60 protein-coding genes (1 of these 60 running past the window's edge) are annotated in these 57,671 nt (G+C 28.3%); 10 read left to right on the forward strand and 50 right to left on the reverse strand.

The annotated features are described in order from the left end of the window. Positions 1–434: 434 nt before the first annotated feature. Both QOZ84_RS14045 and QOZ84_RS14050 read left to right on the forward strand, forming a co-directional pair. Positions 435–1,211 carry a threonine/serine exporter family protein gene (locus QOZ84_RS14045; protein WP_284133575.1) on the forward strand — a complete coding sequence of 259 codons (777 nt, stop codon included), beginning with the start codon at positions 435–437 and terminating at the stop codon, positions 1,209–1,211. Beyond that, on the forward strand, positions 1,211–1,669 hold the full coding sequence (locus QOZ84_RS14050; RefSeq protein ID WP_284133576.1) for a threonine/serine exporter family protein: 459 nt from the start codon (positions 1,211–1,213) through the stop codon (positions 1,667–1,669). Before QOZ84_RS14045 ends, QOZ84_RS14050 begins: the two co-directional genes overlap by 1 nt. Positions 1,670–1,680: 11 nt before the next feature. On the opposite strand, the gene QOZ84_RS14055 is transcribed toward QOZ84_RS14050, so the two are convergent. Beyond that, positions 1,681–2,133: a SoxR reducing system RseC family protein gene (locus QOZ84_RS14055; protein WP_284133577.1), complete on the reverse strand. Its 453-nt coding sequence runs from the start codon at positions 2,131–2,133 to the stop codon at positions 1,681–1,683. 11 nt (positions 2,134–2,144) lie between these two features. Then, positions 2,145–2,438 carry a metal-sensitive transcriptional regulator gene (locus QOZ84_RS14060; protein ID WP_284133578.1) on the reverse strand — a complete coding sequence of 98 codons (294 nt, stop codon included), beginning with the start codon at positions 2,436–2,438 and terminating at the stop codon, positions 2,145–2,147. A gap of 154 nt (positions 2,439–2,592) precedes the next feature. Here QOZ84_RS14060 and QOZ84_RS14065 point away from each other — a divergent pair, with 154 nt between their 5' ends. Then, a complete protein-coding gene (locus QOZ84_RS14065) occupies positions 2,593–2,838 on the forward strand; it encodes a small, acid-soluble spore protein, alpha/beta type (protein WP_284133579.1) in 246 nt (81 codons plus the stop codon). Positions 2,839–2,917: 79 nt separating this feature from the next. Here the strand turns inward: QOZ84_RS14065 and QOZ84_RS14070 are convergent, their stop codons facing one another. The 33 genes from QOZ84_RS14070 to QOZ84_RS14230 form a co-directional block, all read right to left on the reverse strand. Beyond that, positions 2,918–4,036, reverse strand: coding sequence for an ABC transporter permease (locus QOZ84_RS14070; RefSeq protein ID WP_284133580.1), 1,119 nt, complete (start codon positions 4,034–4,036; stop codon positions 2,918–2,920). A 1-nt stretch (position 4,037) separates the two neighbouring features. Continuing rightward, positions 4,038–5,102 (reverse strand): ABC transporter permease, encoded by a 1,065-nt coding sequence (locus tag QOZ84_RS14075; RefSeq protein WP_284133581.1) that lies wholly within the window; start codon positions 5,100–5,102, stop codon positions 4,038–4,040. A gap of 10 nt (positions 5,103–5,112) precedes the next feature. Beyond that, entirely contained in the window at positions 5,113–6,045 is a 933-nt protein-coding gene (locus QOZ84_RS14080; RefSeq protein ID WP_284133582.1) for an ABC transporter ATP-binding protein, read from the reverse strand. Positions 6,046–6,246: 201 nt separating this feature from the next. Next, positions 6,247–6,864 (reverse strand): response regulator, encoded by a 618-nt coding sequence (locus tag QOZ84_RS14085; RefSeq protein ID WP_284133583.1) that lies wholly within the window; start codon positions 6,862–6,864, stop codon positions 6,247–6,249. Between the two features lie 4 nt (positions 6,865–6,868). After that, entirely contained in the window at positions 6,869–7,978 is a 1,110-nt protein-coding gene (locus QOZ84_RS14090) for a sensor histidine kinase (protein WP_284133584.1), read from the reverse strand. 182 nt (positions 7,979–8,160) lie between these two features. Then, entirely contained in the window at positions 8,161–9,951 is a 1,791-nt protein-coding gene (aspS, locus tag QOZ84_RS14095) for an aspartate--tRNA ligase (RefSeq protein ID WP_284133585.1), read from the reverse strand. Positions 9,952–9,971: 20 nt separating this feature from the next. Further along, the gene (gene hisS / locus QOZ84_RS14100; protein WP_284133586.1) at positions 9,972–11,234 is read right to left on the reverse strand and encodes a histidine--tRNA ligase; all 1,263 of its coding nucleotides are present in this window, start codon (positions 11,232–11,234) and stop codon (positions 9,972–9,974) included. Next, on the reverse strand, positions 11,224–12,696 hold the full coding sequence (hemZ, locus tag QOZ84_RS14105) for a coproporphyrinogen dehydrogenase HemZ (protein WP_284133587.1): 1,473 nt from the start codon (positions 12,694–12,696) through the stop codon (positions 11,224–11,226). Before hemZ ends, hisS begins: the two co-directional genes overlap by 11 nt. Before the next feature lie 131 nt (positions 12,697–12,827). After that, positions 12,828–13,448, reverse strand: a complete 621-nt coding sequence (locus QOZ84_RS14110; protein ID WP_284133588.1) for an MBL fold metallo-hydrolase — start codon at positions 13,446–13,448, stop codon at positions 12,828–12,830. 12 nt (positions 13,449–13,460) lie between these two features. Continuing rightward, the gene (gene dtd, locus QOZ84_RS14115) at positions 13,461–13,910 is read right to left on the reverse strand and encodes a D-aminoacyl-tRNA deacylase (protein ID WP_284133589.1); all 450 of its coding nucleotides are present in this window, start codon (positions 13,908–13,910) and stop codon (positions 13,461–13,463) included. Between the two features lie 11 nt (positions 13,911–13,921). Then, positions 13,922–16,126: a RelA/SpoT family protein gene (locus QOZ84_RS14120; protein ID WP_284133590.1), complete on the reverse strand. Its 2,205-nt coding sequence runs from the start codon at positions 16,124–16,126 to the stop codon at positions 13,922–13,924. Positions 16,127–16,266: 140 nt separating this feature from the next. Then, positions 16,267–16,779: an adenine phosphoribosyltransferase gene (locus QOZ84_RS14125; RefSeq protein ID WP_284133591.1), complete on the reverse strand. Its 513-nt coding sequence runs from the start codon at positions 16,777–16,779 to the stop codon at positions 16,267–16,269. Between the two features lie 13 nt (positions 16,780–16,792). Beyond that, positions 16,793–19,270, reverse strand: coding sequence for a single-stranded-DNA-specific exonuclease RecJ (gene recJ / locus QOZ84_RS14130; RefSeq protein WP_284133649.1), 2,478 nt, complete (start codon positions 19,268–19,270; stop codon positions 16,793–16,795). A gap of 45 nt (positions 19,271–19,315) precedes the next feature. Beyond that, positions 19,316–20,980, reverse strand: coding sequence for an ABC1 kinase family protein (locus tag QOZ84_RS14135; RefSeq protein ID WP_284133592.1), 1,665 nt, complete (start codon positions 20,978–20,980; stop codon positions 19,316–19,318). 66 nt (positions 20,981–21,046) lie between these two features. Continuing rightward, a complete protein-coding gene (locus QOZ84_RS14140; RefSeq protein WP_284133593.1) occupies positions 21,047–21,547 on the reverse strand; it encodes a gamma carbonic anhydrase family protein in 501 nt (166 codons plus the stop codon). Between the two features lie 2 nt (positions 21,548–21,549). Further along, positions 21,550–22,923, reverse strand: a complete 1,374-nt coding sequence (gene scfB, locus QOZ84_RS14145; protein ID WP_284133594.1) for a thioether cross-link-forming SCIFF peptide maturase — start codon at positions 22,921–22,923, stop codon at positions 21,550–21,552. Between the two features lie 180 nt (positions 22,924–23,103). Beyond that, a complete protein-coding gene (locus QOZ84_RS14150; RefSeq protein WP_284133595.1) occupies positions 23,104–24,417 on the reverse strand; it encodes a HAMP domain-containing sensor histidine kinase in 1,314 nt (437 codons plus the stop codon). An 85-nt stretch (positions 24,418–24,502) separates the two neighbouring features. Next, positions 24,503–25,177 carry a response regulator transcription factor gene (locus QOZ84_RS14155; RefSeq protein ID WP_284133596.1) on the reverse strand — a complete coding sequence of 225 codons (675 nt, stop codon included), beginning with the start codon at positions 25,175–25,177 and terminating at the stop codon, positions 24,503–24,505. A 16-nt stretch (positions 25,178–25,193) separates the two neighbouring features. Continuing rightward, a complete protein-coding gene (locus QOZ84_RS14160) occupies positions 25,194–26,306 on the reverse strand; it encodes an FtsW/RodA/SpoVE family cell cycle protein (protein ID WP_284133597.1) in 1,113 nt (370 codons plus the stop codon). A 34-nt stretch (positions 26,307–26,340) separates the two neighbouring features. Beyond that, complete coding sequence (mgtE, locus tag QOZ84_RS14165) at positions 26,341–27,066, reverse strand: magnesium transporter (protein ID WP_331496598.1); 726 nt, start codon at positions 27,064–27,066, stop codon at positions 26,341–26,343. 301 nt (positions 27,067–27,367) lie between these two features. Continuing rightward, on the reverse strand, positions 27,368–27,877 hold the full coding sequence (locus tag QOZ84_RS14170) for an HDIG domain-containing metalloprotein (protein ID WP_284133598.1): 510 nt from the start codon (positions 27,875–27,877) through the stop codon (positions 27,368–27,370). 100 nt (positions 27,878–27,977) lie between these two features. Then, a complete protein-coding gene (murJ, locus tag QOZ84_RS14175; protein ID WP_284133599.1) occupies positions 27,978–29,522 on the reverse strand; it encodes a murein biosynthesis integral membrane protein MurJ in 1,545 nt (514 codons plus the stop codon). 374 nt (positions 29,523–29,896) lie between these two features. After that, the gene (gene scfA / locus QOZ84_RS14180) at positions 29,897–30,040 is read right to left on the reverse strand and encodes a six-cysteine ranthipeptide SCIFF (RefSeq protein WP_069203150.1); all 144 of its coding nucleotides are present in this window, start codon (positions 30,038–30,040) and stop codon (positions 29,897–29,899) included. Between the two features lie 66 nt (positions 30,041–30,106). After that, on the reverse strand, positions 30,107–30,469 hold the full coding sequence (locus QOZ84_RS14185) for a TIGR04086 family membrane protein (RefSeq protein WP_284133600.1): 363 nt from the start codon (positions 30,467–30,469) through the stop codon (positions 30,107–30,109). 64 nt (positions 30,470–30,533) lie between these two features. Continuing rightward, positions 30,534–31,460 carry a chemotaxis protein gene (locus QOZ84_RS14190; RefSeq protein WP_284133601.1) on the reverse strand — a complete coding sequence of 309 codons (927 nt, stop codon included), beginning with the start codon at positions 31,458–31,460 and terminating at the stop codon, positions 30,534–30,536. Positions 31,461–31,700: 240 nt separating this feature from the next. Continuing rightward, entirely contained in the window at positions 31,701–31,994 is a 294-nt protein-coding gene (gene yajC, locus QOZ84_RS14195) for a preprotein translocase subunit YajC (RefSeq protein ID WP_284133602.1), read from the reverse strand. A 107-nt stretch (positions 31,995–32,101) separates the two neighbouring features. Next, positions 32,102–33,223 (reverse strand): tRNA guanosine(34) transglycosylase Tgt, encoded by a 1,122-nt coding sequence (gene tgt / locus QOZ84_RS14200; RefSeq protein WP_284133603.1) that lies wholly within the window; start codon positions 33,221–33,223, stop codon positions 32,102–32,104. Positions 33,224–33,241: 18 nt separating this feature from the next. Further along, complete coding sequence (locus QOZ84_RS14205; protein WP_284133604.1) at positions 33,242–33,748, reverse strand: phosphate-starvation-inducible PsiE family protein; 507 nt, start codon at positions 33,746–33,748, stop codon at positions 33,242–33,244. A gap of 9 nt (positions 33,749–33,757) precedes the next feature. Then, positions 33,758–34,783, reverse strand: a complete 1,026-nt coding sequence (gene queA, locus QOZ84_RS14210) for a tRNA preQ1(34) S-adenosylmethionine ribosyltransferase-isomerase QueA (RefSeq protein ID WP_284133605.1) — start codon at positions 34,781–34,783, stop codon at positions 33,758–33,760. Between the two features lie 83 nt (positions 34,784–34,866). Continuing rightward, entirely contained in the window at positions 34,867–35,883 is a 1,017-nt protein-coding gene (gene ruvB, locus QOZ84_RS14215) for a Holliday junction branch migration DNA helicase RuvB (RefSeq protein ID WP_284133606.1), read from the reverse strand. Between the two features lie 81 nt (positions 35,884–35,964). Then, entirely contained in the window at positions 35,965–36,567 is a 603-nt protein-coding gene (gene ruvA, locus QOZ84_RS14220; protein ID WP_284133607.1) for a Holliday junction branch migration protein RuvA, read from the reverse strand. 3 nt (positions 36,568–36,570) lie between these two features. After that, complete coding sequence (gene ruvC / locus QOZ84_RS14225) at positions 36,571–37,071, reverse strand: crossover junction endodeoxyribonuclease RuvC (protein ID WP_284133608.1); 501 nt, start codon at positions 37,069–37,071, stop codon at positions 36,571–36,573. Positions 37,072–37,190: 119 nt separating this feature from the next. Then, positions 37,191–37,802: a hypothetical protein gene (locus QOZ84_RS14230; protein WP_284133609.1), complete on the reverse strand. Its 612-nt coding sequence runs from the start codon at positions 37,800–37,802 to the stop codon at positions 37,191–37,193. A gap of 160 nt (positions 37,803–37,962) precedes the next feature. On the opposite strand from QOZ84_RS14230, the gene QOZ84_RS14235 reads away from it, so the two are divergent. Beyond that, positions 37,963–38,283, forward strand: coding sequence for a hypothetical protein (locus QOZ84_RS14235; protein ID WP_284133610.1), 321 nt, complete (start codon positions 37,963–37,965; stop codon positions 38,281–38,283). 48 nt (positions 38,284–38,331) lie between these two features. On the opposite strand, the gene QOZ84_RS14240 is transcribed toward QOZ84_RS14235, so the two are convergent. The 4 genes from QOZ84_RS14240 to nadE form a co-directional block, all read right to left on the reverse strand. Beyond that, positions 38,332–39,213: a ComEC/Rec2 family competence protein gene (locus QOZ84_RS14240; protein ID WP_284133611.1), complete on the reverse strand. Its 882-nt coding sequence runs from the start codon at positions 39,211–39,213 to the stop codon at positions 38,332–38,334. Between the two features lie 252 nt (positions 39,214–39,465). Next, positions 39,466–39,633 carry a hypothetical protein gene (locus QOZ84_RS14245; RefSeq protein ID WP_284133612.1) on the reverse strand — a complete coding sequence of 56 codons (168 nt, stop codon included), beginning with the start codon at positions 39,631–39,633 and terminating at the stop codon, positions 39,466–39,468. Between the two features lie 111 nt (positions 39,634–39,744). Then, complete coding sequence (locus QOZ84_RS14250; RefSeq protein WP_284133613.1) at positions 39,745–40,467, reverse strand: YebC/PmpR family DNA-binding transcriptional regulator; 723 nt, start codon at positions 40,465–40,467, stop codon at positions 39,745–39,747. Positions 40,468–40,607: 140 nt separating this feature from the next. Next, positions 40,608–41,363: an NAD(+) synthase gene (gene nadE, locus QOZ84_RS14255; RefSeq protein WP_284133614.1), complete on the reverse strand. Its 756-nt coding sequence runs from the start codon at positions 41,361–41,363 to the stop codon at positions 40,608–40,610. A gap of 191 nt (positions 41,364–41,554) precedes the next feature. On the opposite strand from nadE, the gene QOZ84_RS14260 reads away from it, so the two are divergent. Beyond that, a complete protein-coding gene (locus tag QOZ84_RS14260; protein WP_284133615.1) occupies positions 41,555–41,923 on the forward strand; it encodes a sulfite exporter TauE/SafE family protein in 369 nt (122 codons plus the stop codon). Further along, positions 41,923–42,300: a sulfite exporter TauE/SafE family protein gene (locus QOZ84_RS14265; RefSeq protein ID WP_284133616.1), complete on the forward strand. Its 378-nt coding sequence runs from the start codon at positions 41,923–41,925 to the stop codon at positions 42,298–42,300. The genes QOZ84_RS14260 and QOZ84_RS14265 overlap by 1 nt, the downstream gene beginning before the upstream one ends. Positions 42,301–42,432: 132 nt before the next feature. On the opposite strand, the gene QOZ84_RS14270 is transcribed toward QOZ84_RS14265, so the two are convergent. The 5 genes from QOZ84_RS14270 to hflX form a co-directional block, all read right to left on the reverse strand. Next, positions 42,433–42,933, reverse strand: coding sequence for a hypothetical protein (locus tag QOZ84_RS14270; protein WP_284133617.1), 501 nt, complete (start codon positions 42,931–42,933; stop codon positions 42,433–42,435). Between the two features lie 104 nt (positions 42,934–43,037). After that, entirely contained in the window at positions 43,038–43,682 is a 645-nt protein-coding gene (locus QOZ84_RS14275; protein ID WP_284133618.1) for a YigZ family protein, read from the reverse strand. Positions 43,683–43,902: 220 nt separating this feature from the next. Beyond that, positions 43,903–44,340, reverse strand: a complete 438-nt coding sequence (locus tag QOZ84_RS14280; RefSeq protein WP_284133619.1) for an NUDIX domain-containing protein — start codon at positions 44,338–44,340, stop codon at positions 43,903–43,905. A gap of 102 nt (positions 44,341–44,442) precedes the next feature. Continuing rightward, positions 44,443–45,108, reverse strand: coding sequence for a HEAT repeat domain-containing protein (locus QOZ84_RS14285; RefSeq protein ID WP_284133620.1), 666 nt, complete (start codon positions 45,106–45,108; stop codon positions 44,443–44,445). Positions 45,109–45,116: 8 nt separating this feature from the next. Further along, the gene (gene hflX, locus QOZ84_RS14290) at positions 45,117–46,400 is read right to left on the reverse strand and encodes a GTPase HflX (RefSeq protein WP_284133621.1); all 1,284 of its coding nucleotides are present in this window, start codon (positions 46,398–46,400) and stop codon (positions 45,117–45,119) included. Between the two features lie 213 nt (positions 46,401–46,613). On the opposite strand from hflX, the gene QOZ84_RS14295 reads away from it, so the two are divergent. Next, complete coding sequence (locus tag QOZ84_RS14295) at positions 46,614–46,904, forward strand: cysteine-rich small domain-containing protein (RefSeq protein ID WP_284133622.1); 291 nt, start codon at positions 46,614–46,616, stop codon at positions 46,902–46,904. A 107-nt stretch (positions 46,905–47,011) separates the two neighbouring features. On the opposite strand, the gene QOZ84_RS14300 is transcribed toward QOZ84_RS14295, so the two are convergent. Both QOZ84_RS14300 and QOZ84_RS14305 read right to left on the reverse strand, forming a co-directional pair. Continuing rightward, the gene (locus QOZ84_RS14300; RefSeq protein ID WP_284133623.1) at positions 47,012–47,647 is read right to left on the reverse strand and encodes a TIGR01906 family membrane protein; all 636 of its coding nucleotides are present in this window, start codon (positions 47,645–47,647) and stop codon (positions 47,012–47,014) included. A 78-nt stretch (positions 47,648–47,725) separates the two neighbouring features. Next, entirely contained in the window at positions 47,726–49,276 is a 1,551-nt protein-coding gene (locus QOZ84_RS14305; RefSeq protein WP_284133624.1) for an ABC-F family ATP-binding cassette domain-containing protein, read from the reverse strand. A 387-nt stretch (positions 49,277–49,663) separates the two neighbouring features. On the opposite strand from QOZ84_RS14305, the gene QOZ84_RS14315 reads away from it, so the two are divergent. Continuing rightward, positions 49,664–50,626, forward strand: coding sequence for an alpha/beta hydrolase (locus QOZ84_RS14315; protein WP_284133625.1), 963 nt, complete (start codon positions 49,664–49,666; stop codon positions 50,624–50,626). Positions 50,627–50,705: 79 nt separating this feature from the next. Here the strand turns inward: QOZ84_RS14315 and QOZ84_RS14320 are convergent, their stop codons facing one another. Continuing rightward, positions 50,706–51,434, reverse strand: a complete 729-nt coding sequence (locus tag QOZ84_RS14320; RefSeq protein WP_284133626.1) for a zinc dependent phospholipase C family protein — start codon at positions 51,432–51,434, stop codon at positions 50,706–50,708. 57 nt (positions 51,435–51,491) lie between these two features. After that, a complete protein-coding gene (locus QOZ84_RS14325) occupies positions 51,492–52,286 on the reverse strand; it encodes an N-acetylmuramoyl-L-alanine amidase (RefSeq protein WP_284133627.1) in 795 nt (264 codons plus the stop codon). Positions 52,287–52,822: 536 nt separating this feature from the next. On the opposite strand from QOZ84_RS14325, the gene QOZ84_RS14330 reads away from it, so the two are divergent. Beyond that, positions 52,823–53,812, forward strand: a complete 990-nt coding sequence (locus QOZ84_RS14330) for a SpoIVB peptidase S55 domain-containing protein (protein WP_284133628.1) — start codon at positions 52,823–52,825, stop codon at positions 53,810–53,812. A gap of 47 nt (positions 53,813–53,859) precedes the next feature. On the opposite strand, the gene yunB is transcribed toward QOZ84_RS14330, so the two are convergent. Beyond that, the gene (gene yunB, locus QOZ84_RS14335) at positions 53,860–54,558 is read right to left on the reverse strand and encodes a sporulation protein YunB (RefSeq protein ID WP_284133629.1); all 699 of its coding nucleotides are present in this window, start codon (positions 54,556–54,558) and stop codon (positions 53,860–53,862) included. A 281-nt stretch (positions 54,559–54,839) separates the two neighbouring features. On the opposite strand from yunB, the gene QOZ84_RS14340 reads away from it, so the two are divergent. Beyond that, positions 54,840–57,488, forward strand: coding sequence for a transglycosylase domain-containing protein (locus tag QOZ84_RS14340; RefSeq protein WP_284133630.1), 2,649 nt, complete (start codon positions 54,840–54,842; stop codon positions 57,486–57,488). Positions 57,489–57,543: 55 nt separating this feature from the next. Here the strand turns inward: QOZ84_RS14340 and spoVAE are convergent, their stop codons facing one another. Next, positions 57,544–57,671, reverse strand: partial view of a stage V sporulation protein AE gene (spoVAE, locus tag QOZ84_RS14345; RefSeq protein WP_284133631.1) — the final stretch only. The gene runs 235 nt beyond the window's last position; 128 of the gene's 363 nt are visible here — the last part of the coding sequence; its start codon lies beyond the right edge, outside the window; it ends in the stop codon at positions 57,544–57,546.

Consider the following 57,671-nt stretch of genomic DNA (forward strand, 5'->3'; position numbering starts at 1 on the left):
CTCTTAAATAAAAGTTTATCTAGGGCTCAGATACTGTTATATATCTGGCTTTATGTTTCGTTTGTTTCAAATTCTATAAATTAACCTACTGTTTAATTTTCAAAGTTCATTGTTCGTTTTCGATTTCGTCTTGCCCCGTTTCTTAAGGACAAGTATAACTATATCACGACAAAATAATTCCGTCAACACTTTTTATAATTTTTTTTAAAACATTTAAATCCCATTCATTTTAAAATTCTGTATAAGCACAATTTTCTTAATTTAAAAAACCTAATTATTCTACATAATATTTAAAATCTTCTATATAATCGACTCATTATTTATACATTCTTTGTGCATAAAAATTAATATATTAATAAAAATAAAATAATGATAAACATACGTTTAAAAGTTTGGTATAATCGTTATATTAATTTGTATTGGGAGGTATTTTTGTGAATAGTGAATATAAAAAAGATGTTCTTAGGCTAGCACTATTTATCGGTGAACTTATGTTAACAAATGGTGCAGAAACCTACCGTGTTGAGGACAGTGTTCTTAGAATTTGTAGGTCTAGAGGTTTTAATCATGTAAGTGCTTTTACCGCACCTACTGTAATAATAATTTCAGACGAAAGATTCGATGGTTTATCTTTTATGAAAACAATAAAAAGTAGATCTATAAATCTAAATAAGATTTCACTACTAAATAATTTCTCTAGAGAGTTTGTAAATAATCCAGATTTATCTATTGAAGATGCTATAGAAGAACTTAAACAGTTAGGATCGGTACCTTCTTATCCTAATTATTTAGTTAACATATCTACAGGGTTTGCATCTGCATTTTTTGGTTGTTTATTAGGTGGAGACAACCTAGTAAACTTCTTCTTTACTTTTTTAACATCTATACTTGCAATTATTTGTTATAAGAAGATAATGAAGGTTAGTTCAATTCCAACATTTTCAAGTTTAGTTGCATCTGTTTTGATAGCAACTGCAGGGGTTTTACTTGCTGAATTTGGAATTTTAGATACACCTAGAATGCTTATAGTTGGTTCTATAATGCCACTACTTCCAGGTGTTTCGTTTATAAAAGGAATTCGTGATTTGATATCGGGAGATTTAATTTCAGGGGTATCTCGTGCATTTGACGCAGGGATGACTGCTATTTCTATTGCTTGTGGGGTAGGTCTTATACTTGATATGTGGGTTAGGTTAGGAGGTAAATTCTAATGACAAATATGCCAATTTATATGCACTTTATATTTTCTGCATTTTCAACAGTTGGGTTTTCAGTATTTTTAAACGCACCTGCATCATCATTGATTCCTGCTGGAATTACTGGTGGTATCGGATGGTCTGTGTTCTTTTATTTAATGGGGGTTTCTTCTAACTCTATATTTGCTAATTTTTTCGCAGCTGTCATTGTATCTTTAATGAGTGAAATATTAGCTAGAAAGTTAAAGCAACCAGCTATACTATTTGTAATACCAGGTATTATACCTTTAGTTCCGGGTCTTGGAATGTATAATACCATGCTTTATTTAGTTCAAAAAAATTATGATATGGCTATTTCTACTGGTGCTGATGCACTTTTTGTTGGAGGAGCTATTGCACTTGGAGTATTACTTATAACTTCATTAGCTAAAACTATAAGTATGTTTAATATCAAAAGAAAAGTTGCTAAATAGCAACTTTTTTTTTACAACTTTATTTCACAGCCTTGTTTTATTAATACTTCAGTAACAACAGGTATATATTCTCTACTCTCGCTGAATTTAGAGTCGTTTAACTTTAGTACTACAAACGATAATAGCATTAGACCTATCCCAACACTTCCACTCACAACTTCGATATCTACATTTATTTTAGATAAATTAAGTATAAAGTATGTAGCAATAGTTCCAATCAATAGAGCTATTAGTGGTACTGTGTATACTATTGCCGCTGCTTTTAATACATTTACAGTTTCCATATTAACCTTAACTTTATCTCCTACTTGTGCACCTATTGCATTATCAACTTCAACTACTATATCTTTTTTTTCTGAAGTAGTTGCACACTTTCCACAAGATGCACATGCTGAGTGGCGTTGCATCTTAAGTTTAGCCGTTTTTTTATCAACTATTTCTACAATATATCCTTGCTGTTCCATAAAAATCCCCCCTATTTAGTAAACTTATCTATAGTGCTAATAAGTTCATTTATCATAACTTCAGTACTTTCATCATCCCCATTTTTTAAGCTGTGAGAAACACATCCCTTTATATGATTTTCCAAAATTATAGTTCCTACTTTATTTATAGCAGATCTTATTGCTGATATTTGAACTAATACATCTACACAATATCTTTCTTCATCTACCATTTTTTGAATTCCTTTAACTTGACCTTCTATTCTTTTAAGTCTTCTTATTAGCGCATCTTTATCATTAGATTGTGATAATTTTTTTTCTTCCATTAATTCACCTCATATTACCTTGTATATACTATTATTATAACTTATTTTTAGAAAACCTTACATAATAGTTAATTTTTTATTTGTATTTGTTATAAACATTTTAATTTATGTAAATTATACTATTATACTATTATTTTGAAAAGGTGGGGTTTATATGGATATGCAATCTAAAACTAATGCAAAGCAGGCTTTAAATAATTTAAAAATGGAAATAGCTTCTGAACTTGGATATAACTATAATCAAGAAACTAATAAAGTAGAAAGTAACGCTCCTCAAGGAACGCTAGAAGGATCTGCTCAGAATGTACTAGCTGGTGAAGAAGTTGGTGGATTAGCTACTAGAAAGTTAGTTAAGATGGGTGAGCAAATTTTAGTAGATAAATATAATTTTCAAAAATAAAAATCTATTATAGTTTAATTACATAAAAAGTCCTATAAGCTTAGAATTTATAAAATCTAATCTTATAGGACTTTTCTTGTTATACATATTTATGTTTTTTATTATTTTCAATAATTAAATATAACATTATCATTAATATAGAAATTGCTATTGCTACACCTAAATTCATTAAAATCATATTAGCACTCTCTCCAAATACTATATTTTTAAATGCTGTATTTATCCAAGTAAGTGGCGAAAACATTGCTATTTTACGAGCTATTTCTGGCATAAATTCAAGGGGAATAAGTCCTCCACTTAAAATACATGCTGGCATAGTTATAAAAGTAAGTAACATATAATACATCTCAGATGTATTGGAAATTACTAATACTAATAATACCATTGATGTTGCAACAAATGATAAAACAATGGATAATAATATCATCCAATAAAAATTAACTTCAAATCCTTTATTAAATATATAAAAAGATGCTGCAAAAACTATGCTTTGTACTGACAACAATAAAAAACATCCTATTATATGACCTAATAAATACTCAACTTTACTTACCTTTGACACTAATATTCTTTTATCAATTTTAGACTCTCTTTCTTTTATTAGTGGGCTTAGACCTTTACCTGCTATAAGTAAAAATGCCATACAATAAAATCCAAATGTCATTAATTTACTCATAACTACAAGTAAATTATTTTCTCCTATATTAAATTTGTACTTTTCATTTTCAAAGTTATCATACTGCTTTATAAAATCTTCCTTATTATCTCCAAATGATTCTATTTTTAATATTTCATTACTTATAATATTAAATGCTATATCCTTGTTATAATCATTTTCTTTTCCTATAAATTCAAATACATTTTCTTTATTATTTTTTATATCTTCAAAAATATCATCAGTTTTTATTATAAGACCTGCTGATACTTCATCTTCATTTACTAAATCTTTAACTTCTTTCTCACTATCTACAATATACATACTATCAAATTTTTCTTGATTTATTAATTTATCAGATACTTTTGATTTGTCATTACTAAATATAGCTATACTAGGTTTAGGTGTTGAGCCTTCTTCTGTATTTAATATAACTTTACTTATAACTACATTAGCAACTATAGGTAGTAATAATACAATCCAAAACCAATTTTTTATTATACTTTTAATGTTGTGTTTTAAAATAATAAATATATTTTGCATATTATCTTTCCCCCCTTTTTCTTAGTATTATACAAGATATAATAACCAATAAAAGTACGGTAACTACTGTTGAAATTGTCATATTACTATAGCTTATATTAATACTTCCATCTATAAGTGATGACATGGCTTTACTTATATTAGTAAATGCATTTAATTTAAACAGCTTATTCTCCAAACTAAGTTGAGGGTTTAATCTTCCTGATAATAATACAAATATTACAGTTAATATAGATACTATGTTGTCTCCATGTTCCTTTTTCTTAGATATAGCTGCTCCAAATATACCTATTGATATTGCCAATAAACTAATCATAGCAATACAGTATAAAATACCAAATAAATTATTTAGATTAATATTAACATCATATACAAGGTATATTAATATTAAAGTTACTATTGATTGAAGTACTACTGTTATAAATGTTCCTATTAATTCTAGTTTTATAAGTTTTGAGATTTTAATTGGTGATGAGTATACTCTTCTTCCTATATTTTGTTTTATATAGAATATATTTTTATATGCATTCATACTTAATGATAATGCTGACATTTGTAACATAACTATTGCAAAGTATTTACTATAATCAACTTCTTCTTTATCGGATTTATAAGTAATACTTTTAATTACATTTTTATTTATATTATCTAAACTATTATTTTTCATGCCTATTTCATAGATAGATAATTTTTCAAAAAATTCTTTTGTTATATTTTCAATTATTCCTTCGCTCATATTAATAGTACTGTCCTTAGAAGAAAAATGTATATTCTTATTATCTTCATCTATTTTAACTTGTAAGTTATTTGATTTTTCATCATTTAGAGTATATTTAATTTCTACATTTTCATTACTTTTATCAAACTCTTCTAAAAAATTTATATATGCTTTTGCTACGCTACTATCCTTATTTGCAACTATATTTACTTTACTCGTTTGTACTTCATTTTCATGAGAATACATCATAGAAAATATAAATGGTAATATAATTACTAAGAATATAGTTGTAATTATCATATTTTTATCTCTTAAGCTTCTTTTTATAGAAGATATTATTATATTCATAATTTACCTCCTAATCCCTAAGGGTTCTTCCTGTAAGATTTAAAAATACATCTTCTAAAGTAACTATCTTACTTTTTATATCTAGTATTTTGATATTCTTAGAAGATAAATATAATATAAATTCATTTAAAGAACTTAATTCCCTATCTAAACTTACATATATTTTATTTTCTTTAAATTCAATACTATCTACTCCAACTATTTCTAGTAGTTCATTTTTATTAATATAAGTTACATCATCTACTAATACTTCAAACTTATTTTTATCACTTATTATAGCTTTTAAGCTGTTTTTATCTCCATTTGCTATTACCTTACCTTTATCTATTATTACTATATTATTACAAAGCGTTTCAACCTCTTCCATATAGTGAGTTGTATAAATTATTGTGCATCCATTTTTATTTAATGTTTGTATAGACTTCATTATATGATTTCTAGATTGTGGGTCTATTCCAACTGTCGGTTCATCAAGTATCAAGATTTCTGGATTATGAGCTATTGCACAAGCTATATTTAATCTTCTTTTCATTCCTCCAGAGAAAGTTTTACTTAGCTTTTTAGTATTTTCTAATCCTACAAACTCTAAAGCTTTAAGTGAGTTTTCTTTTAGCTCCCTTCCTTTAAGACCATAAAGGGATGCAAAAAACATTACATTTTCAAGTGATGTCATATCTTCAAATATAGCTAAGTCTTGTGGTACTAATCCCATCTTACCTTTTATATTCCTATCATTTCTTTTAAGTTCTTTATTTAATACTTTTATACTACCTCTATCTTTATCTAGTATGTTAGTTAATATATTTATAGCTGTACTTTTACCAGCACCATTAGGTCCAAGTAATCCAAATATCTCTCCCTTTTCTATTGTCAGATTTAAGTTTTCAAGTGCTACAAAATCTCCAAAACTTTTATACAAATTATTTATATCTATATATTTCATATCCTACCCCCCACTTTTTATATTTATATTATATGAGATATCTACTGATTTTCTAAGTACATATAGTCATAACTTATATATGACTAAAGTCATATTTTATATTTTTACTAATCCTTAATTTTTATTTCAAAATAAATAGGCTATATCAAAATATAAGAATTCATTAATAAATTCTTATATTTTGATATAGCCTTTGTTAACTTATCTTAAATACTCTATAGCTATTTGAGTTCTATGTTTTAAGTTCATCTTAGCTAAGATATTTGTTATATAATTTTTAACAGTACCCTCTGATAAATAAAGTTCATTACTTATTTCTTTATTTGATAATCCTTTAGCTATAAGTTTAACTATATCACACTCTCTTACAGTCAATTCATACTTATCTATATTATTACTACTATAATTTTTATTTACTATAAGTTTAGATACTACTTCATTATCATAAATCCCATTGCCATGATAAACAGACTTAATTCCATTTATTATTTTCTCTGGAGTACTAGTTTTTAATATATATCCATTAGCTTTATATTTTATTGCGCTACTTATTAAATTCGCTTCATCAAATGTAGTAAGTATAAGTACTTTAATATTTATATTTCTAGCTTTTATTTGAGCTAGTACTTCTTCTCCATTCATAATGGGCATTCTCATATCTAAAAGTATTACATCTACATCATTATTACTTATATAATCTAAACATGACTTTCCATCTTCTAATGTATTAACTACCTCTATATCTTTATCGATACTAATTATTATTTTTAAACTTTCTCTTATTAAAATGTCATCATCAACTATAATCAACTTTATCATACTATCACCTATTAAATATTATAAGTGTTGAAAACCCATCTTCATTATTAAAATATACATTTCCCCCACTATTAATTACCCTTTCTTCTATACCTATTAGACCCAACCCTTTTTCAATATTTTTGCATACATTGCCATTATCTTTTATATGTATTCTTATTATTTTATTTAGTACACTTATATTTACTGTTATTAAATCTGCATTTGAATACTTTATTGTATTAGTTAAAATTTCATTAATTGAGTTTAATATAACTTTCCAGTAGATAATATTTATTTCCTTCATATCCCCTTCTATATCAATCTTATTTTTTATCTTATATTCTTTAGAAAATTCATCAAGTATCAGTCTTAAATTTTCTATACCTAACTCAGATTGTATTGGCTTTGTTTTTCTCAATGTTGTTCTTATATCATCCATTCCATTTCTTAAGTTATCACATATTTTATCTAAAATAAACTTTGATTTATCAATATCAGAATTCATTATAATTTTAAGTGCTTCTAGTTGCATAATACTACCAACTATTGTATGCCCTATTTTATCATGTAATTTTTGAGATAAAATATTACGTTCTTCGATTTTTATAACTTCTTGATGCTGATAATTTAATTTATTTTCAAGCTTTCTACTTTCTTCAATAGTGTATATCTTTTGCTTTAAATCAAAGTTCAACTTTTCTACATTTTCCTTTTTTAATTCTACATTTATACTTTCATATATAAATATAATTGATAATATCCCTAAAGATATAAGCATGTAATCTAATTTTATTTTTATAACTATTATGAAATAAATTAAAATCATGAAAAATGTATATGACTTACTATTTCTTCTAGTTTGAATGTATTCCGTTAATATTGATGTTAATAACAAAATACATGGTTTATAAATAATAGTCAAAACACTCATATACAATATATTTATCATAAACATTTTTTCTTTATTAATCTTTTTAATCTTTAAGTTATTTAATATATATAAAGATAGTCCTATACATATTAATGATAATACAACTGAATTATTTATTTCACCAAAATAAACATTGTTATCTAGACCATATAAAAATATATTAAATCCTAAAACAATATTTACTATTATTTTTATATACATAAAACTCTCCTAGTACTTGATTTATAATCTACCGTCTATATGACTTTTACTATTTATTATGTTACTTTTAAGTTTGAAAGTAAAGATATGTTATAACTTGAATTAATTGAATATGATATGCTTTGTAAATATATAAATAAGGGTGGAGCTTAAGCTCTACCCTTATTTATCCAATTTAAATATTATTCTTTATCAGCTATATCAACCTTTATGCATAACTCGTTTAATTGAGCATCTTCAGCAACTGCTGGAGCATTTGTCATTGGACAAACTGCACTTTGGTTTTTAGGGAACGCTATAACATCTTTGATGTTAGTAGTTCCAGCAAGTATCATTACTAGTCTATCAAGACCAAATGCTATACCTGCATGAGGAGGAGTTCCATATTTAAATGCATCTAATAAGAAACCAAATTTCTCGTTAGCTTCTTCTTCACTCATTCCTAATGCTTTGAACATTTTTTGTTGAACGTCAGCGTTAAATATTCTAACACTTCCTCCACCTACTTCATATCCATTTATAACTATATCGTAAGCTTTAGCTCTTAGAGATGCTTTGTCGTCTCCTTCTAATCTTTCTATATCTTCATCTAATGGTGATGTGAATGGGTGATGTTTAGCTACCATTCTTCCATTTTCTTCGTCTTCTTCAAATACAGGGAACTCAGTTACCCATAACATATTGTAAACACTGTTATCTAACATATCAAGTCTTCTTGCAACTTCAAGTCTAACTTGACCTAATGAATCAAATACTACAGTATTTTTGTCAGCAACGAATAATAATAAGTCACCAGCTTGTGCATCCATTCTATCTAATATTGAAGTTAATTCTTCCTCACTAAAGAATTTAGCTATTGGAGAAGTTACTTCTCTGTTTTCACCAATTCTCATCCAAGCAAGACCTTTAGCTTTATAAGTCTTAGCATGACTTTCTATTTTACTTAATTGTTTTTTACTTATTGCTTCACTTTGTCCTTTAACGTTTATACCTCTAACACTCATGCCGTCTACTGTTGCATTTGCAAATACTCCAAATCCACAAGTTTTAACTAAGTCAGATATATCAGTTAATTCAAATCCAAATCTAGTATCTGGCTTATCAGAACCATATCTTTGCATAGCTTCAGCATAAGTCATAACTGGAAGTGGAAGTGGTACTTCTACATTTAAAGTTTCTTTAAATATTGTTTGAACCATTTTTTCCATTATATTCATAACGTCTTGTTGCTCAACAAAACTCATTTCACAGTCTATTTGAGTAAACTCAGGCTGTCTGTCTGCTCTTAAGTCTTCATCTCTGAAACACTTAACTATTTGGAAGTATCTATCCATACCACTTACCATTAATAATTGTTTAAATAATTGTGGTGATTGAGGTAGTGCATAGAATTTACCTTCGTTAACTCTACTTGGTACTAAGTAATCTCTAGCACCTTCTGGAGTTGGTTTTATTAAGAAAGGTGTTTCTATTTCATAGAAATTATTTGAAGATAAATAGTTTCTAACAATGTTAGCTACTCTACTTCTTAACATTAAAGTCTTTTGCATAGATGGCTTTCTTAAGTCTAAATATCTATATTTTAATCTTAATTCTTCAGATACATTGTCATCATCTTTTATGTATATTGGTGGTGTTTCTGATTTATTTAATATTCTAAGTTCGCTAGCAACTATTTCTATATCACCAGTTGGCATATTAGGGTTTTTAGATGATCTCTCAGAAACCTTACCCTTTAGTGCTATAACAAATTCAGAACCTAATTTTTCTGCTTTTGAAAATGCAGTAGCATCTACATCAGTATCAAATATTATTTGGCATAATCCACTTCTGTCTCTTAAGTCAACAAATACTAGTCCACCTAAGTTTCTTTTCTTTTGTACCCATCCCATAAGTACAACTTCTTCATCAATGTTACTTTCTCTTAAATCCCCACAGTAGTGAGTTCTTTTTAATCCATTTAGAGTCTCCATGTAAGATCTCCCTCCAATTTTTATAATCTATCTTGTAATTCTTTAACTATTTCACTTAATTTTATAGTAGTTTGTTCTGATGTAGCCATGTTTTTAAGTGTAGCAGTATCATTAGCTAACTCATCATCACCTATAACTATTGTAAATTTAGAATTTATTTTATCAGAGTATTTAAACTGAGCTTTAATACTTCTATCTAAGTGATCATTTTCTGAACTTATATGATTATATCTTAAATCCTTAAGTATTTTAAAGCTTTTTATTTTAGCTGCTTCTCCAATTGTTGCTATATATATATCAGTAGCTTGTGGATTTTTTATTTCTATGTTGTTGTTTTCAAGAGTTAATAATAATCTCTCAGCGCCTATTGCAAATCCTATTCCACTTAATCCTTTAGGTCCACCTAGTTGCTCTACAAGTCCATCATATCTTCCACCACCACAAACTGTACTTTGAGATCCTATATCATTAGATATTATTTCAAAAGCAGTTTTTTTGTAGTAATCAAGTCCTCTAACTATAGTTTTATCAACTACAAAGTTTACGTCCATTTCAGTTAGGTACTCTTTTACTTTATCAAAGTGAGTAGAACAATCTTCACATAAATGGTCTATCATGAAAGGTATATCCTTTATGTTTTCTTGACATGTAGGATTTTTACAATCTATAACTCTCATAGGGTTTTTGTCTTTTCTATCTAAGCAAGTTTCACATAATACATCAACTTTTGAATCTAAGTATTCTTTTAATTTAGCATTGTATTTTTCTCTACAAGTTGGACATCCAACAGAGTTTATACTAACTGCTAAGTCTTTAAGACCAACTTCATTGAAAAATTGTACAGCTAAAGCTATAACTTCTGCATCTATTGAAGGCTTATCGCTTCCTAGTGCTTCTATTCCAAATTGATGGAATTGTCTTTGTCTTCCTGCTTGTGGTCTTTCGTATCTAAAGCAAGGAGTCATATAAAACAACTTTGTTGGTTGAGTATCAGCATATAACTTATTTTCGATAAATGCTCTAACAACACCAGCAGTTCCTTCTGGCTTTAGTGTTATGTCTCTTTCACCTTTATCCTTAAAAGAATACATTTCCTTTTGTACTATATCTGTAGTATCTCCTACACTTCTTTTAAATAATTCTGTATGTTCAAATACTGGAGTTCTCATTTCTTCGTATCCAAATAATGAACAAACTTCTCTAAATTTATTTTCTACATAATTCCATTTGTATGCTTCTTTTGGAGTTATGTCCTTAGTTCCTCTTGGGGCTTTAGTTAACATTTTGGTATATCTCCTTTCTCTTTCTCTCTATCATTTCATCTACTCTATCTATATATTGCTCAACATTTTTAACATTGTCTACTCTTTCGATTCTATCTTCATCAACATATACAAACTTAGAAATAGAACCTGCTCCTACTGCGTAGTTACTTTGCTTTTCTTCCATAATTTGAATGTTATATATACATTCATATCCTTCTTTAGCATAACCTATGTTTTCTAAATTACCTAACATATGCTTTTGACGATACATATAATATGGATTAAGATTCATATCTTTAGCGTATTTCATTGATAAATCTATCATTTTTATCATTTCTTCATATTGTGTAAGTTCATAGTTATCAATATCTTCTTTTAGCTTCGATGCTCTTTTTATTGCTAATGTATGAACTGTTAAACTCTCTGGAGAAAGTTCTTTTATAGCTTCTAAAGTCTTTCTAACCATTTCTAAGTCCTCATCAACAAGACCTAGTATAATATCCATATTTATATTATCAAAACCTAAGTCCCTTGCCATATTAAAACATTCTACTATTTCAGAAACATTATGAGCTCTACCTATTTTTTCTAAAGTTTCATCGTTCATAGTTTGAGGATTTATACTAATTCTACTTACATTGTGTTTTTTAAGAACTTCTAATTTTCCTTTAGTTATAGAGTCTGGTCTTCCAGCTTCTACTGTGAATTCTTTTATGTTGCTTAAATCCATTTCTGTAAATAAAGCAGTTATTAAAGTATCCATTTCATCTTCGTCTAAAGTAGTTGGAGTTCCTCCACCTATGTATAGAGTTTCTATTTCTTTATTAGTATCTTTTATTATTTTAGCTAGTCCCTTTATTTCTTCTATAAGCTTATTAACATATTCTGCTTTTAAGTGTCCAAAAGTTTTTAGTGGATTTGCTGGGAATGAACAGTAATAACATCTTGTAGGACAAAATGGTATGCTTACATATAAAGAAACCTTATTTTTGTCTATTGGATACATAAATACTCTTTCTCTATTTGCAATGTTAAGAGCTAAATCTATTTTTTCGTCCATTATATAATACTTTTCTTTTAAGATTTGTCTTATAGATTCTTCATCAATTCCCTTATCTAATAAAGTATGAACTATCTTAACAGGTCTTATACCTGTTAGGATTCCCCAAGGTACATAAGTGTTTAATCTGTTTTGTAATACCTTAAATATAGTTCTTTTTATAGTTTCTTTAGTGATTTTCTTTAATGATTGCTCATCTAAACCTTTTATGTTTACATGATCTGCAAATTCGTATTTTAATTCATAGTTTTCATAGTATTTTGTTTTTGCTATTAATGTATCGTTATAAACATAAAGTACATTTTCTAAAATTCTTCCAAAACTTTTTTCTTCTATAAATTCAAATTGAGCAGTGAATAATTTTATCAATTCAGCTACTTCATATTTGTAATCATGTCCTTTTAAAATTACACCTATCATAATTTTGCTCCTTCTTTGACATATTAATTAATCTAAATTGTCACGTTATCGTGAAACTTTAATAAATGTATAAATATCACATTATCGTGAATTTTATACATTTATTATTATAGGAGCAAATTTTTAATTTTTTATTTGCCCATATATGGATTACTTGATTTTTCTACTCCTAAAGTAGAGTGAGGTCCATGTCCTGGATATATTGTTATATTATCTTCATATTTAGATAATTTTTTAAGTGATTTTTCTATTTGCTTGAAATCTCCACTATAAAAATCTGTTCTACCTATGCTTCCAGCAAACAATGTATCTCCTGTAAACATTTCATTTAAAACTCTTACACACATGCATCCCTTTGTATGCCCTGGTGTGTGTAGGAATGTTAATTTTAAGTTTCCTAATTTTAATTTATCTTTATCTTTAACGTATATATCTGCATCAAACTCTTGAGGTCCACATTGCATCATATAACTTAAATTTTTCTTATTATCTAAAAGTAATTCTTTTTCATCAATGTGAGCTACAACTTTTGCATTAGTTTTTGATTTTAGAGATTTTACACAACCTATATGATCTCCATGAGAATGAGTAAGTATTATATACTCTACTTCTAGCTTATTAGTTTTTAGGTAGTTTTGTATTTTTATCTCTGCACCACCTGGATCTATTATTGCACATTTGTTAGTTTCTTCATCAGTTAATATATATATATTTTCACCGAAACTAAGTTCAACAAATTTCTCTATTTTCATTTTTTAACCCCCTTAGAAACTCTTGTTTGATTCTAATAATATAGTAACTGGACCATCATTAGTTAAGTCCACCATCATATGTGCACCAAACTCTCCAGTACCTACTACTATTTCTTGTGATTTTGCCTTTTTAATAAACTCTTCATAAAGTTTAGTTGCTAAATCCGGTCTTGCTGCATTTGAAAAACTTGGTCTTTTTCCTTTTCTGCAATCGCCATATAATGTAAATTGAGAAACTACTAATAATTCTCCACCCACATCTTTTAAAGATAAATTCATTTTTTCATTTTCATCTTCAAATATTCTTAAATTCAATATTTTATCTATCATATAATCAACATCTTTAGATGTATCTTCATGAGTTACTCCTAGTAAAACAAGTAGTCCTTTACTTATTTGCCCAGTAATATTATTATCTACAGTAACTTTAGAAGAAGATACTCTTTGAACAACAGCTCTCATAATATTGCCTCCTAGTTTATAACTCTATAAATTTCTTCTACACCTGGTGTAGATTTAACTTTTTTCATAAGTAAATTTAATTCTTCTATATCATTTACTTCAACTAATATGTTGACACTAACAATATTGTCTTTGCCTTTTCTTGCATTTATACCATTTAAACTCACCTTATCTACTGCAACTATATGAGTTATATCATTTATTATACCTTTTCTATCAACTGCTCTTATTTGTACTTCTGCTTCAAACTTGCCTTTATCTAAATTACTCCATGCTACATCTACTAATCTATTTACAAAGAAATCTCCACTTAAATTAGCGTTAGGGCAATCAGTTCTATGAACTGCTACTCCTCTTCCTTTTGTAACATATCCTACTATCTTGTCTCCTGGAAGTGGATTACAACATTTTGCAAATCTAACTAATATATTATCTAATCCTTTTACTACAATTCCTTGCGATTTACTAGGTTTTCTTTTTTTCTTATATTCTTGGTCGCTTAAGTTATGCTTTTCAAAATCTTCTATAACTTGTTCCTTTTGAAGTTTTTTAACTTCTTTTTCATATAAATCTCTTATTTTAGGAACAACTTGAGAGGCCATTATACCACCATATCCGATCGTAGCTACTAAATCCTCTACACTTGGCTGGTTGAATTGTTTAGATATTTGTTGGAAATATTTGTCTATAGAAGGATTTTTTAGAGGTAAGTTATATTTTTTAAATTCTTTTTCTAATATTAAATTACCACGTTCTAAGTTTTCTTCTCTTCTTTCTTTTTTAAACCATTGTCTGATTCTACTTTTAGCATTTGGCGTTTTTACAATGCTAAGCCAGTCTCTACTTGGTCCATTAGAATTTGCCGAAGTTAATATTTCTACTATATTTCCATTTTGAAGTTTGTAATCAATAGTTACTATTCTTCCGTCAATTTTAGCTCCAACACATTTATTTCCTACGTTTGTGTGGACTCTGTATGCAAAGTCTATAGGAGTTGCTCCTGATGGAAGTTCAATTACGTCTCCCTTTGGTGTGAATACATACACTTGATTACTAAAAACATCATCTTTAAGTGCATCTAAAAATTCTTGTGGGTCTTTTAGGTCTTTTTCCCACTCCATCATTTGTCTTAACCATTGAAGTTTTTCTTCAATGTTAGGTTGTCTTTCATCATCATTGCCTTCTTTGTATTTCCAGTGTGCTGCAATCCCGTATTCTGCAATATTATGCATTTCCTTAGTTCTTATCTGTATTTCTACAGGCTCTCCATCCGGTCCTATAACAGTAGTGTGTAAACTTTGATACATATTAGGCTTAGGCATAGCTATATAGTCTTTAAATCGACCTGGCATCGGCTTCCATAGCGTATGTACCATACCAAGTACTGCATAACAATCTTTAACTGTACCTACAATTATTCTTACTGCTGTTAAATCATATATTTCTTCAAAGTCTTTGTGCTTATCTTTCATTTTGCTATATATACTATAAAAATGTTTAGGTCTTCCGTATACATTGCAGTCTATTTGAGCCACTTTAAACTTTCTATTAAGTATACTAAGCACATTTTTGATGTATGCTTCTCTTTGACTTCTTTTTTTGGCTACTTTTTCTACTAAATCATAATAGCCTTCCATGTCTATATATCTAAGTGCTAAGTCTTCTAACTCCCATTTTATAGTAGAAATACCTAGTCTATTAGCTATTCCTCCATAAATTTCAAGAGTTTCTTTTGCTTTAGATTTTGCTTTTTCAGGAGGCATAAATTTTAAAGTCCTCATATTATGAAGTCTATCTGCCAGCTTTATAAGTATAACTCTTATATCTTTAGCCATAGCTAAAAACATTTTTCTTAAATTTTCGGATTGAGTTTCTTCTTTGGATTGATACTTAATTTGTCCAAGTTTTGTTACTCCATCTACTAAATCTGCTATCTCTTGTGAGAATTCTTTTTTTATGTCATCGTATGTATAGTCCGTATCTTCAACGACATCATGTAAAAGTCCCGCAGCTATAGTTTCTATATCTAATTCCATTTCGCTCAGAATATTTGCTACTGCTACTGGATGAATAAAGTAAGGCTCCCCAGATTTTCTAAACTGTCCTTCATGTGCAGATTTGCCAAAACAATAAGCCTTTTCTACTAAACTAACATCTGCATTCGGTGCATAGTCTCTTATTTTTTCTATTAATTCTAGTAATTCCTTATCATGCATAATACCACCTATTTTAAATATAAGATTCGCCATACTGATTTAAATTAATGATGTTAAATATTAACTTAAATCAGCTGCGTTTTTTTTTAATATATATATATATTAAAATAGTTGGCAGCTTACCAACTATTTTTATATTATTAGTATTTTAGTAGAGAATTAACATCGTATTTAGATAATTTTTCTCTTCCTTTTAAGGATTCTAATTCTATTAAAAATTGCATAGAAACTACTTCTCCACCTAATTTTTCTATAAGGTGTGCTGTTGCCTCCATAGTTCCACCTGTAGCTAATAAATCGTCTACTATTGCTACTCTTTGGCCTGGCTTTATTGCATCTTTGTGCATTTGTAAAGTATCAGTTCCATATTCTAAGTCATACTCATAGCTTTCTGTTTCATGAGGTAATTTTCCAGGCTTTCTAACAGGAACAAATCCGATTCCCATTCCGTAAGCTACTGGTGTTCCCATTAAGAATCCTCTTGCTTCTGGTCCTACTATTACATCTACATTTTTGTCTTTTAAGTTTTTTATAAACTCATCAATTGTGAATTTAAAAGCTTCTCCATCTTGCATTAATGTAGTTATGTCTTTAAATACAATACCTTCTTTTGGGAAATTCTCTACGTCTCTTATTACTTTTGTTAAATCCATATTTGGACTCCTCCTAATAGCTTTGTTTATATTCTTTGCTTAATTCATTTAAATTATTAAGTATCTTACTTTCATTTAAATTTAGCTTTTTGTCTGGCTTTGGCAATAAATTTATACATATAGATTTTATTTTTAATACTTCATCGTATTTAAAATCAAAATCTAATAATGACAGTTCTTTAAAAACTTTTATTATTGTAAATAATTTTAAAGGCGTAGTGTTAAACACACCTTTGATGTCTACTAAATTTACTTCTAGATTTTTTTGAATCAAAGCTATTTTATAAACTACTTTAAATTCTTCTCTATCTGGAATCAAATTATCTATAACATTATTTAAGTATAATAAATCCGATTTATTATAATATTTAATAATTGAGCTTTCATTATTCGCATTTTTACATAAATAAGAATATTCACCCATATTATATAAATAATCATAAAGAATAATATTATTATATCTTTTTACGTCTATTTTATCAATATTTGGAGAAAATATAAGTTGAAGTTTGTCATTTTTAGTATTAATAACATTGTAATTTATATCAAATCCACTACATTTCTCTTCATCTATTAAGGATATGTCTGATAATGCTCTATAAAATCCATTTATAGTGTTGGTGATAACTAACGTATTTTTGTTAAGATAATCAAATATGTTTATATTTTTTGTTTCATTTATACATTCATCTATATCTTCATTTTTAAATTTTTCACATATTGCTTTTTCATCTATCTGTCCTAAATTATATAAGTTATCAACATCTGGAATGATTTTAGAGAATAATTCTACAGTCTTTTCATTAGCATATGGATTTTTAGGATGAGCTAACCTCATATCTTTAAGTAAAAATTGTACGCTTCTTTTACCCATAAAGTTATTTTCATCCAATTGGAATAATACATCTACTTTATCACCTTGATTATATCCAGATTTTAGATAAGCCATATTAAATCCTATACAACTATATGTTTTTTCTTTTTCTATAGTAAACTTTAAATGTTGTTTGTTTTTTCCAATTACATTTATATTTTTTAATAATGCATCTCTTACTATAAATTTAGGGTTAGGGTTACTAAGCCCAAATGGTTCTAATTTATGAAGTTCTTCTATCAAATCTAAATCTATAGATTCTTCGCTTAGTTCATATTCTACATTAACATTTTCGATTAAATCTTCTTCATTTAATTCATATTTAGCAAATTGATTTACTTCATATGATAAATCTTCTATTTTGTTACTATCTAGGGCTAGGCCTGCTGCTTGGTCGTGTCCTCCAAATTTATTTAATAAATCTTTAGACTCTACTAACGCATCAAATATGCTAAATCCTTTTATCGACCTTGCTGAACCTGTAGCTTCACCATCTTCTATTGTTAGTAATATAGTTGGTTTGTAGTATTTTTCTGTAAGTTTGGATGCTACTATTCCTATAATTCCATGTTGCCAACCTTCTTTGGCTATCACTAGCACTTTATCATCTTTATACTTTTCATTACTTTCTATGATAGCTTCTGCTTCTTGATACATTTTAGCTTCTATTAATTGTCTTTCGTTGTTTTTATCTTCTAGCATATTTGCTATTTCTTTTGCTTTTGATTGGTTTTTAGTTGTAAACAATTCTACACCTAACTTTGAATATCCAAGTCTTCCACTTGCATTTATTCTAGGTCCTATCGCAAATGCTATATGTGAAGATTTTATTTTGTCACTTTCTACACCACAAACTTTAATTAACTCTTTTAGTCCTATGTTTTTGCATTCACTCATTAGCTTCAATCCGTTTTTTACTAGTATTCTGTTTTCGTCTTTTAAAGGCACGATATCACAAATAGTGGCTAGGGTTACTATTTCTATGTAATTATATAAGCTAGTTTTAAATTCTTCTTTTGCTGTAAGTGCTTGTATAAGTTTAAATGCAACGCCACATCCACATAGCATATCAAATGGATAATTACAATCTTCTTGTTTTTGGTTTATAACTGCATAAGCATTAGGTATTTCACTTTGACATTCGTGGTGGTCAGTTATTATAACATCAAATCCTAATTCATTTGCAAGGTCTATTTCTTTTACAGATGTAATCCCACAGTCTACACTTATCATTAAGTTACAACCTTGTGAGTGTATGTGTTTTATAGATTCTTCATTTATACCATATCCTTCTTCTAGTCTATTTGGAATATAGTAGTTTATCGGATAATTTATTGAATCAAAATATATACAAAGTATTGATGTTGATGATACCCCATCTACATCATAATCCCCATAAATCCATATGTTTTCATTGTTTTTTATTGCTTTTTTTATTCTATCTACTGCTTTTTTCATGTCTTTCATCAAAAATGGATCTCTAAGGTATTCTAAAGATGGATTCATAAATATCTCTGCATCTTTTTCATTATCTATATATCTATTTTTAAGTATTTGACTAATCTGTGGAGAAATTTTAAGCTTTTTACTTAAATCATTATCGTTAACACTTCCCATGTGTTTTAATGTCCATTTTTTATTAAAAATCAAACATACTCACCTCTATTTTTTTCTATATTGAGATCTTATAATTTTTATTACTAATAACAATCCAATTATAAAGGATATGAAAAACCCTGAAAAGGCTGTAAGTCTTATCCAAACGTTATTATTTATATTAGGTGATGCAATTATTAAAGACGAGCCTACTACTATAGATGCTAATACTAAACTTAAAGATATCTGAGTTGTTAGGTCTGTTATTTTTTCTTCTAGTGAAACAAATTTTACATCTTCTATTTGCATTTTTATATTATTTTTTTCTATATTCCTAAGTATTACCCTCATTTGCTTTGGTATAGTTTTTATATCAAGTAACATTTCTTCTGCAATATGTTTTGAGCTCATAAACACTCTTTGAGGATTAAATTTATTTACATAGTAATACTTCATAAATTCATGCCCCATAGATGATAGCGAAAAGTCAGGATTTAATTCTCTTCCTGTTCCTTCTAAAGTTATTATTGTTTTTGCTAATGTTAATAGTTGCGCTGGAATAGATATTTTATATTTTCTAAGGAATCTAAATACTTCATTTAATATATCAGTTATACTGATTTTTTCTAGAGGAACATCGTAATAATAGTGAATTAAATAAAGTAAATCTTGTCTAATTGCACTCATATCTACTTCTGTGTTTACTACATCCATTTCCATCAATATATAAATTATCCTATCAACATTTTTTTCTACAAGTGCTATAGCAATTTCATTAAGTAAATTTAAACTTTTCTTGTCTACTATTCCAATCATTCCAAAGTCAATATATGATATGGTCTTTTGACTTAAAATAAATATGTTTCCTGGATGAGGGTCAGCATGGAAAAATCCATGTTCAAAAACTTGTTTTAAGAGTGACCTTACTCCAATTTCACTGATTGCTTTAGTATCCCATCCTAGTTTTTTTATTTTATTTACGTCACTTAGCTTAACACCTATTATTTTTTCCATAACTAATATTCTCTTAGTTGTGTATTTTTCATAAACTTCAGGTATATAAACATCATCACTTTTAGCAAATATTTTTCTAAATTTCATAGCATTTAATGCTTCAAAGTTGTAATCTAATTCTCGCATTAATTGAGTTTGAAACTCCTCTACTATTTGGATTAGGTCTATATCAATATCTTTTTTAAAATCTTTAAGAGCTATTGCCATACTTTTAAGTATTTCTAGGTCAGACTTTATTATTGATTCGATATTTGGTCTTTGTATCTTTATAATGACTTCTTCTCCACTATCTAGGCTCGCCTCATAAACTTGTCCAATAGATGCTGCACCTATTGGCTTATCATTAAAGTTTTTAAATACTTTGTCTATATCTAAACCTATTTCACTTTTAAAAATCGATTTAGCTAACTCAGTATCAAACTCTTCCACATTATCTCTAAGCTTACTAAGTTCGTCTATAATGTCTTGGTCTAATAGGTCTTTTCTTGTACTTAATATTTGACCTAACTTTATATAAGTTGGTCCTAGTTCTTCGATAGCTCTTCTAATTTTTTCCCCTGTTGACATGTTTTTTATTTCTTCAGGAGGATTTGTTATAGGTATTTTATAAGCTACACCTTCCATATTTAGTTTTTCTACTACAAATGAAAATCCATATTTTATTAATACGTATACTATCTCTTTATACCTTTTTAAGTTTTTATAACCTATTCTCACTATTACCAACTCCACTTTGTGTGATATAAAAAAAGAGCAATTTTAAAGATTGCTCTTTTAGTTTTCTTACTTATGATTATTCGCAGTTTCTACATATTTTAACGCTGATTTTTTAAGATTTTCTTTTTCGTCTTCATTTAATTCTCTTATTACCTTTGCAGGTGAACCCATAGCTAAGACTCCGCTTGGTATAGTTTTACCTGGTGGCACTAGACTTCCCGCTCCAAGTAATGTATATTCTCCAATCTCTGCATTATCTAAAACTATAGAACCCATTCCTATTAAAGTATTATCTCCAATTTTGCATCCATGTATTAGTGCTTTATGTCCTACTGTTACATTTTTTCCGATTATAGTAGGGCAGTCGTGACATATGTGAACTACACTTCCATCTTGGATGTTAGTATTTTCGCCTATAGTTATACTATTTATATCACCTCTTATGACTACGTTGTACCATATATTAGCATTTTTAGCTATATTTACATTTCCTATTATATCTGCACTTTCTGCTACAAAAACAGTCTCATCTATTTTAGGGCTTACATCCTGGTACGATTTTATCATATCTATTCTCCTTCTAACATTAATTTTGCTTGTATCATTATTGAACACTCTGTACGTTTCTTTTGCATTTCACAACCAAGTTCATATGGCTTCATTACATCATTATTGAAGTTTGTTGCATTTGCATGACATCCACCTGAACAGTAGAATTTATTCCAACATTTTTTACAATCCTCTTTGCTATATACGTGAGCATCTCTAAATGAATCTGTTATTTCTTTAGGGAATACTATTTCTTCATCTAATATATTTGCCATCTTGTAATCTTCGTTTCCAGCAAATTGGTGACATGGATATATATCTCCATTTGGAGTTACTGAAAGATATTCATTTCCTGCTCCACACCCTGTTATTCTTTTTATTACACATGGTCCTTGATTTAAATCTATCATGAAGTGGAAGAACTTAAAGTCATCTCCCTTTACTTTCATATCCGCATATTGCACTGCTAATTTTTCGTATTCTTCAAATACTTTAGGCATATCTTCTTCTCTAAGTGCATATGGGTTAGACTCATCTCCTACTACTGGTTCAATAGAAGTAAGTTTGAAACCTTCATTTGCAAAGTGCATAACATCTTTTCCAAAATCTAAGTTGTCTCTTGTGAAAGTACCTCTTATATAATAATACTTATCCTTAGGTCTAGTTTCTACAAGCTTTTTAAACTTAGGTAATATTATGTCATAACTTCCTTTATCGTTTAAAGTAGGTCTCATGTTGTCATTTATGCTTTTTCTACCATCTAAACTTAAAACAGCATTGTGCATATGCTCATTTATGTAAGCTATTTTTTCGTCATCTAGTAATACTCCATTTGTAGTCATTGTAAATCTCATTACTTTGTTGTTTTCTTTTTCTATACTTCTTCCGTATTCTACTAATTGCTTAACTACTTCAAAGTTCATTAATGGCTCTCCACCAAAGAAGTCTATTTCTAGGTTCTTTCTGTTTCCTGAGTTAGCTACTAAGTAATCTAGTGCAGCTTTACCGATTTCAAAACTCATCATTTCTTTTTCTCCACCAAAGTCTCCTTGTGCAGCAAAACAGTATTTGCATTTTAGGTTACAATCATGCGCTACGTGTAAACATAAAGCTTTTACTACTTTTTTTCTGTTTACAAAATTTGGATGGAATTGATAAGTATCTTCAGTGTATAAAAGACCTTCTTCTTCTAAAGTTTTTATCTCTTCATACGCTTCATTTATTTGTTCAACCGAATATTCTTTCCCTAATTTATCTATTATTTCCTCTTTAGTGTTTTCTTTGTAATCATCAACTAATTTATAAGCTACATCATCAACTATATGTACAGATCCACCATTTACATCTAAAACTATATTATATCCATTCATTGAAAACTTATGTATCATACTCATATTTGTGTCCTCCTAAATATTATTTTTCCATCTATATCGACATTTTTTTGATATTGTATTTAAAACTCTACCCTCCATTATATAGCTTATATAAAATATAGGCAATATCAATAAGATGTGTTTTAAGCTAATAAATAAAACTCCTATACTTTTAATGTATAAGAGTTTTATTTATCAACTTTATTTTATATTATTTGGAAGTTTTATAATAAATTCGCTTCCTTTATTTATCTCACTGTTTACAAATATATCTCCACCATGTGCATTAACTATAGACTTAACTATTGTAAGGCCTACACCTATTCCTCCAGTATCTTTATTCCTAGATTTATCAACTCTATAAAAACGTTCAAATATATAGTCTATATTATCTTTAGGTATACCTATCCCATTATCTTTTATAGATATATTTATATATCCATTCTCTAAATATGTTTTTATACATATTTGACCTTTATAATTTGTAAATTTAATTGCATTAACTAATAAATTTACTATAACCTGGGAGAATTTCTCCTTATCTATAAATACTTCTATGTCTTTTGATTCATATTTTATATTTATATTTTTTTCTAAAGCCTTACTTTGGTAGTTGTAAACTATACTTTGCATTAATTCCTTTAGGTTTACACTTTCTATTTTTAGTTTATTTTTTTCCCTATCAACTTTTTCCAAATTCCTAAGTTGGTCAACTAAATTAGAGAGTCTACTTACCTCTTCATTTATACTTATTAATCTTTCATTAGTAGGTTCCCATATTCCATCTATAATAGCATCCAAATGACCTTTAATACTAGTTAATGGAGTCCTAAGCTCATGCGCTATATCAGTTGTGAGCCTTTTTCTTAAAGCTTCCTGTTCATTTAATGCATCTGCTAGTTTGTTTATAGATTCTATCAATTCTTTTACTTCACTTATATTACTTTTATAATCTAGTTTATTTTTATAATTTCCCTCTTCTATAATCTTGGCCATCTTAGATACTTTAGTTATTGGATTAGATATAGATTTTGATATTATTATTGATATTAATATGATACCTGCTAATGAAACAACTCCAATAATTATAATAAATTTATTCATTATATTTAAAAAGTCCATATCATTTTCCATATAGTATGTAGACTCATAGTGACCTATATATGAATATCCTACAATATTTTTATCATTATCATAGTTTTCTATTTTATATTTTTTAAAATTTCCATTCCATTTACTATCTATACTTTTCATGTTTCTTTTGATTTCATTTAAAGTAGAATTTGACAAGACTTTTTCATCCTCAAATGTACTCCATACTAAATTATTTTCCTTATCATAAATTTCAAGTGCTATACCTTTTAATATTGCATCTTCACCTAATAATTTTATAGTTTCAATATCCCAACTTCCATCTTCATAGATATTTTTCAAGTCAAAAATAAGATGTTTTACTTCTGCTTTATTGCTATTATCTACGTATTTTGTAAATTCTAATTTAAAACATTTATTCAAAAATATTCCAATAGTTATAATAGTCAAAGTCATTATAATAGTAAAAGCTATTATAATTTTTTTATTCAATGAGATTGTTTTATTTTTATAGCCCAAATTTATACCCTACACCATATACAGTTTGTATTATCTTTATGTTCTCATCTATTTGTAGCTTTTGACGTAAATTTTTCATATGACTATCTATAACTCTATCGACTTTTTCATAATTATTATCTATTGTGTTTTCTAAAAGTTCTTCTCTTGTATATACTCGCCTTGGATTACATGCCATCCTTAGTAAGATTTTATACTCCGTATTGGTTAGCAAAACTTCTTTTTGTTTTACTTTTACTTCATGAGATAAAGTATTTATTTCTAAATAATTTCCAAACTTTAAAATTTCTTTATCTTCTGTGTTAATGCTTCTTTTTAAAATAACTTTTACCCTAAGTACAAGCTCCTTTACATTAAAGGGCTTACAAATATAATCGTCACAACCAAAATTAAATCCATCTATTCTGTCTTCATCTTCTGTTTTAGCTGTTAACATTATTATCGGTACTTCAGATTTTTGTCTTATATACTTGCATATTTCTTCCCCACTTATATCAGGTATCATTCTATCTAATATCACTAGATTGTAGCTATTGTTATCAAAATAATCTAATGCACTGTTTCCATCATATGCAATTTGTGTATTATAGCCTTCTTTTTCTAAATAAGCTTTTACAAACTCACATATTTTAGGCTCATCATCAACAATTAATATATCAGTCATATTGACTACTCCTATCTTAAAAATTTATCTTCCTTTTTCTCATACCCACATTAATCACAAGACCTAAGCTAGCTAGTGATGAAAGAAGAGAACTTCCCCCATAACTTATAAGCGGAAGTGTTATTCCTGTAACTGGTATAAGTGCCATGTTCATACCTATATTTTGTATAATTTGATATGCAAACATACTCATAACTCCTATTATTATTAATGTTCCATAAAAATCTTTGGATTCACCCGCCATAGAAATCATTCTTACAATAAACATCATATATAATGCAATAATAATGCACATTCCAACAAGCCCTAATTCTTCTCCTATAACTGCAAATATAAAATCACTGTCTTGAACAGGTAAAAATCCACTATTATTTTGAGTCCCATTATAAAGCCCTTTACCATAAGCTCCACCTGACCCTATTGCTATCAATGACTGAACAACTTGATAGTTACCTTTATAACTCAAATCATCAGGATGCAAAAATGCCTCTATTCTAACTCTTTGATGCGGTGCCATAACTGCATAAATCAGTGGTAGCGATACTATCAATACTAAAAATGCATTCTTTATTATTTTAACATTAAGACCTGCCATAAATAACATTCCTAGCATTATACATCCAAATACTATAGTTCCACCTAAATCAGGCTCTAAAAGCATTAATACTAATACTGGCATAGCATAAAGTATCACAGGAATTACTTGTTTTATTGTATTTAATTTACCCCTTTTTCTTTCAACTATCTTAGCATAACTAACGATAAATGTAAGTTTAACTAATTCTGAGGTTTGAAGGTACAATGGTCCTAATTTTATCCATCTTCTTGAACCCTCTTGTACTGTTCCAAGACCAGGAATCCATACTGCTATTAACAACAATATACTTACAATATAAAAAAACTTAAAGTTTTTACCTAAAGTATTATAATCAATAAAAAGTATACCTATTATTAAAATCAAACCTAATACAAATGCTAAAATTTGCTTAATTATTTGCTTATAGTTTCCTGTTTGATTGGCATGAGTAGCACTAGTTAACATTAAAATTCCAAATCCAAATATAGCAAATATGTTTAATATTAATTTCCAGTCCAATTCTTTCAAAATTTTAAATCTATAACTTTTCATATTTACATACTCACCATCTTCCTCATTTGTAGTGCTATAGTCCTAAAAATAATTTAGCTAACCCAAAGTACACTGTTAAAGCAAATGTATCTACTATAGTTGTTATAAGTGGACTTGCCATTATAGCTGGATCTAACTTTAGTTTTTTAGCTATAATAGGTAGTATACCTCCTACTACTTTAGCTATGATTACTGTAAAAAATAAACTTCCACATACAGTAAGTGTTATCATTATATCTGTTGTTTCTAAGAAATATATTCTCAAAAAGTTTACACCAGCAAGAATTGACGCTACAATTAAACTTACTCTAAATTCTTTCCACATTACTTTTAAGTAATCTTTCATATTTATATCACCTAATGCTAAACCTCTTATAACTAATGTTGATGATTGAGAACCAGCATTTCCACCAGTATCCATAAGCATAGGTATAAATGCAGCCAATATTACTACAGATTGTATAACTTCATCAAATTGCTTTATTATAGATCCAGTAATTGTCGCTGATATCATAAGAACTAATAACCACACAACTCTACTCTTTGCCAATTGGAAAACCGGAGTTTGCAAGTATGGTTTTTCACTAGGAACCATTGCTGCCATTTTCTGAAAATCTTCTGTATTCTCTATTTCTATTAAATCCTTATTTTCTAACTCAATCGTATTTTTAGCTCTATCTACTGAATTCATATTCTGAAAAAGTTCACTTAGCTGTAATATTTTGCTGTCCTTTATCATTTCTACTATTTTCATTGTCATGCTATTTCTCCTCCTAAGAGTTCATAGCTACTAAACCGATTTTATTTAAGTTAAGTTTTTTATATTAGGTTTAATAGTGAGATATATGAACTCTATAAAATATTTTTTTAATATATTACTAATTTTATAATAGTTCCTAAAACTTAAGGACCTATCGTCCATACAATCACCCTCTTTCAATAGTTTTTAATTTGTTAATTAAAGCTCACTTTAGTATATTAAATGAATGTGGAGAAATTATGGATTATATAAAAAAACGTATAAAACTCTTGCTTAATGCTTATCAAGAGTTTTATACGTTTTAATTTCTATCATCTATTTTTTTGAAAAATTTAATTATTTCATCATCAGTATCTTTATGATGATTTTTCACTATTTTTAATAACAATTCATCATCAATTATTTTTTTAAGAATTTGATAACTGTATTCACTATGATTATAATAACACTTAACCTTCTTAGATTTTTCAATATTTTTTAGCTTACCTTTAGTTAATTTATTTAAAATAACAATTATAGATTTATCAATTACATTTAGTCTTTTTCTTATCTTACCTATATCGTGTAATAGTGCTACCTTTATTAATAATTTTTTATTATCTACAATTTCTTGATTATCTACCACTAGATTATCAATAGCAGATTCAATTGTCTTAGCTATTCTAACACTATGTTTTTGTTCTGATTTTGATAGTTTAACAAATAGTTCAAATTCTTTTTTATTTATATTATTTTGTACATATTTATAGTCTTCTTTGCTCATAAGGTCAGTTACATTAACATAAAATTGCTTTACTCTTTTAGGTATCATTTTGTTTCTCCTAGTTAAATTTTATATTTATCAAGTGTATATATATCAAAATAGGTATAAAGATAGATTTGTATTCCCACCTTTATACCTTCTTAATAATCTATTTTTTTATTTTACTTTTTATTGTATCTAAAATCAAGTTAACTTCACTTACTTTAAGAAGTATTATACTTATTCCATAAACTAAAGCACCCATACCTACTGATGCTGCTAAAGTAATAATTTCTTGTATAGCTCCACTTCCTAATATAGATGCTATAGTATTATAAGCAAATAAAGCTACTACAGCCATTAATGCTGCTGATATCATAGATTTTATCATTACTAATGCTATTGATTTTCCACCAAATGGACCTATTTTTCTTCTTAAACTTATAAATAATAAAGCTATAGTTACAAGTGCTGATATACTTGTAGCAAATGCTAGGCCTGCAAGTTGCATATTAGTAAATTTAACAAATGTAATGTTAAGTGTAATATTTAAGCCCATAGCTATAACTCCATTTATCATAGGTGTTTTTGTGTCCTTTAGTGAATAAAATACTTTACCTAATATATCTCTAAGTCCAAATCCTATCATCCCTACTGAGTAAAACATAAGTGCTATAGCTGTCATTTGTGTCGCTCTAGCATCAAACTCTCCTCTTTGGAATAATAACTTTACTATAGGATTTGCAAGTATTATAGCTCCTACTGATATTGGTATAACTATCAATGTAACTGCATTTATTGATGTAGATATTGATCTATTAAATTTATCTTTGTTATTTTCTGATGATAACTTTGATAACATCGGATATATAACAGATGATATAGACACTATAAACATACCCATAACAAATTGATTAAGCTTATTAGCATAATTTAGTGCTGATATACTACCTTCAACTAATGTAGATGCTATAGTTCTATCTACTATCGTATTTATTTGGTTAACTGCAACTCCTATAAGAACTGGACCTATAAGCCAAAGCATCTTTTTTAGATATTCATCTTTAAGATTTATATATGGTCTATATCTAAATCCTTTTTTCATTGCAAATGGAAGTTGGAATAAAAATTGGAACAATAGTCCAATAAGTGCTCCCCATGGTAATAAATATGGGCTAACTTTTACACTGACTAAGATTGCTATTATTATAAACATATTGTAAGGTACTGGCATAAGACCTGGTATCATGAAGTTTTCTTTTACTTGTAAGTAAGCCATCATAATATAACTCATACCTAAAAATGCCATACCTAATAGCATTATTCTTGTAAAATATATAGCTTGGGCAAGTGTTTCACCTTTAAATCCTATAGCAAATAGCTTTACTATTTGTGGAGTAAACAATACTCCTATTACAGAAAATGCTAAACATATTAGTACTACTATATTAAAAACATTATTAGTAAATTTATTTGCTTCTCTTTCTCCTAGTTTAGAATCTACATCACAGTAAAGTGGTATAAATGCAGTTCCAAGAGATGTACCTATAGCTGTAAATATTACTGCTGGTATATTCATAGCAACTAAAAATGCGTCACTCGTTCCTGATGCTCCGTATGCTGTGGCTAGAGCTAATTCTCTACCAAACCCTAGGAACTTTGCAATTAATGTCACTGCCATAAGTCCTACAGCTGCTTTTGCTACTCTTGACATAATTATTGTCTCCTTTTGTTTAAATGTTATATTTTTTATAAGTTTAAGTTTGATTAAACTCAATTATAATCTTTGTATCCCTTCCTATTTTACTTTGTATTAAGCTAAGTTGTGCTTATATAGATAATTTTTTAGATTTCATAATTATATCCTCATTACATATCCGACATACCTAGCTGTTTGTATATATTTTTCTTTATTATCTTCATTTAGCTTATCTTTTATCTTTCCTCAAATTTATAAATTCAAATCCTATTATATCTTGTCTAAATTAGATTGGTATTAATCTAAAATGAGAATAAGATGAGAATTTAATATTTAATATATAAAAAATAAGACGTCATATATTATGACGTCTTGCTTTATAAAGTTTATTATCTCTCACACTCTTGGTTTGCAACTGTGCAAGATGTTTTACAAGCTGATTGACAAGATGTTTGACATTCGCCACATCCGCCTTTTTCAGCACTGTTTTTTAAAGTAGCTTTAGATAAAGTTTTTATATGCTTCTTTTCCATTTTGACTACCTCCTAAGTTAAATTTATCCTATTGATTATATCACAAAATTTAGATATATAAAACTTCTATTTAAAGTTTACGCCTAGAACTCCGCCTATTCCACCAGATAAAGACACTAATAATATTTTATATAACATATCAATTTCAACACTAAATTGATCTTTTGCTAAAAATACTATTAATATAAGACACACTATGTACATTAACCCTACCAAAAGACCATACATAAGCCCTTTTTCTTTTATATGCTGAGATGCATAAAAACCTCCGAATGCTGCTGATATAGTAGTTATAAATGATGATGCCATTGCAATAGAACTTCCTGATACACTAGTAAATGTTAGTATCAAATTATATATAAGTAATGTAGCTAATGTTAATATGTATGCATATCCTAGTCCTTTAAAAATGTGATTAGATTTCTCCATAATAAAACACCTCCCGTATTAATATTTATATTCAACGGAAGGTTTGTACATTACAAATTATTTACTATTTTTGAGTTAATCTATCAATCACACCAACAAGGTTAGCTATTTCAGGTTTAGTTATTTGTTCATCCGCTCCAATTGATTTACCTTTAATACGCATTTCTTCACTTATTAGCGAAGAGAATAATATTAGAGGAATATCTTTAAGTATATTATCTTCTTTGATAAGTTTTGTTAATCTATGTCCATCCATTAAAGGCATTTCGATATCTGTTACTATACAAGAAACATGATTTTTAATTGGGTCTCCAGAAGTTTTAACTTCTTCTAAATATTCCCAAGCTTCCTTACCATTATCTGCTTTAATTGTGTTTTTGTATCCAGCTTTACTTAAACATTCAACGATCATTTTAGAAAGTAACATTGAGTCTTCTACTATTAATACAGTTTTATCATTATTCTTACGTTCACCTAATTGAGCTATGTCTTCAAATTGAATACTTGACTCAGGGCTTATTTCTGCAACAATTTTTTCAAAATCTAAAATAGTTATAAGTCTATCTTTATATTCTGCAATACCTGTTGCAACACCTTCGTCACCACCATAGATAACTCTATCAGGTTTTTTTATTGATTCCCAAGAAACTCTAGCAATCCCTGCTACTGATTCAACATGGAAAGCAAAGTTTAACTTATTAAAATGAGTAACAATAAAAATATCAGTACTTGGATTTTGTGATTTAGGAAGATTTAAATATTTACCTAAATCTATTACTGTAATAATTTCATTTCTTGATTTAAATACTCCCTCTACAACATCATGTGAATTAGGCATTTTTTTAATCTCTTGTGCTATCATAATCTCTCTAACTTTCGCTACATTTATACCAAATAATTCACCTGCAATAACAAATTCCATAATTTCAAGTTCATTAGTTCCTGATTCTAAAAGTATCTTTGTGTTACTTGTGCTTTCTGAAAATCCCATAAATAACCTCCTATATTATAAAGTTGTGGCATGAGTATAACTCGTAAAATCATTATCACACTACTAAAACTTTAGTCTTTAATATTATTATTTTAAAGTTTTCTTATTTATATATACGGATTTTATTTATAAGTCTATAGCCTTACTTTAGTTAATATAAATATTTCTTTATATTATTAAAATAAAAAGCACCTTGGTTATTAATATAAATATTAATAACCAAGGTGCCTAAATTCAAAATTATTCTACTGATTCTTTGTTACTTTCAACAGTACCTATAGCCCATTTTTCAAATGGTACTTTAGTTCTGTTTGGTCCTAATTCTAATACTACGAAGTCTTCTTCAATTTTTGCAACGTTAGCTATGATTCCGCCTATAGTAGTTACTTTATCTCCAACTGATAAAGATTGTCTCATTTCTTTTAACTTTTTATCTTTCTTCTTTTGAGGTCTTATTAGTATGAAGTAGAATACTGCGAATAGTCCTGCCCATGTAACTATTGTCATTATAATTTGTTGTGTTTGTGCGTTCATTATTTTCACTCCTTAAATAGTTATAATAATTTTACTTATACAATCATTATATATTAAAACAATTGCAATTAATAGTAAAACTTATACATCTTATTTTATACCATTAATTATAGTTTGTATCCGTATTTTTCAAAGAATTCATCTTTAAAATCTAATAATCTATCTTCCATTATAGCTTCTCTTACTTGCTTCATTAAGTTTAGTAAGAAATGTAGATTATGTGTACTTATTAATCTTGAAGCTAATATTTCATTTGCTTTAACTAAATGTCTTATATATGCTCTAGTATAGTTTTTACAGCAGTAACAATCACAATTAGGATCTAGTGGAGTAAAGTCTCTTGCATAACTTGCATTTCTAACTACTACTTTACCAACACTAGTCATCGCTGTACCATTTCTAGCTATACGAGTAGGTAATACGCAGTCAAACATATCTATCCCTCTTATAACACCTTCAAGTAAGTCATCAGGACTTCCTACACCCATTAAGTATCTTGGCTTATCCTCTGGCATTAAAGGCACTGTGTAATCTAATACTTCATACATTAATTCTTTTGGCTCTCCAACACTTAGTCCACCTACTGCATATCCTGGTAAGTCTAATTCTAAGATTTCTTTAGCCGATTGCTCTCTTAAATCTTTGTACATTCCACCTTGGATTATACCAAATAAAGCTTGATTTTCTGTGTTTTTGTGAGCTTCTTTACATCTTTTTAACCATCTTGTAGTTCTTTCTAAAGAGTTTTTAACATACTCTCTATCTGCTGGATATGGAGCACATTCATCAAATGCCATCATTATATCTGAACCTAGAGCATTTTGTATTTCCATAGCTTTTTCAGGGCTTATAAAATGCTTAGAACCATCTATATGAGATCTAAAGTTAACTCCTTCTTCAGTTATCTTTCTAAGTGGTCCAAGGCTAAATACTTGGAATCCTCCACTATCTGTAAGTATAGGCTTATCCCAGTTCATAAATTTATGAAGACCACCTGCTTCTTTAACTAAATCATGTCCTGGTCTCATGTATAAATGATAAGTATTACTTAATATTATTTGAGATCCTATTTCTTTTAATTCTTCTGGAGTCATTGCTTTTACTGTTGCTTGCGTTCCAACAGGCATAAATATTGGTGTTTCTATAACTCCATGTGGAGTGTGTAATCTTCCTAGTCTTGCTCCACTTTGTTTACATGTTTTTATAAGTTCATATCTTACTGCACTCATTCTTTGTCTCCTTAATATCTAATGTTTTGATTTTGCTTCTTTCAATTTTGCTTCTCTACATGCTTCACATTCATCACAATCTTGTCCTTCTTCACAATCTTCATAATGAATGCTGGTAACATTTAAGTTGCTATTGTCCTTTATTACTAAATACTTTCTAATTGCAAATATGCCAGCAATTGCTAATACTCCAATTAAAACATCTGCCATTCCCTCACTCTTTGGAAGTAATAGCATCTTTCTTGCTATTGCATATAATAATACTTCTAAAAGAGCTCCTGGTATATGAAGAGAAAGCATTACCACAAGTTCTACCCCTATAACTAAAAGTAGTATTTGCCCTAGCATATCGTTAAGCTGACTATATTGAACAGGTGTTTGAAAATCAACTATATAAGCTTTCCATATCATTCTTAAAACATCTATAGTTCCTAAAAATACTGCAAGCAAAACTACCATTGCTAGCATTGATTCAAAAATATATGCAATTCTTAGTGATAAATTATTCTTATCTATATTTTTCATACGCCCCTCCTACTTTATGATCATTGCATCTCCAAAACTGAAAAATCTATATTTTTCTTCTACGGCTACGTCATAAGCATTAAGTACACTATCTTTAGTACAAAGTGCGCTTACTAACATTATTAGTGTCGACTCTGGTAAATGGAAGTTAGTTATAAGTCTATCTACTATCTTAAACTTATACCCTGGATAAATAAATATATTAGTCCAACCACTGCATTCTTTTATAGTTCCATCTTCTAAACTTGCTGATTCTACAGTTCTACAACTTGTAGTTCCAACACATACTACGTTTTTGCCATTAGCTTTAGCTTTATTTATCTTGCTAACTGCTTCTTTATCAACCACATAATATTCAGAGTGCATTTCATGATTTAGAACATCATCAACTTTAACTGGTCTAAATGTTCCAAGGCCAACGTGTAGTGTTACAAATGCAATATCTACACCTTTATCTTTTATTTGTTTTAATAATTCATCAGTAAAGTGAAGTCCTGCTGTTGGTGCTGCTGCTGAACCACTATGCTTTGAATAAACAGTTTGATATCTTTCTTTTTCTTGTAGTCTCTCTGTTATATATGGAGGCAGTGGCATATTTCCTAATTCATCTAAAACTTCTTCAAAAATTCCTTCATAATAAAACTTTATTATTCTAGATCCTTCTTCTGCTAGTCCAACTACTTCTCCTATTAATTTTTTATTCCCAAATGAGAATTTAGTTCCAACTTTAGCTCTTTTTCCTGGCTTAACTAACGCTTGCCAAGTATCTTCTTCAGTTCTTTTTAATAAAAGAAATTCTATCTTACCTCCAGTATCTAGTTTTTCTCCTATTAATCTAGCAGGTATAACTCTAGTATTATTAAGAACTAAACAATCTCCTGGATTTAAATAATTTATTACATCTTTAAAAATTTTATGCTCTATGTTACCAGTTTCTTTATCTAGAACCATTAATTTCGAACTAGATCTATCTTCTATCGGAATTTGAGCAATTAATTCTTCTGGTAGGTCAAAGTAAAAGTCACTTGTTTTCAATTTTCAACTTCCTTTCCAAAAATTTATGCAATTATCATAATAACAAAAAATAAGGTTTTTTTCTATATAAATAGCTTATTTTTTTATTTAGATGGATATGGTATTTTTAAATGTTCATATGCTAGAGGCATTGCTATTCTACCTCTTGGGCCTCTATTTAAAAATCCTAACTGTAATAGATACGGCTCATACACATCTTCAATTGTATTTCTATCTTCGCCTATAGATGCAGCTAGTGTGTCTAATCCTACAGGTCCACCTGTAAACTTTTTAATTATTGTCATTAATAATTTTTCATCTACGTAGTCTAGCCCTAAGCTATCAACTCCTAAAAGTTCTAAAGCCTGGTCTGCAACTTCATTAGTTATATCTCCATTTGCTCTTACTTGAGCATAATCCCTAACTCTTTTTAAAAGTCTGTTTGCTATTCTTGGAGTTCCTCTAGAACGTCTTGCAATTTCAATTGCTCCACCTTCTTCTATTTCAGCTCCTAAAATTTCAGCAGATCTTATTACTATTTTAGTTAATTCATCTACTGTATAATAATCCAACTTACAAATAACTCCAAATCTATCTCTTAGTGGATTTGTAAGCATACCTGCTCTAGTAGTTGCACCTATTAATGTAAACTTAGGTAAATCAAGTCTTATACTTCTAGCTGATGGTCCTTTTCCAATTATTATATCTAAACAATAGTCTTCCATTGCAGGATATAATACTTCTTCAACAGTTCTATTTATACGATGTATTTCATCTATAAATAAAACATCATTTTCATTTAAATTTGTAAGTATAGCTGCTAAATCTCCAGCTCTTTCAATTGCAGGACCTGATGTTATTCTTAAGTTAACACCCATTTCATTTGCTATTATACTTGATAAAGTCGTTTTACCAAGCCCTGGTGGTCCGTATAATAAAACATGGTCTAGTGGTTCGTTTCTAGATTTTGCTGCTTCTATAAATATTTTTAATTGTTCTTTAGTTTTTTCTTGTCCTAAATAATCATCTAATGTTTTAGGTCTTAAACTATTTTCTATGTCAACATCATCATTTTGCATTGTAGATGTAATTATCCTGTTTTCATCATCAAAATCATGCATTAAAGTTCCCCCTTCATATTTAACTAAATTTTAATTTTATAAGTTCAATTTTGTCACGTTTACGTGAAATATATTATTTAATTATCTTAATGATTTGCTCATTATATAAGTTAATGATTTCTTTATTATAGCTTCTGTATTAAGTCCATCTTTTTTGCATTTATCAACGGCTTCCTTAGCTTCAGCAGGTGAATATCCAAGTGCAAGTAGGGCATCTACTGCTTCATCTTTTGATACTCCTATTGGTGATTGTGTAAGTAATGTTGGCTCAAATTCAATATTATTTTTATCTATTTTATCTTTTAATTCTAAAACCATTCTTTCTGCTGTTTTTTTACCTACTCCTGGTGCTTTTGAAAGCTGTACAATATCTTCACTTAAAATATATGCACCTAGTTGTCCAGGTGACGAAAATGACAATATTCCAAGACCTACTTTAGGTCCAATCTTTGATACAGATGTAAGAAGTTCAAACATCTTCATTTCTTCTTTTGATGCAAATCCACAAAGGCTCATATCATCTTCTCTTACAATTAGCTTTGTATATATTTTACAAATTTTTCCCATTTGTAAGTCTTTTATAGTATTTGATGATGCATTTATTTTATATCCTATATTGTTGTTTTCTATAACAATACTATCTAAATTAATTTCTTCAATAGTTCCTTTTATATAGCTATACATAAGTTACCCCCTAATATTTTTTAGTGTTTTTTCTAATTTATTGGCGTGTGCATGAGATATAGCTACAGCAAGTGCATCTGCCACGTCATCTGGTTTTGGAACTTGCTTTAAATTTAAAAAAGATGTTACCATCTGCTGAACCTGTGCTTTTGATGCTCTTCCGTAACCCACAACTCCTTGTTTTACTTGAAGTGGAGTATATTCATATACAGGCTTACCGTTGTGTGCACATGCAAGCATTGTTACTCCTCTAGCTTGTGCTACTGTAATTGCAGTTTTAACATTTTTATTAAAGAATAGTTCTTCTATTCCAACTTCATCTACGTTATATTTTTTTATGATAAGGTCTATTCCCTTATAAACAAGTTCTAATCTTTTTAACATTTCCATATGTGCTGGTGTTGTTACAGCCCCATAATCTATTACTCTAAATTTAGAGTTTTTATATTCTATTATTCCAAAGCCTACTATGGCTATTCCTGGGTCTATCCCTAGTATTATCAAGGTGTATTCCTCCTATTGATTTTGCCCCGTACGTACAAAACTTATGTTCTAATATATTATATCATAAGTTTTTATATACAACAAAAAACAACCTCCTATAAGAGATTGTTTTTATATCTTTAGCTATCGAAATTTTCAAGTTTGCTATAAGCTTCATCTTCTGTATCTACTACTACACTATTTTTAATATCTTCTTGTAGTGATTTTGGAAGAGAATCCATTTTTATTTGTGTCTTTTCTATTAAGTCTTTTTTACCATCACTATCATATCTATAAAGTCCTATAAATCCCTCATCTTCTTCTAGGGAATATTTGTTGCTCTTTGAAGGTTCATTAGTTGGTGCTACTTCAGATAATAATATTTCATGTTTGCTTAAACTGTCTATTTTTCTATTTGGATATCTATCATTTAAATAGGCTACTATCTCTTCTTCACTTTTATCTAATAAAGCTTTATCGATTGTTCCTACCATCATAGGCGTTTTGTCTGAATCGCTTCCATCTTCATTTTTCTTATGTACCCAAATTTCACAGTCTTTACTAATTCCAAATGCTTCTTTTTCTTTTTCTACAGGCTTTTCAGCTTTTTGTTCTACCTTAGTCTGCTTACTTTCTTTGTCTTTTATATCTGTAGTTTTTACACCTAAATAAATCCCACCACTTAACACAACAATTCCTGTTAAAACCAAGATTGGGGCTTTCCACTTAAATGGTTCTTTTTTTTCAAACATAAAAATACCTCCTTCTACATAGCATTTTATCCATCGCATATTTTTTTATACATTTTAGGTAAATTTTAGAATTTATTATATTTGAATTTTTATCCCATTTTAAGTTTTTTATACATATAATATGATATCATTTTAAATTTTCTCTTTTGGAGGTGATATTTTGAGTTCTTATGTTAGCTTAATTTATGATCGAATTGACTTTTTAGAGTTTAAACAAAATATAATTTTTTTAAAACAACCTCAACATAGCGCATCTATTTTTTACGACCTTACACTAGATGATTTCTTAAAAATAAGAGATTTTACATCTTCAGTTGAACAAAAGATAGATGACGGTGAAAAATATACCGCTAATGACTATGAAAAAGGCTTGTTTGAAATATGGGCACCAATTAAAAGCTATCCTTCCTCTTCTACTTTAGTTGCAAAATCACTTATGAGTGAAGATAAATTCAATTCTTTGTTTAAGTATTATAATTAATTTATTATATATTTTTTATATGAGGAGAATATATTTTTCCTCATCCTTTTATTTATTTCCAGGCTTATAGCTCCCCACTTTACAATCTGTACTTATACCGTCTTTAGTAGATGTAAACACAATATCTGAGCATTCATCACTTCTATGAACTTCTATATTCTTATCTTTTAATAGTTGCATAGTTTCTTTGTGAGGATGACCATACTTATTGTTTTTTCCAGTTAATATAACTGCATATTTTGGATTTACTCTTTCTATAAACTTTTTACTTGAACTACTATGAGATCCATGGTGACCTACTTTTAATAAATCAATATTACTCTCTTTTATCTTTGATTCAATTTCAGCTTCTGCATCTCCCATTAAAAGTACTCTGTCATCTCCATTTGTATATAAAAGCACCAAAGAATTATTGTTTGGGTCATCACTAGCTGCTACTGATAATACTTTAAATGTTGATGTTGATAGCTTAAATTCACTATTCATCAAAGGCACACTTGGGCTTAGTCCTTTATCTGATGCTGCTTGTATAAAGTCTCTATAAGTTTTAGTTTGAGCATCCCCGTTACTTACATATAAGTTATTTATTTTTATTTCTTCTGCAACTTTATCTAATCCACCTATATGATCAGCATGAGGATGAGTTGCAAACACATATTCTAGTTCTTTTACACCTTGTTTTTTTATGTAATTTACTACTAAATCTTCATCATCATTATCTCCACCATCTATAAGTGCAGCTTTATTGTCTTGTGTTATTAATATTGAATCTGAATTTCCTGTGTTTATAAAATGTATTTGTGCATTAGGACTGCTTTTTACAGATACACTTCCTTCACTTTTTTTATTTAAAGATTGACACCCAATTTGTACATATCCCACCATAAATATGATTAACAGTGATAATATTTTTTTCATTTTAAAATTCATTTAGTTTCCCCTTTTTGATTGCTTTTTTAGTGTTTATTTGTTGCAGTTTTTAAAACCAAATTATCATATTTTGTAACCTATTGATAATACTATATATAGTATAAACTATCAATATTTCATAATTTATAAAATATATTTACACAATAAAAAAACACTTAGTAATTTTACCAAGTGTTTTATATCTTAATTATGATTGCTATTATATAGTGCACTAACCTATTTTAAAATGCATCTACTCAAGTATATTTATGACTATTTTTCGTTTAATTTATCTAGTTTATTTTCTATATTAGTAATTCTTTGCTCTATTGATTTTCTATTTAATGCAAGTTTCTTAATAACTGTATAAATACAAACAGGTATTGCTATAATAAGTATTGTATTAAATATTTGAAAAATTAATTCAATCGTTATCCCCATAAATTCATCCCCCTTAAATATATATTATTATATAAAAAACACCTCCAAACTATTTATATAGATTAATCTATAGGTCTTAATTTAGAGGTGTTTTGATTTATATATTTTTAATTATTCAGCCATTTCCCAGTTATGGTATATGTTTTGAACATCATCGTCATCTTCAAGCATGTCAACTAATTTGTGCATGAATTTTAACTGTTCTTCTTCAGTTAATTCAGCAGTTGTTTGAGGTATTAACTTAACATCTGCAGATATAAATTCATATCCTTTAGCTTGTAATTCATCTCTAACAGCAGCAAAATCTTCTGGCATTGTTATTACTTCATATCCATCTTCTTCAGTTATAAAGTCTTCTGCTCCAGCTTCTAATGCTATTTCCATTAATTCTTCTTCTGATACATCATCATTAGCTTCTATTAATATTTGTCCTTTATTGTCAAACATGAATGATACACATCCACTAGTTCCTAAGTTACCACCATTTTTATCAAAGTAATATCTTACGTTACCAGCTGTTCTATTTTTGTTGTCAGTTAAAGTTTCAACTATAACAGCAACTCCACCAGGTCCGTATCCTTCGTAAACTATTGTTTCATAGTTTTCGTTAGCTCCAGCTCCTGCTCCTTTAGCTACTGCTCTGTCTATATTGTCACTTGGCATATTATCAGCTCTAGCTTTTTCTATAGCTGTTTTTAATGTTGCATTATAGTCTGGATTTCCTCCACCCTCTTTAGCTGCAACTGTTATTGCTCTAGCATGCTTAGTGAATATTTTAGCTCTTTTAGCGTCCTGTTTACCTTTTTTGTTGATTATGTTTCCTATACGACCCATAATTCCACTCCTTACTACATTTTATTAGTTTATATATTACTTGAGGGTAAATATGTATGGTTTACACCCATTTGTTTAGTATATATTTAGTGATTTTATTATCACTCGTAAATTTTAGCACAAATAGTTAAATTAGTAAATTAGAACTTAGGAGGTTTAGGTGCTATATGTCTTTTATGCTCACTAATTGTATGAAGTCTTTGGATTATTTGAGCATCCTTTTGAGGGACTTCATCTAATCTTCCTTCAACAACTGCATCTATCATATCATAAGTTGTTCCCATTTCTATCTCGTCAGTTTGACCTTCCCAAAGTCCTGCAGAAGGTGATTTGTTTATAACATCATCACAAACTCCAAGTACTTTTGCCCACTCATATACTTCTCTTTTAGTAAGATTTGCAAGAGGTACTAAGTCAACTCCTCCATCTCCATATTTAGTAAAGTATCCTGTATGTATTTCTGCCGCATTATCAGTTCCAACTACTAAATACCCTAAATTATTTGCAACTGTATATACAGTACTCATTCTTACTCTTGCTCTAAGGTTTGCGTCTGTCATTTTTAAATAATCTTGCTTATATAAATTCTTTTCTTTAAGAGAATTTACCACGGTATCTAAAATCAAGTTTTGAGGCTCTGTAAGGTCTAAATCAATGTATTCTATATTACATCCATTAATAACCTTTAGGGCGTCTTCTCTATCTTCAGGGTTGCTTTTTATGCTCATTATTACCCCCATAGAATCATTAGGAAATGCTTTTTTTATTAGATATGCAACTACCGCTGAGTCGATACCTCCAGATACTCCTACTACTAACCCCTTACCATTAGCTTCATTAACTTTATCTCTTAACCATTGAACTGTTTTATCTATTTTCACGTTCATTTCAGTCATGATTTTCTCCTCTCTTTTATTTATAATTTTATATGAATCCATTATAACATATTTTTTTTAATGTTATATAATGTAGGTTTATATACTATTAACTTGTTTTGTTTATTGTAATGGTTAAAAATAATATAAACCTCTCTTATATAAATATAATTTACTATTTATGTTCAAAATATATACAGAAGGTGATAAATATGAAAATTAAACATTCTAGTTTTAATATTAGAAATTCAATAATAGGTATTTTTACAGGTTTTATCAATGGTATATTTGGTTCTGGTGGAGGCACTCTTTTAGTTCCAATCTTAAATAATATTGTTAAAGTTGAGGAACATGAATCTCACGCTACAGCTTTAGCCATAATAATATTTTTAACAGGTGCAAGTTCTGCAATATATATATATAACGGAACCTATGATGTCTCCCTAACACTTAAAGTCGCTGTTGGAAGTATTATTGGTGGTATTATTGGTGCCAAGATTTTATGTAAAGTCACAGGAAGGTTTCTTAGAATTTCATTTGGGCTAATAATGATAGTAGCTGCATTAAGGATGGTGTTTTAATGTTATTTGTTACAATTGGATTTTTTGCTGGTATTATTGGTGGAATGGGTATGGGTGGAGGTACAATTTTAATACCTGCTCTTATATTGTTTGCAAGTATAGATCCCAAAATAGCTCAAAGTATAAATTTACTATCTTCAATACCAATGACTATAATCGCTTTATTTATACATATTAAAAATAAAAAAGTGGTACTTAGCTTAGTTTTACCTATAGCTTCATTCGGTATTTTAGGTGCTATATGCGGTTCATTTTTAGCTACTTATTTATCTTCACAAATTCTAAAAAAAGCATTTGGAGTATTTTTATTAATAATAGGTTTAATAGAAGTAAAAAAAGGAATTTGTTGTCCTAAAAAAAATACTTGTCCTAAATAACTAAGCTTAATTATCTTAAAAATAAGTGGATAAATATTAAAATTATTTATCCACTTATTTTATTTTTACTAACCAAATTATAAATTTTTCTATTATTGGATAAACATGCACTTATTAATTTTCACTATATTATTATTTTTTTATATTAGATTCTCCTAATAAAAATCCTATAGATATACACATAAGGTCTCTTAAATGGGATATGGACTGGATATTTTGAGAATTATCAGTAATATATATTACTAATATACAAATTATAGATACTAAGCAAACGAATAGTGCTATAGATATCTGTATAAGATTGCCCTCTTTATAATTATATATTTCTATTTCTTCTTCACATTCTTCTTCATTTATTGCTCTACTCATCGAATTATTAATCTTTGTTTTTTGAGTTTTAATATTTGAACTTAACAAAAAACCAAATATAGATGATAAACTAGATCTAAAGACAACTCCAACTGACTGCCTCATTCCACTATCACCATTACTGTAAAATGCAATAAATATTACAGATATAAATAATAGCATTCCTGTTATAATTAAAGCTTTTGCTGAAATGTTTAGTTTATCCCAATCATTGCATAACTCTTCTAATAAAGCACGTCTTCTATCACAACCTCTATTACTCATACACCTCACACCTTATATATTTTGCTTATGATATACTTTATAAATATCATATTAGTATAATATTTTTTAATGTTCTTAATGGTGCATAAAATATAAGCTAAACTCTACAATATTATATTTCCATCTACTTCTGATAAATATAATTCTTCTCTTATTTGTATATCTGCTGTTGCACTAGTTATGTCTGTTATTTTAGTCATTATATTTTCAACTTCATTACTTCTTGAATATACAACTATCTCAACATTTTCTTCATATATAGTATCTTTGATGAAGTATCCCATATTCATTATTTCATTTTGAACTTTTCCAAGTTGAGTGTAATCTATCTTAATACTAACTTCTCTATAAAGTACCTTTTGTATTACTTGCCCTGCTTCTATACCTATTTTAGCTCCTTTAGTATAAGCTCTAACCAATCCTCCAGCTCCTAGCTTTATCCCCCCAAAGTATCTAGTAACAACAATTACCACATCTCTTAAGTCTTCTTTTTTTATAACTTCTAATGTAGGAATACCTGCTGTCCCTTGTGGTTCTCCATCATCACTATACCTTTGTATATTCATATTTTTACCAACTGTATATGACCATACATTATGTCTTGCGTCTTTATGCTTTTTCTTTATTTCATTAATAAATTCTATTGCTTCTTCTTCACTTTTTATTGGCTTTGCATATCCTATAAATGTAGATTTTTCTATTGTAATTTCATCCATTCCAAATTCATGCAATGTTTTATATGTACTCATAATCTCCTCCAATTTTATAAATTCAATTTTAAAATATATATCAATAAAAATTAATTAAATTATGCTTAACTAAATTTTTTTAATTTTAATAAATTATATTTATTTACATAATATCTATTATTTATTATATCTGTTATTTATTATATCCAATATAATTGTATAAATCAAAAAAGAAAGGGCTATGCCCTTTCTTTAATTTATCTTCTAATTTATTAATCATTTACAGTACAGCATTGCTCTCTGCATCTTGTTTTTTTAGTTCTTTATATTTTTTATATGATATCTCTACTAAAGATTTCTCTTTGCTGTGTGTTAACATATCTATGGCATCTTTTACTTTAAAAAAGCCACCATCGACAAGTTCATCCTTTAGTATGTATTGGGTATTTTCAGTTTCCATGATATACCACATTATTGCATTACATACTCGTTGTTGTCTACTTCTTGAAAAAAACTCATACATAGTGTCTCCAGCTACATCAATTACACTAGCATCTATACCTGTTTCTTCCTTTACTCTAAGAACTGCACTATCATATTGAAGTTCTTTATCATAAATCTTACCTTTTGGAAGTGTCCACTCAGCTCTATCATTTTTTATCATAAGTACTTTATTTGCATAAAATACTACTCCACCTGCGCAACGTCTTACTATCATTTTAACCCCTCCTATTAACTTTATTTTTATGTTAACTTCTGGAGATACACCATAGATAAATAGTTAATTTGTTCATTATATGTTAAGTATTAATTGTTTATGTTATTTATCTGATTTTTCTAATGTATCAATAGCCTCTTCATATGCTCTTAACACATAGTCTTTTTCAAATTGTTTTTTATTCTTAAGCTGTCTTAACATTCTTAAACTATTTTCATTCCCTATCTTAGAAAGTGCTTTTGCACAATACTGTTTAGTTTGTGGATTAGTGTCATATAGGCCTCTTTGTAAGTACTCTCTACTGCTTGGTGATTCTATTTTTCTAAGAGCTGAATATGTTATTCTCCTTACGTCTGAATGTCTATGACTAGTTAGAGGATGTAGTAGTTTTAAAAACCTATCATCCTTTAATTCGCCAGTTGCCCAAATCAAAATCATAAGGTCTTCAGCATTTTTTTCAATTAGTATTCTTTTGTAAAGTCTTCTTTTAAGGTCTATCATTCTTTCACTATTTAACTCACTCATAAATTGTAGTCTATCGTGTTTATTTAATACTAGAAATTTATCTATAGTGTCCTTAGATAGTTCTACCTTATCTCTAAGCATTGCCTTTATCTCTAACTTAGCCATTATTAATTGGTCATTAACTTGTGAAATTGATAAATTCCTTATTTTACTGATTTGAGATACTGTCTTTGATTCTTTGTATAGAAGATATGTTACGTAATAGTCTTCCAAGTTGTCTATATTATCCCAACTTATATTCATAACACTACCTACTTATCTAATATATACTCTTTATATATATTATAGTCTGCTTCTTGTAAATTTACATCAAGAGTTATTCCATTTTCTACATATTCAAAACTTTCCACATTATATTTATCTTTGACTTTACTAAATATATCTCCTCTTTCGTAAGGTAGTAAAAGTTTTACTGCATATGTTTTTTCCATTATTGCATCTTGAACAAGCTGTAATAACTCATCCATATTTGTACCTTTTTTAGCTGATATATATATTGTCTCATCAGTATTTTTAGGATATATATCTAAATCTAATCTATCAATTTTATTATATACTATTATAGTTTGTTTATCATTTGCACCTAATTCTTTAAGTACTTTTTCTGTAGTGCTCTTTTGAAGTTCATAACTGCTATTTGTAGCATCTATTACATGTAGTATTAAGTCTGCATAATGAACTTCTTCTAGCGTTGCTTTAAATGCATCTACTAAGTCATGTGGTAATTTACTAACAAATCCAACAGTATCTACAACTAAAAACTCTTTTTTATTTGGTAATAAAGCTTTTCTAAGAGTTACATCTAAAGTAGCAAATAACATATCTTTTGCAAAAACTTCTTTTTCTTTTTCATAGTCTTTATGAGTTTTTATTAATTCATTTAATAAAGTAGATTTACCTGCATTTGTATATCCTACTATTGCAACTATAGGTATATTAGATTTTAAACGTTGAACTCTTTGAGTTTCTCTGACTTTTCTAATTTCTTTAAGCTCACGTCTTATATCTGCTGCTTTATTAAGTATATGTCTTTTATCTATTTCTAATTTTTGTTCTCCTGGACCTCTAGCGCCGATTCCTGAACCAGTTTTACCTAGAGCTCCTCCCATTCCTGAAAGTCTTGGTAGTCTGTATTTTAACTGAGCAATTTCTACTTGAAGTTTACCTTCTTTTGTTAATGCCCTTTGAGCAAATATGTCTAATATTAAAGTAGTTCTATCTATAACTTTTACACCAACTACTTCTTCTATATTTCTTATATGTGCACCTGATAATTCATCATTAAAAATTACTACTGTTGCACCTAAAGAATCTGCATATGCTTTTATTTCTTCAACTTTTCCTTTTCCTACATAAAATGCTGCATCTCTAGTTTGTTTATTTTGAATTAAACTTCCTACTACCTCAGCACCTGCAGCTTTTGCTAATTCTTTTAATTCTTCCATTGATTCATTTATATCAATATCATCAATTTTTCTTGCTGTAGAAGTTATATTAAGTCCTACAAGCAGCGCTCTTTCTTGTTTTTCTTCCATGATAACACCTCTTTATTTTTAATACTTATTTAATATTCATTTTAAATTATTAATTTAATACTTTTTCTTTTGTATATATAATTTATTTCATATAATAAATTATATTCACTTTAAGTTATATATAAATACTTATATAGAAATCTTTTTTATTATACCACTAATGTAAATATTTAGTATAATTATATTGATAGATACAATTAGGAGGTAAATAATATGAGTGATGATTATAAGTTCCCTGAACAAAAAACCGATAATTATAAGTTTTTCAACCACAAAGCATGTGAATATTTTCCTTGCCACAAAACTAATAAACCAGATGAATTCAACTGTTTATTTTGTTATTGCCCTTTATATGCTTTAGGTGATAACTGTGGTGGAAATTTTAAATATAGCAAAAATGGTTTTAAGGACTGTTCAAGCTGTATGCTTCCTCACAATAAAAATAACTATGAGTATATTATGGGTAAATTCCAAGATATTATTAAAATTTCAAGTAAAAAATAATATAACATCCTAGATGATAAAATATAATATTTTTTAAATAACCAAAAGTACATTTATATCTATATTTCATACAACTTTGTATGTACTATAAAAAGAGAGCAATACAATTATCGCTCTCTTTTTATATTTAACAATCTATATACTACATACATTAATATACTTGATATTAATACAAGTGATAGCATCATAACTCCGGTATGAAAGAAAAACTGTTGCGGTAACATATCTATCACAGGATCTAAGTTAGGATCAAATATCCAGTAATCATTACTAAACATAAGCTTATGAAAAATAACAAAACTACCTTCAAAGTTTATCACAATAGGAAGTGCTAGTATTATAGGTATACTTATTAGCGATTTTGAAGTTACATTTAAAAATTTTATATTTTTATATTTTATATTTATAAATAAGCCTATTATAGAAATAATTAAACATAAATTAAATAATTTATTTATGTTTTGAAAAATATCTCTAACTTCTTCAAAATGTATTTTCCCTTGTGGTGATGATTTTATAGTTGGCATCTCAAAATTCTTATCATCTTTTCCTAAGTTGTAATCTATTAAGTAATCATAGTTTAACATTATTTCTTCTTCTGACAAATTAGATAATATCGGTATATTTAATTTATCTATATCATAATAATAAAGTTCTTTAAATCCTACCGTAAATTTTATTATTCCTGTTATTATTAGTATGCTAAAACATACCGGAAATATTATATTTAAAATTTTTTTCATTTACTCAGCGCCCCTAAAGCTTCCTACTTATTTTTTAATACCCCTTACAATATACCCAAATAAAACATTATCTATAATTTAAACTATCTTAGTAGTGAAATCTTCTATATTCCATACATCATCAACTATATCCATATAAAATTCTGGTTCATGACAAACTAAAAGAACTGTTCCCCTAAATTCGTTTATTGCTTTTTTTAGTTCATCTTTAGCTTCTACATCTAAATGGTTTGTAGGCTCATCAATTACTAATAAGTTTATACTCTTTAGCATAACCTTACATAATCTTACCTTAGCCGCTTCTCCTCCACTTAAAACTCTCATTTGGCTAGTTATATGTTCATTAGTTAGTCCACATTTAGCAAGGTGTTGTCTTACTTCAAAGTTAGTAAGTCCTGGGAACTCTGACCATATTTCTTCAATAGGAGTATTATAGTTTTCTCTTGAACTTTCTTGTTCAAAATATCCAACTTCTAGATAGTCTCCCAGTTTAACTTCTCCACCAAAAGGTTTTACTATTCCAAGTAGCGTTTTAAGTAATGTAGATTTACCTACACCATTCATACCTTTTAATGCAACTTTTTTATTTCTCTCCAATGTAAAGTTAAGGGGACTAGTTAAAGCTTCATCATATCCTAATATTAATTCTTCAGTTTGGAATACAAATCTACTTGGTACTCTAGCTTCTTTAAATCCAAATGTAGGCTTTATCTTTTCTTTTGGTCTTTCTAAAACTTCCATCTTATCTAATTTCTTTTGTCTACTGTTTGCCATACCACGAGTAGCAACTCTAGCTTTATTTCTAGCTACAAAATCTTCTAGTTTCTTTCTTTCTTCAATTTGTCTATCATAAGCTTGTTCTTCTTGACGCTTCTTTATATCATTAAGTCTAACAAACTCATCATAGTTTCCTTTGTATCTACTTAGTTCACCATTTTCCATATGATAAATTACATTACATGTATTGTTTATAAAGTCTATATCATGAGATACTAATATAAAACTATTTTCATATTCTTGAAGATATCTTGTTAACCAAGTTATATGTTCTTCATCTAAATAGTTTGTAGGCTCATCTAATATTAATATTGTAGGATTTTCAAGTAATAATTTAGTTAAAAGTACTTTTGTTCTTTGACCTCCACTTAAATCGCATACATCTCTATCTAATCCTATTTCACCTAATCCTAATCCATTTGCAACTTCTTGAATTTTTGCATCTATCATATAGAATCCGCTATTTTCTAATATTGTTTGTATTTCTGCTGTTTCTTCTAATAATTTTGTCATTTCATCATCATTAGCTTCACCCATTTTGTCATACATAAGTATCATTTCTTGTTCTAAATCAAACATTGATTTAAATGCTTCTCTTAATATGTCTCTTATAGTATTTCCTTTACTAAGTACTGTATGTTGATCTAAATAACCTACAGTAGCTCTTGATGACCACTTTATATTACCAGCATCCGGCATAAGCTTTTTTGTTATTATATTTAAAAAACTTGATTTTCCTTCTCCATTTGCACCAACTAGTGCTATATGTTCACCTTTTCTAAGCCTAAATGAAACATTCTCTAGTATAGTTCTCGCTCCGAAACCATGACTTACATTTTCTACTACTAGCATTTTACCACCTCTTTGTTAGTTTTATTGTCTATTTATTCTATATTATAATATATTCTTTTTTAACTTAAATCAAGTATAGTAAAATACACTTTTTAAGTTATTTATTTTAATTTTAGGCTATGTTTTAAATGGGTGTTGATAATTTATTAGGTTTTGAAAGTTATATTATAATATATATAGGTAGCTGTGGGGGTTGAAATTATAGGAAAATATGGATGCGTAGGTTTAATGGTGTTTCAACAAAATACCTATCAAATTATCTAAAATAGTTCAAATGGAAAGAAACATTCCTTATAACTATGCCAGAATAAATGACTTTAAGGATAGACAACCGACATTTGTTTAGTTATAGTAAATCGTGAAAACTTTATTTTTGGGGAGGGAATTATGAGAAAGATGTTTAAGATTATAAGTGTTTCAATGTGTTCGGTATTAATAATTATTTGCGTACTTATAGTGATTATATTTGTTAATCACAGAATTAATTTGTCAAAAGAAAATAAAGATTTTATTCCTAATGGACAAATGGTAAATGTGAATGGGTATAATATGCACATATATACTGAAGGAGATGGAGATATCCCGTTAGTGTTTATGGCTGGTGGTGGTACAAGTTCACCTACTTTAGACTTTAAATCTTTATACACATTATTAAGTGATAAATATAAAATTGTTGTTATTGAAAAATTTGGATATGGTTTTAGTGATGTTGTCAATACACCAAGAGATGTAGAGTCGATTTTAAATGATACAAGAAAAGCACTTTCACTTGCTAATATAAAAGGACCCTATGTATTATTTCCACATTCAATTTCTGGAATAGAAGCATTATATTGGGCTCAACAGTATCCAAAAGAAATAAAAGGAATTGTAGGTCTTGATATGGCTGTTCCAGAGGCTTATGAGAATTATAAAATAAACATTCCGATGATAAAGATTGGAGCAATTGCTTCTAAACTGGGAGTTACAAGATTAATTCCAAGCCTATCAGAAAGTGATGCTATAAAATATGGAACATTGACTGATAATGAAAAGAAACTATATAAAACAATTTTTTATAGAAGAACTGCTACTTCCACAATGATAGACGAAGTTATAGAAGTTAAAAATAATGCTAATAAAGTATCTAAAATTTCTATGCCAGATATTCCAGTATTAATGTTTGTTTCAAATGGTGTTGATACTGGATGGAATGAGACTGATTGGAGAAACATTCAAGAAACTACCATAGATAAATTTCAAAATGGAGAAATTGTGTATTTAGATTGTTCTCACTATGTTCATGATATTGAATATAAAAAAATAGCAGAATCTTCAATCAGTTTTATTAAACAAATAGAAACAAATTAATATTAAATATAAAATTAGAATATAAATGTATCGTTAACTTGTAAAATACATTTATATTTTAATTTTATAAGTTTTAAAATTAAAAATATTTATTATTCTTATCCATATACATTAAATCTTCAAAAAACATTATCATACAACCAGCAGTAGTTTTTTGAGATAATGTAATACTTTTAACCGCTATTAAATAAAATTTAGTATTTAAATCTTCTATATTCCTATACATATGGTCTACTCTAAGTGCATGCAAAGAATTATAATCAGCATAATCCTCTATGCTATTTAATAGTATCGAATCTTGATGCGATTTAAATCTCTTTATTTTTTTATGATTTTCTTTTACATAAGTTTCAAATTGTCTATGATTATCCAATAATCTTCCCTTAGCATGCTGTGGAATTGTTAAGTCTTGTATTATATGGCATGCTGCCCCAAAGAAAAATAAACTTCTTGCATAGTTACCCATTGCAAAATATTTGATTGCCTTATTGTAATATGTTTTCGCAACTGTCATTGCATTTTCATCATATCCATATTTACCTTTACCTTCTTTAGCATTATAAAAATGATGATATGATTTAAAATCTTGATCTGCCCAAACTAAACCTTTGTTTATTTCTAATAAATGCTCTTTAAAAAACTCATATTCATTATAATATCCCTCATTTTTTAATATTTCTATCGCATTTTCTTGTATAAATAGATGTACCTCACAAGTTGTTTTAATTACACTTTTCTTAATTGGATTTACTGCTTTAAATGTATTTGATAATGCTTTTGCATAAGTACTTTCTAATTTTTTTTTCATTGACATCACCCGATTTATTTAGTCATAAAAATTCAATTTGCTCATATATTTAACAATCTATAAATTAGAATTGTTGCCAAAATAAGCTTCTACTCCATCTGCTATACTTTGCATTAGTTTTCTTTGGTACTGTGGACTAGACATCATATAGTCTTCATTATAATTGCTCAAAAATCCCATCTCTACTAAAACTACAGGAACTTTAGACCAATTAAATCCTGTTAAATCCCCTCTTTCAAATATTCCATTTACTTCTATTCCTGCTTTTTTCATATGTTCATCAACAGACTTAGCACAATTATTACTTTTTTCATATATTCTAGATGTATGTTTATTGTCTTTTGATGGTATTAAGATTGATGCACCTGTCTTTGATGAATTATCCAAACTATCTGCATGCACCCTTATCACCATATCTGCATTCTTTTCATTAGCCATTATTGCTCTTTGTGCGTTGCTTATATTTACATCATTCGTTTCTCTAGTCATAGCAACACGATATCCCATACCTTCTAATATATGTTTTAAAACTGTAGATGCTTCTAAGTTTAACATATATTCTGGTTTTTTAGTAGCTACACCACTAGCTCCTGATGATACCTTGGCCTTGGTTTGTGATGAACCTGGTGCAGCAGGTTCTAAGCTACGGTCTCCCTTTTCTTGGTGACCTGGGTCTATACATATTAATAAATCTTTTGGATTATTTTTTTCGTTATTTGATTGTTCTTTAGGATTAATTCCTTTATTAATTAAATTAGTGCTTTTATAAAGATTTGTAATTGGATTTGTAGTTCCTATGATTATTATTCCCATAGCAATTATAATTGTAACTAATAATCTATATTTTTTCATATTTTATACTCCTTCATATTATATTTTTTATTAAATACTTATAATATTATTTCCAATATTTATAAATTTTATATGTATGAGTTTTTATTTTTTTTTACTTACATATATATTTATATAGAACTTTTCTTAGTAGCTATTACTTCTTCAAATTTATCTAATAAAACAAGAGTTGTTAAAAAGGCTTTAATAAAAAAATCAAAAAAAGTAAATAAAAAATAAAATGCTTAATTTATATTATTAAATTAAGCATTTTATTTTGTGTTTAAATATTACATAAATTCCATTAGTCTATTTTATATTTCACTTTTATTTATAATTCATCAATAAAGTAAGCAATACAACGAAATATATACTTTATTTTACTATATATATATGTATTCTAATATTAAATTTTACTATTAAGTTTATTAGTTATTTATTTATGTAAACTACGGTTTTATTGCTTCACTTTTCCAAGCATCAAAATTAAATTAGTGTGCAAAATAGTTATAAGGCACCGATAAATCACTTGAGTTTTGACAGAAAGAAGGTGTTTTATGAGTTTCCAAATTTCTACTTTGAAAAAACAAAGATTAATAAAGTTAAATTTTATCTTAATTGTATATTTTTTATTATATTTTTTCTCAAATAATTTAATTTATGCACAATCTAATGAAAAATTTGATAATACTTACTTAATGCCTATTGGTAATGTACTTCAAATCGATGCTGAGTTAAAAAATATAATTGTAAGAAACTCTATAGAAGGATCACCATTTTCTTTAGGAGATGCTATATTAAAGGTAAACAATATTCCTGTTAGTAACTATGGTGATTTTTCTAATATTTTATCTTCAAGATCTTCAACTGATAAAATATCTGTTTTGGTAAAAAGAGGAGAAAATAATTTTATAGTAAATACGAATAAAGAAGATTTAGAAAAAGTTAATTTTAATAACTTGTTGTGTGGATTTGCTACATTAACTTATATAAATCCATCTACAGGAGAATTTGGTGCTGTAGGACATCCCATAAGTATTGGTTCTTCAAAGAGAATACCAATAAAAAGTGGTCATATTTCTACAACTAAAGATTTAAATATTCAAAAATCTTTTAAAGGTAGTGTTGGTTCAATAAGTGCCCAAAGAAAAGACTTGATTGGTAAGTTTAACACAAACACAGAGTTTGGTATAAAAGGAAATGTAATAGGATTTGATACATCTAATTTAAAGTCATACAAAGTTGCATCTTTAAATGAAGTTAAATTAGGTAAAGCTCAGGTACTTTTACAAACAACTTCATATGGTTGTGAAAAATTTGATATAGAAATTGTAGGTATTCAAAAACAAAGAACTCCACAATCAAAGACTTTTAAAATTAAAATAACTGATAAGGATTTATTATCTCAGACCGGTGGTATAATTCAAGGTATGAGTGGTACACCTATAATTCAAAATAACAAAATAATAGGTGCTATATCTCATGCTGTTGAAAATGACCCCACTCTTGGATATGCTATTTTTATTCAGTGGATGTTAGAAGATTAATATTAATAAAGTCAGTTGTGGTAACTTACACAACTGACTTTACTTAATTATTTTACTCCATTAATTTTTACTTTCGGTAATATGTTAGGTACGTTTTCTTCAGGTATGTTAACGTAGCTACCAGGCACATCTCCTACTATTATTGTTTCACAAATAGGTATTTTTGATTTCACTTCTTTAGTTGATGTTGTAAGTGGTATTACTACTTTTACTTGCGTTTTTGCTTCTAAATAAATACTATGTCTTGATTGATTAATACCAGATGATTCAAAATTAGTCTTAAAATCAACAGATACAGTTCCTATAGGTTCTATAGATACTTTTAATTGTGGTCCATATTTAGCTAATATGGGGCTTCCTAGCGCAGTTCCTATTGGTATGTATGAAGTTGTTGTTTTTACTTGTTTTAACTCTTCTTGAATCTTTAAAGCTACATCTGAAGCTATTTTATTCATCATTATAGTATTTGCTTGAATCATTGTTAGTTTTCCATCAGAATCTAATTTTGTATGCATTAAATCTGAATAATCTATTTTGTCTTTAACTATTTCTCCAACAGCTTTGTTTATAGATCTATTTGCAAGTTCAAGTGCCTTGGTTTCTGCTAATACTTTTATGGTTGGTCTTAAACTAGTATCTACATATATAAAACTGCCTATTAACACAGATAAGAGAAACATCGCTGATACTATTATTAGATTTTTTTTAAAGTTATTATTTTTATAGTCAATTTTTCTATTTTTCATAACAGTCCCCCTTAATACTTTATGTATCAACTATTAAGTATTTGCTTTTTATATAATAAAGAACAACATTTTATTTTGAATAGTTAAATATATAATAAACCACCACATATTTTTTATATTATTAGATAAAAATAGTTATTACACATGTCTTAGTTTATTTTAATAATATTTTTTATGTGAAATATATATAATATGTTACATTATATTCATTTTGATTATCTAGTTAGAAAATTATTCACATATGTGGTATAATATTGCATTAAGTAAGGAGGTTAAACTTAATGAGTAATGATAACAATGAAAATAAAAATAAAATTAGAAGAAAAACAGTTAGTTCTTCTAATAATAAGGCTAACACTTCAAATAAAAACAATAAAAAAAGGCCTGCACCTAGCAAGAAAAAGGATAAATTTAAATTCTTTAGAGTTGCCGGGGTAATATTTCTTGTTTTATTGGTAATAGGTGTTGCTGGAGGAACAGGTTTGGTATTTGCTTCACTAAAAAATGTAGAGCCAGTTACTAAAGCTCTTTTAGATGAAAAAACTTATCAAACAACTGAAATTAGGTATGCCACAGGTGATTTATTATCTAACGCTCCTAGTATAAACAAAAAAGATCCAGTAAAATTAGACAATATGTCTCCCTATTTGAAAAAAGCAGTTATTGCTATAGAGGATGAACGTTTCTATGAACATAGTGGTGTTGACGTCAAAGGCTTATTTAGATCTTTAGTTAAAACATTGACTGGTACTAAGCAAGGTGGTAGTACAATACCTATGCAGGTATCTAAAATGTTATTAACTTCTAAAGAACAAAGTCTTCCTCGTAAAATTAAGGATATATACTATGCTCATGAAATGAGTAAGTCATTAACTAAAAATGATATACTAGAAGTTTATCTAAATAATTTCTTCGTAGGTAAAGGACTTGCTGGTGCTGAAGCTGGTGCTCGTGGATACTTTGATATGCATGCTAGTGATCTTTCACTTGCTCAATCTGCTCTACTTGCTGGGTCAACTAAGAACCCTTCAAGATACTCAGCTTATATGACTTCTAAATTAGATGGAAATGAATCTAAAGAAGATGTAGAAAACAAACTATTATTCTTTGTTAATACTTCTGATGACCTTCTTGATGATCCTACTGATACAGAATTAAAGATGGTAGAGAAATTACACGATTGGGGACTTATTCCTAGTAAAGATACATATAATCAACTAAAATCAGGAACTGTAGTTGTTAGAAAAGCTATAAATAACCCTGATTCTAAGAAAAGACAAGAAATTGTTTTAAACAAAATGCTAGAAACTAAAGCTATAACTAAAGCAGAATACGATGCTGCAGTTGCAGAAGAAATAAAAATAAAACTTCCTAAGTCTGCGGATAAAGTATCTTCTTCAGTTGAAGACCTTATAGAATACGAGGTTTTAGATGCCTTGATGAAACAAGGTAGCACTAGAGATGAAGCTTACAACATGTTTTGTAATGGTGGATTGATAATAAATACGACTATTGATCCTAAGATGCAAAATATATTAGAAAAAGAATACAACAATAATGGTAACTTCCCTGGTCATAGGAGTAATTCAGATACAGATAATATTCCTCAACCACAATCATCAATGGTCATTTTAGACTATAGAGATGGTGGTATTAAAGCATTGGTTGGTGGTAGACATATAACAGGAAGAAAAGGTACAAATAGAGCTACAGAACCTAAGCAACCAGGTTCAACAATTAAACCTCTATCAGTTTATACTCCTGCTATTGATGCTTTAACTCCACAATCAAAAGCATTTAGTGATGCTAAGGGTGGCTATAAGTTTGATCATAATGGGTGGAATCCTAAGACTACAACTCCTGGCGTAGGAACTATGAGTTTACGTAAGGCCCTTGCTTATTCTTCAAATACTATAGCTATAAAAACAGCAGAAACACTTGGAAGTTCTAAAGAAGAATGTATTGATATAATGATAGATTATTTAAAAGAGTTTGGTATCTCAACAGTAGTAGATACTAAGACTAGTGAAGAAGGTAATAACGATAGACAATTCCCAGCTTTAACACTTGGTGGGATGGCAAAAGGTGTTTCTCCACTTGAAATGGCTTCTGCATATGGTGCTTTAGCTAATAATGGGGTTTATGTAGAACCTACAATATTTACTACTATAACAAGCTATGATGGACAACTAATAGTTAAAAATACACCTGAAGAACACAAGGTTGTAGCTCCAGAAGTAGCGTATGTAATAACTGATATGCTTGAATCAGTTATCACTGAAGGTATAGGTAAAAAAGCTGCAATACCTGGTGGGATGCCAGTAGCTGGTAAAACAGGTACTACAAATAGCGCAATAGATGCTTGGTTTGTAGGATACACTCCATATTACGTTGGTGCAACTTATATAGGTGATGATGGTGGTAGAAAAAATCCTAATACAGGACAAATGATTTCTCGTAGAAGTGTAGAAGGTGGTAGTGGTAGCGCTGCAAGCCTATGGTCTAAAGTAATGAGACAAGTGCATGAAAACTTAACAGTTACTAAATTTAAAGTACCTGATAATGTATACTTTACAAAAATTAATTTAATTGATGGTGGTAGAACATCTGGTGGTTCAAACGCTGCCTTTATAGAAGGAACAGCTCCTTCAAGATATACTAGCTATCCATCAGCTCCACAAAAACCAAAAGAGGAAGAAGAACCAGAAACTCCAGAAACTCCAGACGAAGGTCAGGAAACAACTCCTCCTCCTACAGATAATGGTGGCGGCGGAGAAACAACTCCTCCTCCTACAGATAATGGTGGCGGTGAAACGACTCCTCCTCCTACGGATAATGGTGGTGGAACAGTAACTCCTCCTACAGATGGTGGTGGCGGAGAAACAACTCCTCCAGTTACTCCGGTTGCTCCGGAGACACCAGCTCAGTAGTTTAAAAATCAAAAACTTAAAAAGCTAACTATTTTAATAAATAGTTAGCTTTTTTTTATGGCTTTGCTTTAGGTGTAAATACAACAGCCATTACATATCCAAAGAATATAGCTGCTGCTATTCCACCTGCTGTGGCAGTTGTTCCACCTGTAAATATTCCTAAAAAACCATCTTTTGAAATTC

Origin of the sequence: Romboutsia sedimentorum, assembly GCF_030131845.1 — a bacterium.
In the GTDB taxonomy this organism is placed as follows: Bacteria; Bacillota; Clostridia; order Peptostreptococcales; family Peptostreptococcaceae; genus Romboutsia_D; species Romboutsia_D sedimentorum.

Bases quoted from the DNA above. Each gene is read 5' to 3' on its own strand.
- QOZ84_RS14050 (WP_284133576.1), top strand. From the start codon at position 1,211: ATGACAAATATGCCAATTTATATGCACTTTATATTTTCTGCATTTTCA.
- QOZ84_RS14055 (WP_284133577.1), bottom strand. From the start codon at position 2,133: ATGGAACAGCAAGGATATATTGTAGAAATAGTTGATAAAAAAACGGCT.
- QOZ84_RS14060 (WP_284133578.1), bottom strand. From the start codon at position 2,438: ATGGAAGAAAAAAAATTATCACAATCTAATGATAAAGATGCGCTAATA.
- QOZ84_RS14065 (WP_284133579.1), top strand. From the start codon at position 2,593: ATGGATATGCAATCTAAAACTAATGCAAAGCAGGCTTTAAATAATTTA.
- QOZ84_RS14070 (WP_284133580.1), bottom strand. From the start codon at position 4,036: ATGCAAAATATATTTATTATTTTAAAACACAACATTAAAAGTATAATA.
- QOZ84_RS14075 (WP_284133581.1), bottom strand. From the start codon at position 5,102: ATGAATATAATAATATCTTCTATAAAAAGAAGCTTAAGAGATAAAAAT.
- QOZ84_RS14080 (WP_284133582.1), bottom strand. From the start codon at position 6,045: ATGAAATATATAGATATAAATAATTTGTATAAAAGTTTTGGAGATTTT.
- QOZ84_RS14085 (WP_284133583.1), bottom strand. From the start codon at position 6,864: ATGATAAAGTTGATTATAGTTGATGATGACATTTTAATAAGAGAAAGT.
- QOZ84_RS14090 (WP_284133584.1), bottom strand. From the start codon at position 7,978: ATGTATATAAAAATAATAGTAAATATTGTTTTAGGATTTAATATATTT.
- aspS (WP_284133585.1), bottom strand. From the start codon at position 9,951: ATGGAGACTCTAAATGGATTAAAAAGAACTCACTACTGTGGGGATTTA.
- hisS (WP_284133586.1), bottom strand. From the start codon at position 11,234: ATGTTAACTAAAGCCCCAAGAGGAACTAAGGACATAACTCCAAAAGAA.
- hemZ (WP_284133587.1), bottom strand. From the start codon at position 12,696: ATGATAGGTGTAATTTTAAAAGGACATGATTACAAATATGAAGTAGCT.
- QOZ84_RS14110 (WP_284133588.1), bottom strand. From the start codon at position 13,448: ATGAAAATAGAGAAATTTGTTGAACTTAGTTTCGGTGAAAATATATAT.
- dtd (WP_284133589.1), bottom strand. From the start codon at position 13,910: ATGAGAGCTGTTGTTCAAAGAGTATCTTCTTCTAAAGTTACTGTAGAT.
- QOZ84_RS14120 (WP_284133590.1), bottom strand. From the start codon at position 16,126: ATGCATGATAAGGAATTACTAGAATTAATAGAAAAAATAAGAGACTAT.
- QOZ84_RS14125 (WP_284133591.1), bottom strand. From the start codon at position 16,779: ATGGATTTAACAAAAGTAATAAGAGACGTAGAGAATTTCCCAAAAGAA.
- recJ (WP_284133649.1), bottom strand. From the start codon at position 19,270: ATGGGAAGTGTTAACGATAATGATTTAAGTAAAAAGCTTAAAATTTCT.
- QOZ84_RS14140 (WP_284133593.1), bottom strand. From the start codon at position 21,547: ATGATAAAATCGTACCAGGATGTAAGCCCTAAAATAGATGAGACTGTT.
- scfB (WP_284133594.1), bottom strand. From the start codon at position 22,923: ATGAGTATGATACATAAGTTTTCAATGAATGGATATAATATAGTTTTA.
- QOZ84_RS14155 (WP_284133596.1), bottom strand. From the start codon at position 25,177: ATGACTGATATATTAATTGTTGATGATGAGCCTAAAATATGTGAGTTT.
- QOZ84_RS14160 (WP_284133597.1), bottom strand. From the start codon at position 26,306: ATGAAAAGTTATAGATTTAAAATTTTGAAAGAATTGGACTGGAAATTA.
- mgtE (WP_331496598.1), bottom strand. From the start codon at position 27,066: ATGACAATGAAAATAGTAGAAATGATAAAGGACAGCAAAATATTACAG.
- QOZ84_RS14170 (WP_284133598.1), bottom strand. From the start codon at position 27,877: ATGATACCTAAAAGAGTAAAGCAATTTTATGTTAATGTAACTGACCTT.
- murJ (WP_284133599.1), bottom strand. From the start codon at position 29,522: ATGTCAAGAGTAGCAAAAGCAGCTGTAGGACTTATGGCAGTGACATTA.
- scfA (WP_069203150.1), bottom strand. From the start codon at position 30,040: ATGGAAAAGAAGCATATAAAAACTTTATCTAAAGCTACTTTAAAAAAC.
- QOZ84_RS14185 (WP_284133600.1), bottom strand. From the start codon at position 30,469: ATGGAGAAATCTAATCACATTTTTAAAGGACTAGGATATGCATACATA.
- QOZ84_RS14190 (WP_284133601.1), bottom strand. From the start codon at position 31,460: ATGGGATTTTCAGAAAGCACAAGTAACACAAAGATACTTTTAGAATCA.
- yajC (WP_284133602.1), bottom strand. From the start codon at position 31,994: ATGAACGCACAAACACAACAAATTATAATGACAATAGTTACATGGGCA.
- tgt (WP_284133603.1), bottom strand. From the start codon at position 33,223: ATGAGTGCAGTAAGATATGAACTTATAAAAACATGTAAACAAAGTGGA.
- QOZ84_RS14205 (WP_284133604.1), bottom strand. From the start codon at position 33,748: ATGAAAAATATAGATAAGAATAATTTATCACTAAGAATTGCATATATT.
- ruvB (WP_284133606.1), bottom strand. From the start codon at position 35,883: ATGCATGATTTTGATGATGAAAACAGGATAATTACATCTACAATGCAA.
- ruvA (WP_284133607.1), bottom strand. From the start codon at position 36,567: ATGTATAGCTATATAAAAGGAACTATTGAAGAAATTAATTTAGATAGT.
- QOZ84_RS14230 (WP_284133609.1), bottom strand. From the start codon at position 37,802: ATGTTTGAAAAAAAAGAACCATTTAAGTGGAAAGCCCCAATCTTGGTT.
- QOZ84_RS14240 (WP_284133611.1), bottom strand. From the start codon at position 39,213: ATGAATTTTAAAATGAAAAAAATATTATCACTGTTAATCATATTTATG.
- QOZ84_RS14245 (WP_284133612.1), bottom strand. From the start codon at position 39,633: ATGGGGATAACGATTGAATTAATTTTTCAAATATTTAATACAATACTT.
- QOZ84_RS14250 (WP_284133613.1), bottom strand. From the start codon at position 40,467: ATGGGTCGTATAGGAAACATAATCAACAAAAAAGGTAAACAGGACGCT.
- nadE (WP_284133614.1), bottom strand. From the start codon at position 41,363: ATGACTGAAATGAACGTGAAAATAGATAAAACAGTTCAATGGTTAAGA.
- QOZ84_RS14260 (WP_284133615.1), top strand. From the start codon at position 41,555: ATGAAAATTAAACATTCTAGTTTTAATATTAGAAATTCAATAATAGGT.
- QOZ84_RS14265 (WP_284133616.1), top strand. From the start codon at position 41,923: ATGTTATTTGTTACAATTGGATTTTTTGCTGGTATTATTGGTGGAATG.
- QOZ84_RS14270 (WP_284133617.1), bottom strand. From the start codon at position 42,933: ATGAGTAATAGAGGTTGTGATAGAAGACGTGCTTTATTAGAAGAGTTA.
- QOZ84_RS14275 (WP_284133618.1), bottom strand. From the start codon at position 43,682: ATGAGTACATATAAAACATTGCATGAATTTGGAATGGATGAAATTACA.
- QOZ84_RS14280 (WP_284133619.1), bottom strand. From the start codon at position 44,340: ATGATAGTAAGACGTTGCGCAGGTGGAGTAGTATTTTATGCAAATAAA.
- QOZ84_RS14285 (WP_284133620.1), bottom strand. From the start codon at position 45,108: ATGAATATAAGTTGGGATAATATAGACAACTTGGAAGACTATTACGTA.
- hflX (WP_284133621.1), bottom strand. From the start codon at position 46,400: ATGGAAGAAAAACAAGAAAGAGCGCTGCTTGTAGGACTTAATATAACT.
- QOZ84_RS14295 (WP_284133622.1), top strand. From the start codon at position 46,614: ATGAGTGATGATTATAAGTTCCCTGAACAAAAAACCGATAATTATAAG.
- QOZ84_RS14300 (WP_284133623.1), bottom strand. From the start codon at position 47,647: ATGAAAAAAATTTTAAATATAATATTTCCGGTATGTTTTAGCATACTA.
- QOZ84_RS14305 (WP_284133624.1), bottom strand. From the start codon at position 49,276: ATGCTAGTAGTAGAAAATGTAAGTCATGGTTTCGGAGCGAGAACTATA.
- QOZ84_RS14315 (WP_284133625.1), top strand. From the start codon at position 49,664: ATGAGAAAGATGTTTAAGATTATAAGTGTTTCAATGTGTTCGGTATTA.
- QOZ84_RS14320 (WP_284133626.1), bottom strand. From the start codon at position 51,434: ATGAAAAAAAAATTAGAAAGTACTTATGCAAAAGCATTATCAAATACA.
- QOZ84_RS14325 (WP_284133627.1), bottom strand. From the start codon at position 52,286: ATGAAAAAATATAGATTATTAGTTACAATTATAATTGCTATGGGAATA.
- QOZ84_RS14330 (WP_284133628.1), top strand. From the start codon at position 52,823: ATGAGTTTCCAAATTTCTACTTTGAAAAAACAAAGATTAATAAAGTTA.
- yunB (WP_284133629.1), bottom strand. From the start codon at position 54,558: ATGAAAAATAGAAAAATTGACTATAAAAATAATAACTTTAAAAAAAAT.
- QOZ84_RS14340 (WP_284133630.1), top strand. From the start codon at position 54,840: ATGAGTAATGATAACAATGAAAATAAAAATAAAATTAGAAGAAAAACA.